Below are 55,132 nucleotides of genomic sequence, written 5' to 3' on the forward strand. Positions count from 1 at the left end.
TCCACCCCTCCAATGAAAAGCAGATCAGGCACAAGCTCGGCAGCGCCGGCGCCGGGCTGACCTTGTGCGGCCATACACATACGCCGCGCGTTGTGCGTTTGTCGGACAACCGGACAATCCTCAATCCGGGCAGCGTCGGCGTCCAGGCATTCCCCGGCCTGACCGTGACCGGCAGTCCGCATGCCCGCTACGCCCTCGCTACGCGCAAGGACGGACAATGGTTTTTCAGCCATCACGTGGTCAATTATGACTGGACCGAGGCGTCCACCCGCGCGACAGCCACCGGCTTCGACAGCTGGGCGCATGGGCTGCTGACGGGCTACGCCGCCAATTCCTTGTAAGAACCGAGCGGGCGCTCAGCCGGCGGCGCCCGGCACGGTGCGGATCACCGTGCCCCACGGATCTTCCCGCGTGGTTTCAGCGGTTGTCCTGTCCGAGCGCATCTCGACCCAGGCCAGCCCTGAGCGGGACGGATCGCGGCGCCCGGCGCCGGCGCTGTGCCACGAATTGCCACCGATATGATGGTGGTAGCCTCCCGACGACAGGAACACCGCCTGCCCTCCATACTTAGCGACCGTGTCGAAGCCAAATTCGTCGTGCCACCAGGCCTCGGCATCTTCCGGCCGGCCGACGCGCAGATGGACATGGCCGACAATGCTGTTTTGCGGCGCGCCCTGCCAGCCGGCGTCACCGGCCGGCACGCTGCCAACCACGGCAGCCAGGTTCAGCCGCTCGGTCGCCATGGCGATCTTGTCGCCGTTCCACTTCCACTCCTGCGGCAGACGGTCCCTATAGATTTCAATGCCGTTGCCTTCGGGGTCGGTCAGGTAGAGAGCCTCGCTGACCAGATGGTCGGAGGCGCCCTCGATGCGGATCTTGTTGGCGGCGGCGTGGTTTATCCAGCGGCCGAGATCGGCGCGGCTGGGCAGCAGGAAAGCGGTGTGGAACAGGCCGGCGCTGCGCGGATCGTCGGGCTTGGCCGCTGCATCAGGCTCGATCACCAGCAGCGGGCGCTCGGCAGCGCCCAGCGTGATGGCGCCATCGGCGCGGCTCAATTCCTGCAGGCCGACAACAGCCCGGTAGTAATCGGCAAGTCCTTCGGCGTCGCGCGCCTTCAGGCCCACGCGTGACACGCTGACGGGGGTCGTCGCGGCAAAAGGCAGTTCGCTCATAAAACTCTCCGTTCAGCGCATTATCCCAGGCCGCGCCACCAGTCTATTCTGTCGTCCATCTCTTCCTGCCTCAAATCGTCGATCCTGATCGTTCACACAAGATGGAAAGAATCGAACAGGTTGTTCACAATTGTGATGCACCGCATGCGTCAGCGCGGGTTGCACGAGACACGGCCGCTCGCTATCTCAGCGCCATGAAAGTCAAAGACGCAGATATTCTGATCGTGCCGGGCTACACCAATTCCGGCCCTGAACACTGGCAGACACGCTGGCAGTCGAAACTGTCGACAGCGCGTCGGGTCGAACAGGCGGAGTGGTCGAAGCCGGTGCGCGAGGACTGGACGGCGAGCGTGGCGAACGCTGTCAACGAGGCCGAGCGGCCGGTGGTGATCGTTGCCCATTCCCTGGGCGTGGCGGCCGCGGTGCAGGCCATTCCGCAGTTCAGGAAGCCGGTCGCCGGCGCGTTTTTTGTCGCGCCGCCCGACGTCGCCAACCCGGAGATAAGGCCGCGTCACCTGATGACCTTTGGTCCCTATGCGCGCGAACCGCTGCCCTTCCCGTCCATCGTCATCGCCAGCCGCAACGATCCGTTCTGCGCCTTCGAGGTTGCCGAGGACATTGCCGGCGCCTGGGGTTCGCTGTTCATCGATGCCGGCGAAACCGGTCACCTCAATGAGGATGCCGGCTTCGGCCCGTGGCCGGAAGGGTCGATGACCTTCGCCAAGTTCCTGACCGACCTCAAGGCCTGACCGGGCAAGGCACCACGCCTCAGCCCTTGATCGAATCGTTCATGCTTTTGATGAGTATCTTTGCGCCGAGCGAAATCAGCGCATGGTCCGAGCCCATCGCCAGCAGCCGGTAGCCCATCGCCACGACGCGGCCGGCAATCGCCGGCTCAACGACGTAGATCGCCGCATGCTTGCCCGCCTTGCGCGTCCGCTCGGCGATGGAGGCGACGGTTTCCATCATGCTTTCCAGCGTCGAATTGACGGTGGCGCCATTCGACCAGGCGATGGAGAAATCCGATGGGCCGAGGAAGATGCCGTCAATGCCCGGCGTGTCGAGGATGCCGTCCAGCGCATCGAGTGCGGCGCGCGTTTCGACCATGGCAAAGGCCATGGTGCGTTGATTGGTGTCGCGCAGCCATTCGGCGTGGTCGCCTTTGCCATGGCGCGGAAAAGCATAGGTCGGGCCCCAGGAGCGCTCGCCCATCGGCGGATATTTCATCGCCGCGGCAAAGAGTTTTGCATCGGCCACCGAATTCACCATCGGTGCAATCACCGCCTCGGCACCGAAATCGAGGGCGCGGCTGGCCATGTCGAAGCGGCCGACCGGAATGCGCACCAGCGCCGGCTTGTTGGCGGCCAGCACCGGCACCAGGCCGCGCAAGACCGAGTCTTCGTGGTGTCCGCCATGCTGCATGTCGAGCGTGACGGCGTCAAAACCCTGCTTGGCGATGATTTCGACCGTCAAAGCGTCCGGAACGCCGGACCAGGCGGTGAACAGCGTTTCATCCGCCGCCAGGCGTGACTTCAGGGACATGGGTGCTTTCCTCGTTGGGTAGAGCCTTGTAACAGGCCTACGCACAGTTTCAGCCGGAAAAGGCTGAAAAGGCAAAGAAAAACCGCCCGGCTGGACCGGGCGGTCGATTGGTCCAGCGCTACTCGCTCTAGGTGTTCTTGATCTGCTCGATCGCCTGCGCCATCAGTTCGTCCATGGTGCGGCGGATCTGGTGATCCGACTGGTCGACGCCGGCGGCGTCGAAATCCTTGCGGATCTTGCGGAATACGTCGTGATCGCCAGCTTCCTCGATGTCGGAAACCACAACTTCCTTGGCATAGGCGTCGGCGTCAGTGCCGGACTTGCCCAGCTTTTCGGCTGCCCACAGGCCAAGCGCCTTGTTGCGGCGTGCCGAAGCCTTGAAGCGAAGTTCTTCGTCGAAGGCGAATTTGCGCTCAAAACCCTCTTCGCGGTCTTTCATGCTGCTCATGGCTTCCCTCCGATGAAATCGATTCGCGTTGGTGATGGATATGTGTGCTGCCGCAGCACAAACCAAAAGGGCGCGGGCCGGTCAATATGCTACATCGCTTGCTGCGCTGCGGCATTTCATTCCTGAAAGCGGTCGATCGAAAGGATTTGCCGATTGAGCAAACGCTGTGATTGGGATAGACCCGGCATTGAACCCCACCCGTCGCCGCACCAATTTAGGCAGACGGACAGGAACTGGTCGCTTGCCGCCTGCCCGCAAATCCAGAGAAAAATCAGATGAAAAATCGCCGCCGCATTTATGAAGGCAAGGCCAAGATCCTCTATGAGGGACCGGAACCGGGCACACTTATCCAGTTCTTCAAGGATGATGCGACCGCATTCAACAAGAAGAAACATGAGGTCATCGACGGCAAGGGTGTGCTCAACAACCGCATTTCCGAGTACATCTTCAACCATCTGAACCGCATGGGCATTCCGACCCACTTCATCCGCCGGCTCAACATGCGCGAGCAGTTGATCAAGGAAGTCGAGATTATTCCGCTCGAAGTGGTGGTGCGCAATGTCGCCGCCGGCTCGCTGTCCAAGCGCCTCGGCATCGAGGAAGGCACCGTTCTGCCGCGCTCGATCATCGAATTCTATTATAAGGCCGATGCGCTCGACGATCCGATGGTGTCGGAAGAGCACATCACCGCTTTCGGCTGGGCAAGCCCGCAGGAGATCGACGACGTCATGGCGCTGGCCATCCGCGTCAACGACTTCCTCTCCGGCCTGTTCATGGGTGTCGGCATCCAACTCGTCGATTTCAAGATCGAATGCGGCCGCCTGTTCGAGGGCGACATGATGCGCATCGTCGTTGCCGACGAGATCTCGCCGGATTCGTGCCGGCTGTGGGACGTGGCAACGCAGGACAAGCTCGACAAGGACCGTTTCCGCCGCGATATGGGCGGCCTCGTCGAAGCCTATCAGGAAGTTGCCCGCCGCCTCGGCATCATGAACGAGAACGAGCCGCCGCGCCCGACCGGCCCGGTGCTCGTCGCCTCGACCGATGGCCTCAAAGGCAAGCCGCACTAAGTCTTCATTTCTTGACGCGATTCCGGACGAAAAACCGCTTCAGACTTTTCCTGGAATTGCTAAGTCTTCGAACAGGAACCTGTCCAGCATGATCAAGGCCCGCATCACCGTCACCCTCAAGAACGGCGTGCTCGACCCGCAGGGAAAAGCCATAGAGCACGCTCTGTCCGGACTGGGGTTCGGCGGCGTCGGCCAGGTGCGGCAGGGCAAGGTCTTCGACCTCGAGCTCTCAGAGACCGACAAGGCCAAGGCTGAAGCCGATCTGAAAGCCATGTGCGACAAGCTGCTGGCGAATACGGTGATCGAGAATTACGCGGTGGAGATCGCTTGATATGAAATCAGCTGTCGTTCTTCTCCCCGGCCTCAACCGCGACCGCGACATGATTGCGGCGCTGACCAAGATTTCCGGGCAGGCGCCGGCGACCGTCTGGCAGACCGACACCGAAATCCCCGATGTCGACCTGATCGCCATTCCCGGCGGCTTCTCCTTCGGCGATTATCTGCGCTGCGGCGCGATTGCCGCGCGGATGCCGGTGATGCGGGCAGTCGCTGAAAAGGCCGCCAAGGGCGTCATGGTCATTGGCGTCTGCAACGGGTTCCAGATTCTGGTCGAGGCCGGCCTGCTGCCCGGCGCGCTGATGCGCAATGCTTCGCTGAAATTCGTTTGCCGTGAGGTGAAGCTGCAGATCGCCAACGCCAACACCATGTTCACCCGCCGCTATCAGCCGGGCCAAATCATCCGCACGCCGGTTGCGCATCATGACGGCAATTATTTCGCCGACACCGACACGCTTGCCCGTCTCGAAGGCGAAGGACAGGTGGTGTTTCGCTATGCCGAGGGCACCAATCCTAATGGCTCGATGAACGACATTGCCGGTATCGTCAGCGAGAAGGGCAATGTGCTCGGCCTGATGCCGCATCCGGAAAACCTGATCGAGGCCGCGCATGGCGGCAGTGACGGCCGGGCGCTGTTCGAAGGCGCACTCGGCATCGCCGCCTGATATCTCTTCGAATTCCTTTAAAAACGCGGGGGCGGTTGACCATGAGACTGACGATTGTTCGCCTAGGTCCCCTGGCTGCTGCCGGCTTGGCGTTGGCGTCCTGCCAGTCCAGCCCGAAGAGCGCGCCGGTCCCCACGGGCAAGAGCGCTTCGCTGCTGGCCATGGAGCAGGTGGCGATATCGGCCCACAAATGCTGGATCGCCAGCAAGGATCCCGCCTTCAAATCCTATCAGATGGCCAATGAGCTGAATTCGTTCAGCGGCACGCCCCGCTTCCTGCTGGTGCCGGCCAAGCATTATGGCGGCAAGCCGCTGCTGGTCGTCCAGGCGCAAGGCAATTCCAGCCGCGTCGACGTGTTCGGTCCGCTGATGGACGATCCGCTCGGCGCGCGCATCGGATCCGACATTGCGCGCTGGCAAACGGGCAACCCCTCCTGCAACGCGGCCGCCTGACGCCATGGGCCGCTTCCTGCAGTTTGCGGGATTGGTCATAGGTCTGGCCGGGCTTGTCCTGCAAGCGTGCATCACCATCCCGGCATCGATGGAGGCCGGCCGCAGTTTTCTCGGCTCCATCGTCTTTCTGTTCAGCTTCTTCACCATCCTGACCAACATCGGTGCGGTGCTGGTCCATGTCTCGCTGCTGTCGCCTTCGGGCTACGCCTGGCTGCCCGCCTTTGCCGGACCGCGGATGCGGGCCGGCGTCGCCGTGTCCATCGCGCTTGTCTTCATCGTCTATGCGACGGTTCTGGCGCAGCTCTGGCAGCCGCAGGGGCTGTTCCTGCTCTGCAACGTGCTGCTGCACTATGTGACGCCGGTTCTGTTCGTGCTGTGGTGGCTGATAGCAGGTGCCGACGGCAGAGCGAGATGGAGCGACATTTCCTGGTGGATGGCCTATCCGATCGCCTATCTCGCCTATGCGCTTGTACGCGCACCAATCGCAGACGAAGTGCCCTACCCGTTCCTCGACGTTGCGAAAAACGGCACGACCAACGTCGCGCTTGCGGCGCTGGCCGTCACCGGGGTTTTCCTGGTGCTGTGCATCCTCGCTGTGCTTGCCGACAAGGGCGTCTCACGCATAAGAACATCCGGCGCGCGCCGCTGACCGGGCTCCGGGTCAGTCCCAGAATCGCCTGATGCCTTCGCGGTGGGCGTCGTCACGCGACACACCGATGTCCCTGAGTTGCTCGTCGGTCATTTCGAGCAAAGCCAGGCGGCCGCGACGGCGCTCGATCAGCACGTCGATCCATCGCGCCAGCGATCTGACCACATTCACGATCCGGCCGACAAAGCCTCGCCGGCTGGACGGGCGCGGCCCGACCAATTCAATGCCCGCGCAGCGGATTGTCTCGATTGTATCCATTGTCTTTCTGCCAACCTTGCAAATTGTACCCATCTTGGTACGGTTCTGATATGCATTGACACACGATCTGGTGCAATATACAGAATTGTCACCATGACAAATTGGCTCCCTGACCTCACCATCGGTTCCGGCCCGCTTTACCAGCGCCTTGCCGACAGCATCGAGTCGGACATCGACAAGGGCGTCATCGATGCCGGGGCAAAATTGCCGCCGCAGCGCGATCTCGCCTATGATATCGGCACGACGGTCGGCACGATCGGCCGAGCCTATCAGCTGCTGCGCGAGCGCGGCCTGGTGAGCGGCGAAGTCGGACGCGGGACCTATGTGCTGGCGCAGCAATCGGAAGCGTCACCCGAATTCGCCGAGCCTGCCGTGCAAGGCACGCGCTATGTCGATGCGCCGCCCGGCAAGCTGCGTTTCGACAGCACTGCCGCGCCCGACATCGGCCAGGGCGCCATTGTCGCCGACATGCTCTCGCGCACGGTGCAGGATCACCCGCACGAAATATCGAGCTACACCAGGGATTTTCCGGAGCGCTGGTTCGAGGCCGGCGCCCGCTGGCTGTCGCGCAATTCGTTCCGTCCGGCTGCTGAAACCATCGTTCCCACGCTTGGCACACATGCCGCGGTGATGGCGGCGATCGCGGCGCTGACCACGCCGGGCGACTATGTCGCCTTCGAGCACCTCACCTATTCGCAGATCGCCCGCAGCGCCGGGCTGATCGGGCGGCGCATTGCACTTGTCGCATCGGACGAGGAAGGTCTCGATCCCGAGGATTTCGAACGCGTCTGCGCGCAAAAGCACCCGAAGATGATTTTCCTGATGCCGACGGTGCAGAACCCGACGCTGGCGATCCTGTCGGTTTCGCGCCGCGAGGCGATCGCTCGCGTCGCGCGCGCGTACAATGTCATCGTCATCGAGGACGATCTCTATGGCGGCCTGACCGAAGATCCGACGCCGCTCATCGCCGAATATGCACCCGAGCGCACCATTGTCGCCGGCGGTCTGTCGAAATCGGTCGCGGCAGGTGTTCGCGGCGGCTGGCTCTCCTGCCCGCCCGCCTATCGCCATCGCATCCGCGTCGCCCACAAGATGATGACCGGCGGGATGCCGTTCCTGCTGGCGGAGGTGAACGCGCGGCTGGTGCTGTCTGGGCAGGCTGGCGATATCCGCAAACGCAGCATTGCCGAAATTGCCGCCCGCATCGCCATCGTGCGCGAGACACTGGCGGGTTTCGCCTTCAAGTCACACGGCAGCGTGCCCTTCGTCTGGCTGACGCTGCCCGATCCCTGGCTGTCCGGCACGTTCAGGAGCGCATGCCTCGAAAATGGCGTGCTCCTCGACGACGAGGACGAGTTCAAGGCGGGGCGTTCCGAGCAGGTTTTTCACGGCGTGCGTTTCGGCGTCTCGCAGCCAAGGCGGCGCGAGGACATCACCGGCGGCGTCGCGGTGATCCGGCGGCTGCTGGAGGAAGGCCGCGCCGGCTACGACAGTTCGTCCTGAATCGTTGGCGCTAAACCGTGCGCCTGTGTACCGATCTCAGGTTCAGCCCTCTGCCTTGAAGTTTTTGGCTTCCTTTGCGCCCTTGTCCTTGCCGTGCTTCTCGGCCAGGTCCTTGGCCTGCTTGGGCGAAACGTCGGTGGTCTCGGCAATATGCATTGCCTCCTTGTCGGAGAGGCGATTGTCTTTCTTGCCTTGCTTGGTGGCCATGTCGAAATCTCCTGATTGGTTTGAGGCCTAACGGCCGGGATGCCATAGCGTTCCCCAACGGCTCCCCGCTACCATCGTCGCCCTGTGGTTTTCCGGCGTTTTTCGTCATCCAATGGGGTGTATCACGCCAAAGCTTGCGATATGAGGGGACTCAAATTCCCCTCTCCCATGGACATCAATCGCCGCCCATGACCATTTCTAATTCCGTGCCGATCACCCCGGAACTCATCGCCGCGCATGGGCTGAAGCCCGACGAATACCAGCGCATCCTCGACCTGGTCGGGCGCGAACCGAGCTTTACCGAACTCGGCATCTTCTCGGCGATGTGGAATGAGCACTGCTCCTACAAATCCTCGAAGAAATGGCTGCGCACGCTACCGACCACCGGGCCTCAGGTCATCCAGGGTCCGGGCGAGAATGCCGGGGTGGTCGATATCGGCGATGGCGACTGCGTCGTCTTCAAGATGGAGAGCCACAACCATCCCTCTTACATCGAGCCCTACCAGGGTGCGGCGACCGGCGTCGGCGGCATATTGCGCGATGTCTTCACCATGGGCGCGCGGCCGATTGCGGCGATGAATGCGCTGCGCTTCGGCGCACCCGACCATCCCAAGACCAGGCACCTGGTCAGCGGTGTGGTTTCCGGCGTTGGCGGCTACGGCAATGCGTTCGGCGTGCCGACGGTCGGTGGCGAGGTCAATTTCGACGCCCGCTACAACGGCAATATCCTGGTCAACGCCTTTGCCGCGGGCCTCGCCAAGACCGATGCGATCTTCCTGTCGGAAGCCAAGGGCGTCGGCCTGCCGGTCGTCTATCTCGGCGCCAAGACCGGGCGCGACGGCGTCGGCGGCGCCACGATGGCCTCGGCCGAGTTCGACGACAAGATCGACGAGAAGCGCCCGACCGTGCAGGTCGGCGATCCCTTCACCGAAAAATGCCTGCTCGAAGCCTGCCTTGAACTGATGGCGTCCGGCGCCGTCATCGCCATCCAGGACATGGGTGCGGCCGGCCTCACCTGTTCGGCGGTCGAGATGGGCGCCAAGGGCGACCTCGGTATCGAGCTTCACCTCGACCAGGTGCCGGTGCGCGAAGAGCGCATGAGCGCCTATGAGATGATGCTGTCGGAGAGCCAGGAGCGCATGCTGATGGTGCTGCGCCCGGAGAAGGAAAAGGAAGCCGAGGCGATCTTCCACAAATGGGGCCTCGACTTCGCCATTGTCGGCAAGACCACCGACGATCTGCGCTTCCGCGTCATTCACCAGGGTGACGAGGTCGCCAACCTGCCGATCAAGGACCTTGGCGACAAGGCGCCGGAATATGACCGCCCCTGGGTCGAGCCGAAGAAGCCTGCGGCGCTTGCCGCCGGCGATGCGCCGAAGGCCGATGTCGCCGATGCGCTGTTGAAACTGCTCGGCGGGCCGGACCTGTCGTCGCGCCGGTGGGTGTGGGAGCAGTACGACACGCTGATCCAGGGCAATTCGCTGCAGCTTCCGGGCGGCGACGCCGGCGTTGTGCGCGTCGAAGGCCATCCGACCAAGGCGCTCGCCTTCTCCTCCGACGTGACGCCGCGCTATTGCGAGGCCGACCCGTATGAAGGCGGCAAGCAGGCTGTGGCCGAATGCTGGCGCAACCTCACCGCCACCGGCGCGCTGCCGCTGGCGGCGACGGACAACCTCAATTTCGGCAATCCGGAACGGGCTGAGATCATGGGCCAGCTGGTCGGCGCGGTGAAAGGCATTGGCGATGCCTGCCGGGCGCTCGGCTTCCCGATCGTGTCGGGCAATGTCTCGCTCTACAACGAAACCAATGGCCAGGGCATCCTGCCGACGCCGACCATCGGCGGCGTCGGGCTGATTGCCGACTGGTCGAAGATGACCCGTATCGGCTTTGCCGCCGAGGGCCAGATGATCCTGCTGGTCGGCGCGCCCGCAAGCTGGGGCAGCCATCTCGGCCAGTCCGCCTATTTCAGGGACATCCATGGCCGCACCGACGGGCCGCCGCCATCCGTCGACCTCGCGCATGAAAAGCGCGTCGGCGACCATGTGCGCGCGCTGATCGCGTCGGGCGTCGTGACCGCGGCGCATGACCTTTCCGATGGCGGCTTGGCGATAGCCTTGGCCGAAATGGCGATGGCGTCCGGCATCGGCGCCACCATTCCGGGGCTCGCCGGCACCGACCCGATCCCGGTCTGGTTCGGCGAAGACCAGGGCCGCTACCTGCTGACGCTGTCCGTCGATCCGCAGAGCAAGGAATGGGACGCCATCCGCGAGGAACAGAGCAAGCTCGGCATCTTTGCGCCATGGATCGGCTCGACCGGTGGAAACGAACTGAAGCTCGGCGATGCCAGGGCGATCCCGGTCAGCGAATTGACCGCCGCCCACGAAGGCTGGTTCCCGAACTTCATGGACAAGTCCAGTTGACCAGCCTGGCAGCCCGGACGCTGATCACAGTCGTCTTCTGGCCGTCGCTGTTCTTCTTCTGGTTCCTCGGGCCGTTCGTCTTTTTCCTGCTGTCGACGACCTCGAGCGAGGTCTGTCCGCTGCTGGAAAGGCGTGACCAGTTCCTTGAGGCGGCCAATGGCACACTGCAGATGCTGGCCTTGCAAAGTCTGATCTATGCGATCCCCATCGTCTGCCTGGTGCTGTGGAGCCGCCTTTTGCCGAACCCGGCGCGCGCAAGGCATGTCGCCACCTGCATCAAGCTCTTTGCCATTGCGGTCATTACCGGCGCGCTGTGGGAATACGGGTCATCGCTGATCTGCGACGGCTATGGCCAACCATTCTTTTCGCCCTTGTGGCAGATGACCAGCTATCTCCCGATTATCACCCTGGCGCTCAACATCCCGCTCTATGTCCTGGTGTTCAGCCTTGGCCGGGGGTTCTCGACCCGCGACGACATTACAGAAGATGGTGTGGTTCACCCGCGGCAGGATGGCCCTTAGACACTGCGTCCCGACAGAACGGCTTCAACCCGGACCAGAAAGGCTTTAGGCTGCCGTCCGAGTCACTCGTGCCTAGCCGCCCAGAACAGGATTTTGCCATGGCAATGGATGCCCACGACATCGAAAAACTGATCAAGGACGGCATTCCGGACGCCAAGGTGACGATCCGCGACCTCGCCGGTGACGGCGATCACTATGCAGCCGAAGTGGTGGCCGAAAGCTTCCGCGGAAAGAGCCGCGTCCAGCAGCACCAGATGGTCTATGATGCGCTGAAGGGCAATATGGGCGGCGTGCTGCACGCGCTGGCGTTGCAGACCAGTGTGCCGGACTGACGCCAGGCTGGCCTAGCGCGTCGGCGGCTGGCTTGCCAACACGGCAATGATCGGCCCTGCCGGATATCTTCCGCCGACAATCATCCTGTCGCCATCCGACAGCGCGGAGACCGCGCCGTCGAGGAACAGCGCGTTGCGGCATTGTAGCGCGTCGCGAAACAGCCGCGCAAAGCTGCCGAAACTTACCTCAGACCGCGAGATCGCCAGCAAAACGGTGTTTTCATCGCGCACGCCGACGCCGTTGCGGACGTAGCGCGAGGTTCCGTTCGGCTCGAAGCGTGGATGAATCTGGCCATCGATCACCAGCATCGGGCCCGACTGCGTGGCGAAGGCGACATCGGGTTTGGCGGCGGCATAGGCGTTGCTTTCCATGACAGCCGCCTTGCCGTCCTTGCCGACCAGAAAGACGCCGTTCGGCTTCAGGAAGAAATTACCTTCGCTATCGGCAAGGTTGAGCGGCGACTTTTCGCTGCCGTTCTCGACCAGCAGGCCGACCGGCGACAAATCCTCGTGATACATGCCGCCATTCATGGCGAGCAGCACCGGCCTCCCCTCGCCCGCAACCGCCTTGTCGAAGGCTTCGAGCGAACCAAAAGGCTTGCCATCGGCGCCGGCGTGGAAAACACCGATGCTGTCGGCGCGAAGATCGATCTCGCAGACGACATAGGTCACCGCCTCGAAGGCGACATTCCGGCAAGGCGCGGGCAGGTCACCGCCAATGACCAGCGGCGGCGGCTCCGGGCGTCTCGGCCACCACACAACGGCAATCGCCGCCAGCAGGATGGCGATCGGAAGGGCGGCGCCATATCGTCTTCTCATCATGTTCCGAAGGCTGCAATCGGGTCGGATGCTTGGCCCAAGACAGGCGATCCTTTGCGCCATTTCCGCGACGGCGGCGCAAACATCTTGTTTCGGCCCATCTATGGGTTTATTTGATGGCTATGCTTCGAGCCTGACTCCCACAGGCGTGAAAGGATATCTCATGAGCGGCATCAACGACTACATCGACAGCGAAGTGAAGGGCAACGACGTCGTCCTTTTCATGAAGGGCACGCCCGGTTTTCCGCAGTGCGGCTTTTCCGGCCAGGTCGTCCAGATCCTCGATTACATCGGAGCCGACTATAAGGGCGTCGACGTGCTGACCTCGGCCGAACTGCGCCAAGGCATCAAGGAATATTCGAACTGGCCGACGATCCCGCAGCTTTACGTCAAGGGCGAATTCGTCGGCGGCTGCGACATCATCCGCGAAATGTTCCAGGCGGGCGAGCTGCAGACGTTGCTCGTCGACAAGGGCGTCAGCGTCAAAGCGACAGCCTGATTCTGAGTTGAGACGGGGCAGCCCCGCCCCGGCAAAATGTTACCTCCCCCTATCGGAGTGAGGACGAAGTTATGCGCCGGCATGCCGGCGCATATTCGTTTTGAAGATCGGACCCGCCGTGGACCAGCCAGCAAAAGCGCCGCAACAGGCACGCAAATTGCCTATTCCGCGCTGGGAATTCATCGCGCTGTGCGCGGCACTGATGGCGTTGAACTCGCTGGCCATCGACATCATGCTGCCGGCACTGCAGCAAATCGGCGCCACGCTTGGCGTTGAGAATGAAAACCACCGCCAGTATGTGATCACCGCCTATATATTGGGCTTCGGTGGCGGACAGCTTTTCTTCGGACCGATCTCGGACCGGTTCGGGCGCCGCGCGCCGCTCGTTGCCGGGCTGGCGATTTATGTCGTGGCGGCGGCAGCTGCCGCCATCGCCCCGTCATTCGCCGTCCTACTGCTGTGCCGGCTGGTGCAAGGCATCGGTGCGGCGGCGACCCGCGTCATCGCCGTCTCGATCGTGCGCGACACGTTCGACGGTCGGCGCATGGCCGAGGTGATGTCTCTGATCTTCATGGTGTTCATGGCCATCCCGGTGATCGCGCCTGGGATCGGCCAGTTCATCATGCTGTTCGCAACATGGCACTGGATCTTCGTCACCATGGCCGTCGGAGCGCTGATCGTGTCGGCGTGGTCGCTGCTGCGGCTGCCGGAGACGCTGCATCCGGAGTACCGCCGGCCGCTGACAGTCTCATCCGTCGTCGGTGGTTTCCGCATCGTGCTCACCAACCGCATGGCGCTTTGCTACGCCTTTGCCAGCACCTTCATTTTCGCCGCCATGTTCGGCTTCATCGCCTCCGCACAGCAGATCTATGTCGACATTTTTCATGTCGGCGAATTGTTTCCTGTCATCTTCGCGGGTGTCGCCGGCGTTCTCGCTTTTTCGAACTACCTCAACTCGCGCCTGGTCGGCCGCATCGGCATGCGCCGCCTGTCGCAGAGCGCACTGCTGTTGTTCCTGGTGATCAGCCTTGCCTGGCTCACCGTTTCGCTTCAAATGAAGATGCCACTCTGGCTGTTCATCACCTTCTTCGCCAGCGCGATGCTCCCGTTCGGCGCGCTCGGCGCCAATTTCAACGCGCTCGCGATGGAGCCGCTCGGCCAACTGGCGGGCACCGCGTCGTCCATCCTGGGCTTCATGCAGACTTTTCTCGGCGGCATCCTCGGCACGCTGATCGGCCAGGCCTTCAACGGCACGGTGACGCCGCTTGCCGCCGGCTTCTGCAGCGTCTCGGTCGCGGCCCTGCTGATGATCCTGATCGCCGAGCGCGGCAAGATGTTCCAGCCGCACAACCCACCCATTTCAGGGCACGTCACCGACCTGCATTGAGCAACTGTTCTGCGCTACGAGTTTTATTTGTCTCAGACCGCAGCCACCTTCAAGCGACGCGTTTCAGGATGCGCCGCCAATCACTGCCGTGAAACGAGGGAACAGCGGGCGCCCTGCGATGGCGCCACCCATGCTGTCCGAAAGAGGCATCGGCAGAGCCTTGTCGAGAGCTTCGAGCACGGATGACACAAAGACCCGGTTGAGCGAGGCATCATCTCCCATATGGGAGAAAGTGGCGCGCGGTTTGCCCATCAGCGTGCCGTTTTTGCGAATTGAGAAACTCAGCGTCAGGGTCATGCCAGCACTTCCAGGCGGCGGCTGCCAACAGGCAAAGATCGCGGAAAACATCTCGTCTATGGTATCGACGGGATCGCGACTGCCGCACGCGCGTTCCTGCGATCTTGCCTCAGTGGCGCCAGCGGCGGCCAAGGCAAGTGCAAGCGCCGTTGCAACAATTGCGGACCGATGTTTCATTTCGCAGCTTCCGACTTCGCGAGAGATTGGACACTATAACAGAGCCAATATACTTGACGAAAGCCTCTACCAGCAGTTGGACCGATTATTGCGCCCAGAGTTCCCTGCGCAACTCCTGCCAGCTTTCCTTGTCCGGGGCGACAAGAATGCCGCCGTCGATATGCGAGGGCAGATAGGCGCTGCCGTCGATCCGCGCGGTGTAGCCGCCGGCCTCGGCGTGGATCAGCACACCGACCAGATGGTCCCACGGCATCAGTTTGTTGTAGACGACGAAATGGGCATGGCCGCTGGCCAGAAGACGGTATTCATGTGCCGCGCAGCGATAGCCGAACTGCGATAGGGTCTTGGTCTGGTTGCGCGCCAAGAGCGAGCGTTGCGGTTCCGCCAGATATTGCCAGGAGACGGAGCCGGTCATCTGCGAGATCGGCACGGCATCGGCGACATGCACCGTCTCCAGCGCGCCATGCGCATGGCGGATATGGCTGCCGGCGCCCTTGGCGCCGATCAGCCAGTCCCGGCCTACGGGGTCATGGATGATACCGGCGACGGTTTCGCCCTTGACGACGACGCTCAGCATGACGCCGAACAGCGGCACGCCGGAGGCGAAGTTGAAGGTGCCGTCGACCGGGTCGACGACGAAGGCGAGGTCGGCATCACCGAGCCCCTGAAGCAGCGCCGGATTGTCGGAACAGGCTTCCTCGCCGACGATCATCGCCGTGGGATAGCGCTCGCGCAGCCTGGCCGTGATCAGCCGCTCGGCGTTGATGTCGGCCTCGGTCACCAGGTCGGCAGCCGAGGTCTTCTGTCTGATGTCGCCCTCGCCCAGCCGGCGAAAGCGTGGCATGATTTCGGCCTTGGCTGCATCGGCGAGAAGCTCCGCCAGCCAGTCGATCGCTTGGTCGTCAAATATCATCGGAAATGTCTTGTCCTGTGCTGAGGCTGCCATTGAGGGCGGCAAAATCGAACAGCTTTCTGTCGAGCAGATGCGACGGCCTGGTGTTGGACAGCGCGCGCAGCATCGTATCCTTGCGGCCCGGCATGCGCTTTTCCATATCGTCCAGCATCGCCTTCATGGCGTTGCGCTGCAGGCCTTCCTGGCTGCCGCAGAGATCGCAGGGAATGATCGGGAATTTCATCGCGGCGGCGAATTTCTCCAGATCGACCTCGGCGCAGTAGCTCAGCGGCCGCAGCACCATGACGTCGCCGTCGTCATTGAGCAGCTTTGGCGGCATGGCGGCAAGGCGGCCGCCATGAAATAGATTCATGAAGAAGGTTTCGAGAATGTCCTCGCAGTGGTGGCCGAGGACCAGCGCCGAACAGCCCTCCTCGCGCGCGATGCGATAGAGATGGCCGCGCCGCAGCCGCGAGCAAAGCGAACAATAGGTGCTGCCCTGAGGCAGCTTGTCGGTGACCACCGAATAGGTGTCCTGATACTCGATGCGATGGGCAATGCCATGCGCATCGAGGTAGTCGGGCAAAATGTGCTTCGGAAAATTCGGCTGGCCCTGGTCGAGATTGCAGGCCAGCAGCTCGACCGGCAGCAGCCCGCGCCATTTGAGATCGAGCAGCACGGCCAGCAGCCCGTAGGAATCCTTGCCGCCGGACAAGGCCACCAGCCAGCGGTCGCCGGGCCTCGCCATGGCGAAATCATCGACCGCCTGACGGGTCAACCGCAACAGCCGCTTGCGCAGTTTGTTGAACTCGACGGAAGACGGCACGTCGGCAAACAGCGGATGGAAGCCGCCTTCAGCAATCGGTTCAACTGTTTCGATGTCTGCCAGCATGTTCATGGCTTGTCGCTTTCCATAGCCGAGAGTGCCGGATTAGCGGACATGGCCGACAAAGAAAAGGCCGCCTCGACGGGCGGCCCTTTCCGGTATCGCAGAAAGCGATCGCTTAGCGCGAATAGAATTCGACGACCAGGTTCGGCTCCATCTGCACGGCGAACGGAACGTCGGCCAGGCCGGGGATGCGCGAGAAGGTCGCGACCATCTTGTTGTGATCGACTTCGATATAGTCCGGCACGTCGCGCTCGGCGAGGCCGACCGCTTCCAGCACGATGACCAGCTGCTTCGACTTTTCGCGCACTTCGACGACGTCGCCCGGCTTGCAACGGTACGAGCCGATGTTGACGCGCTTGCCGTTGACGTTGACGTGGCCGTGGTTGACGAACTGGCGAGCCGCGAAAATGGTCGGCACGAACTTGGAGCGGTAGACGACCGCGTCGAGACGCGACTCGAGCAGGCCGATCAGGTTCTCGGAGGTGTCGCCCTTGCGGCGATCAGCCTCTTCATAGACCTTGCGGAACTGCTTTTCGGAGACATCACCATAGTGACCCTTCAGCTTCTGCTTGGCGCGCAGCTGCAGGCCGAAATCGGAAAGCTTGCCCTTGCGGCGCTGGCCGTGCTGGCCGGGGCCGTATTCACGCTTGTTGACCGGGGACTTCGGGCGGCCCCAGATGTTTTCGCCGAGACGGCGGTCGATCTTGTACTTCGCGGATTCGCGCTTGCTCATCGCATTCCCTTTCAAAACAAACCACCCGGAGCCTCATGGTCCGGGTGAAGGAAACGCGCCCTCCTCTGGCCTCCGTTTTCGAGGCCTGACAGGGTTTTCCCACGCAACGCGGCGGAAAACCCACGGGACACGTCAGTCTAGACAAAACCCAGGAAACGATAAACCTGCTTTCCCGGGCTTGCCATGCAAAAGAAACAACCGGGCATTGCGGCCCGGTGTTGGTGCGCTCGATAAACGGAGATTTGAGCAGAGTCAAGCGCGTCGCTGGCGCTGGGCCCGGCAACCATATCACGTCTTTGGCGTTGAGTGCCGTGCCGGATGCGGCGGGAGGTTGTTGCGCCGACGGCATTTAGGAAGGGACTGAGCCAAAGGAGCCCGAAGTCGCATGAAGAAGTTTTTCCTCTCGTTGGTCGGTGCAGCCGTCATGGCCGGGACGATGTCGATCGCCGTGCCCGAGCCAGCGATGGCCAAGCACTGGCAGGGCCACAAGCATCGTCAGACCTGCCATGTCGTGGTGAAGAAGAAGGTCATCTGGCGGCATGGCCACAAGAAGGTCATCCGCTACAAGGTGAAGCGCTGCTGGTGACGTCAGGAGTTTCGGGCTTGGCCTGAATCGAAGAAGCCCGTGGTTTCGGCCACGGGCTTTGTTTATCGACTCGGTTCAAGGTTTCAGTCTGCCGATTTCTTCTCCGGCAGGCCTTTGCGCTTGGTCTCTGCGAATTCCTCGAGCTGCTTTTCGCTCATCGAATTGTACATCGACTTCGACGCGCCTTGAAGTTCGCTCTTCCTGGTCTCGCCGCGCTTGGCCGACAGGGCTGCGCCAGCGGCCTTTTGCTGTGCTTTTGAGGTTGCAGGCATATCGGCACCTCCTTTGCTGACAGAGGAAGAAACGTTGCGCTCCGGCGACGGTTCCAGCGCTGGCGGTCAACTTCCGTTCCGCGCTCATGCCTGCCCATGGTCGGCCAACTGCCGGCAAAACCACCTTCCCGTGCCCGCAACGCCGGTGTAGGACGGCGCCATGAAATCGTTGAACGATCCCTCGCAGGCACTCGCCACCGGCCTCGCGAAAATCCGCACCGAGTTCCATGTGCCGGAGGGATTTCCCCCTGATGTAATGGCCATGGCACAGACGGCGGCCAGGCGCGTGCCCGACCAGCATGCCGACCGCACGGCGATGCCCTTCGTGACGCTCGATCCCGCGACTTCCACCGATCTTGACCAAGCGTTTTCGATCGAAGCGAGCGGTAGCGACCTTCTGTTGCACTATGCCATTGCCGACGTAGCCTGGTTCGTCGCGGACGGCGACGCGGTGGATCGCGAAGCCTGGGCGCGGGGCGAAACCCTGTATTTGCCGGACGGCAAGGCCGGGCTCTATCCCCGGGTCATTGCCGAGGGCGCCGCGAGCTTGCTGCCCGGCGGTCCGCGTCCGGCTGTCATCTTCACGGTCCGGATCGCCGACGACGGAGCGGTAAGGCTGGATGGCGCGGAGCGGGCAATCATTCAAAGCCGCGCCAAGCTCGCCTATGACAGCGTGCAGGCCGCCGACGTCCCAGTCGGCTTCGCCGAAATCGCGCGACGCATGGCGGCGGCCGAAGACCGTCGCGGCGCTTCGCGCGTCGACCCGCCCGAGCAGGAGGTGGAACAGCTTGCCGATGGCACATTCCAGCTTGCGTTCAGACCGCTGCTGCAATCGGAGCAAGACAACGCAGCACTTTCGCTGGCCGCCAACATGGCGATTGCCGACGCCATGCTGGCACACCGGACCGGCTTGTTCCGGGTGATGGCGCCGCCCGATGCTTCCAAAGTACAAAGACTGCGCAGCGCGGCACGGGCCTTAGGCCTGTCCTGGCCTCCTTCGACCAGCCTGTCCGACTATCAGCGAACCCTCGATCCGACCAACATGCAACAGGCAGCGCTGATGCTGGAAATCCGCCGCGCCGGCTCCGGTGCGTCCTACCAACCCTATGAAGAAGGCGTTGTCCCCTGGCACGAGGCGATGGCCGCGACCTATGCCCACGCCACCGCGCCCCTGAGGCGGCTGGCCGATCGCTATGTCGTGCGCTGCGTGCTGGCCATCGTCAACGGCCAGCCGGTGCCGCAAGCCGTTACCGAGGCGTTTTCCAGACTGCCGAAGGTGATGGGCCGCGCAGGCGCCCGCGCCTCGCAGATCAACCACGCGGCCATCGACCTTGCCGAGGCGGTGATGCTGAGGGGGCGCGTGGGTGAAACATTCAAGGCCGTCGTCACCGACGTCGGTGATCAGCGTGCGCGCGTTCAGCTCTCGGACATGCCTGTCGTTGCGAATGTGAAGGCCTCAGGGTTCAGGCAGGGCGATGGCCTGACGCTAAGGCTTGTTTCGGCCGATCCGGATCGGCGCGTCATTGTCTTCGAACCTGTCTAAAGCGCGTCGGCGACGCGCTTTAGTTTTTTTGTTTTTATGCATGTCGTTGTCCCAAAACCGCTGCGCACTTTTGGGCGACATGCATTAGCGTGCGCTCAATCCAAAACCCTGCATCAGCCGGCTGATTGCGAAGTCCGCCTTTCCCGAGGTAAAGACGGCGATGTCGGGCTCGCTTTGCGGCAATGGCCCGTCGACAGCCGGAAGCAGAGACAGAGCACGCCGCGCAATCGCTTCGGCCGGGTCGATCCAGTCGACCGGCCAGGGCGCGGTCTTGCGCATGCGATTGGCCAGGAACGGATAGTGCGTGCAGGCGAGCACGACGATGTCCGTGCGCAAATCGTCATGCTGGACGAAACACGGTGCGATCTCGGCACGCACGGCCTCCTCGTCGACAAAGCCCTCGCGCATGTAGGCCTCGGCCAGTCCGGCCAGATTGTTGCTGCCGACCAGCCGGACATGGCATTTCTGCGCCCATTTGCCGATCAGGTCGCGCGTGTACTGGCGCTTCACCGTGCCCGGCGTCGCCAGCACCGAGACCAGCCCGGACCGGGTGCGCTCGGCAGCCGGCTTGATTGCCGGCACCGTGCCGACAAAGGGATGGCCAGGGAATTTTTCCCGCAACGCATCGATCACCAGCGTCGAAGCGGTATTGCAGGCGACGACCGAAATTTCCGGATCAAAACGGTCGAGCAGCTTGGCGAAGAGCTCGACTATATGGGCCTGCAGCGCCGGCTCTTCCCAGGCGCCGTAGGGAAAGGCCTTGTCATCGGCGACGTAGACGAAGCGCCGGTCGGGCATCAGCACGCGCGCTTCGCGCAGCACGGTCAAACCGCCAACGCCGGAATCGAACATCAGTATCGGACGGTGGCTCATTGATATCGGACCATGAAAGAGGCTGGATCAGAAGGCTTGGCGGTCATTGGCCAATGCCGTTCTATCTGCAACCATCATGGCCTTGAAGTGGCGAATGTTAGCAACTTCCACGCAAAGCCGGCGAAGACGACCTTGCCTCGGTTGCTCTAGAGCCCGCGCTTGCCGAAGCCGGCGGGCCGCGGACGGCCCAGAGGCTGGGCGGACGGCACCGAGCGCGTGGCCGGTGTGGCGTTGCGCATAGAAGACTGTGTCGTGCTGCTGGCCGTCCGGCCGGATGCCGCAGGCATGGGCGTATCGCCATCGAAATCGAAAACCGATGTCAGTTCGTCGATATTGATGCCCGCCACCGGCTTAGCCACCAGAATCGTGCACCAAAGGCCAAAGATCGACAGCGCAAGCAGGTTCAAACCGCTGGACGTGCTTTCCGGATTGTTGAAATCGATGACCAGCAGCGTGCCTGCCTGCAGAAAGGCGTAGATGGCGCAGAACACGATGTAGGACCACAGGATCCAGGCTTTGCCGTTGGCGTCGCGGCTGCGTCGCCAGGCGATGTTGGCACGCATGACCACAGCCAGGAGGGAAACGACCAGAACCGCGCCTGCCATGCCTTGCCGCGATGGACCGGGCGCCGAGTTGACCAGCCCCTCAAAGCCGATCGTGCCAACGATGCACAGCACGGCAAGAACGGCCTCGAGCAGGGCTACGCCGAGCGAATAGAAGAAGAAGCGCATACGGCCGATTTTGGACGTGAACATTTGCCACCCCACCGTTTTGACAACAATGGACGAGAGGCAAATAAAATTCGGTTACTTCAGCCGTTCGAAGCTTAGCGATTTCTAATCTTCTTTGTCTGCCTGGGGTTTTCGCGCAGCGGCCGGCAAACGCCTTGGATCGTCTCCCGGCGAGCCGTCACCGCGCGGCATGGCCGGCGAAAACCGGTCGAGCGACGAGATGATGCCACGCAGCACTTTCAGTTCCGGCTCGGCGAAACCGGCGCGCGTCAAGACGGCGCGCAGATTGTCGACCATCTTGGGTTTCTTGGGCGCCGGGCGGAAATAACCGCGCGCTTCGAGCGCGCCTTCGAGATAGGCAAACAGCCCGTGCAACTCTTCCTTGCTTGCCGGCTTCATTTCAGGGCTGGAGAAATTGGTCGCCGTCTCGTCCTTCAGGCCGGATTTCATCCATTCATAGGACATCAACAGCACGGCCTGGGCGATGTTGAGCGACGAAAAGCCGGGATCGACCGGGAAGGTGACGATCTCGTCGGCCAGCCCGACCTCGTCATTGTAGAGCCCAAAACGCTCGCGGCCGAACAAGATGCCGGTGCGCAGGCCGGCTATCTGACGCGCCCTGAGCGCCCTGCCCGCCTCGACCGGACCACGCACGGGTTTGAAGCCGTCGCGCTCGCGCGCGGTGGTGGCGAAGACGAAGTTGAGGTCGGCGACGGCGGACGCCAGGTCGCCGAACACTGTTACGGCATCGATGACATGGTCGGCGCGGCTGGCGGCGGCGCGCGCCTTCTCGCTCGGCCAGCCGTCACGCGGGTTGACCAGTCTCAGTTCGGCAAGGCCGAAATTGGCCATGGCGCGCGCGACCATGCCGATATTCTCGCCGAGCTGCGGCTCGACCAGGATGATCGCCGGCCCGGATGCGTTTTCAGGATGATCGACGGCGGACATGATCTCAATGAACTGCTGTTTGCGGCATTTCAGCGTTCCCTGCCACATCCGCTCGGCAAAATGAAGCTTTTGCAAACACCGGTCGCGGCACAGACGACCCATTCTGCACGGATGGTCGTTTGCGCGGCCAAATAGGCTTTGATATACGCTCCGCATACCCGGCCGAAGCCATGCGGGCGAGGCCGTTTTGTTCCCCAAAAGCGAGGCATTTTTTTCATGGCGAAGATCAAGGTGGCGAACCCGGTCGTCGAGCTCGACGGCGACGAGATGACCCGCATCATCTGGCAGTTCATCAAGGACAAGCTGATCCACCCTTATCTCGACCTGAAGCTCGAATATTACGACCTCGGCGTCGAGCACCGCGACGCCACCAACGACCAGGTGACCATCGATTCGGCCAATGCCATCAAGAAATGGGGCGTCGGCGTGAAATGCGCGACGATCACGCCCGACGAGCAGCGCGTCGAGGAATTCAAGCTGAAGAAGATGTGGAAGTCGCCGAACGGCACCATCCGTAACATTCTCGGCGGCACCATTTTCCGCGAACCGATCATCATGAAGAACGTGCCGCGTCTGGTGCCGGGATGGACCAAGCCGATCATCGTCGGCCGTCATGCTTTCGGCGACCAGTATCGCGCCACCGACTTCCGCTTCCCCGGCAAGGGCAAGCTGACCATCAAGTTCGTCGGCGAGGACGGCAAGGTGATCGAGCACGACGTATACGACGCACCCGGCGCCGGTGTTGCCATGGCGATGTACAATCTCGACGACTCCATCCGCGAATTCGCCCGCGCCTCGCTGAATTACGGCCTGCTGCGCAATTATCCGGTTTATCTCTCGACCAAGAACACCATCCTCAAAGCCTATGACGGCCGCTTCAAGGACATTTTCCAGGAGGTCTACGAGGCTGAATTCGAGGCCGAGTTCAAGGCGAAGAAGCTGTGGTACGAGCACCGGCTGATCGACGACATGGTGGCCTCCGCCCTGAAATGGTCTGGCGGCTATGTCTGGGCCTGCAAGAATTATGACGGCGACGTCCAGTCCGACACGGTGGCGCAAGGTTTTGGCTCGCTCGGCCTGATGACCTCCGTGCTGATGACGCCGGACGGCAAGACGGTGGAAGCGGAGGCCGCGCACGGCACCGTGACGCGCCACTATCGCCAGCACCAGAAGGGCGAGGAAACCTCGACCAATTCGATCGCCTCGATCTTCGCCTGGACGCGCGGCCTCGCCCACCGCGCCAAGCTCGACGATAATGCCGAGTTGAAGCGATTTGCCGACACGCTGGAGAAGGTCTGCATCCAGACGGTTGAGAGCGGCTTCATGACCAAGGACCTGTCGCTCTTGATCGGTCCCGACCAACCATGGCTGTCGACCACCGGCTTCCTCGACAAGATCGACGAGAATTTGCAGAAGGCGATGGCGTAAGCCGGCAGCCATGGCCAAGCCGGTCGTCTACGGGGCGGACTACAGCGTCTATGTGCGCATCGTCCGCCTCGTGCTGGCGGAAAAAGGCATCGACTACGACCTTGTGCCGGTCGATGTCTTTGCCGCCGAGGGCACTCCCGCCTGGTACTTCGAGCATCACCCTTTCGGCCGCATTCCGGCCTTCGAGCACGGCGGGTTTCGCCTGTTCGAAACCAGCGCAATCGCCCGCTATGTCGACGAGGCGTTCGACGGCCCGGCACTGCAGCCAAAAGACGCCCGCACCCGCGCAACGATGAACCAGATCATCGGCATGCTCGACGCCTATGCCTACAGATCGATGGTCTGGGACGTCGCCGTCGAGCGGCTTGAGAAGGAAGCGCCAGACGAGGCACTGGTCGCCAACGGGCTGCGCCAGGCGGAAACGGTGCTGCGGGTGCTCACCGCACTCAAGCCTCCCGGGCCGTGGCTGCTCGGCGACCAGCTGACGCTGGTCGACCTGCATGCGGCATCCATCATCGCCTATTTCGTCAAGGTCGCCGACGGGCAAAAGCTGCTTGCGGCGTTCGCCGACATCCAGGCCTGGTGGGACGGCATCGCAAAACGTCCGAGCCTGGCGGCGGGCTGATATGGGTTCGGGCCATGGCTGACCCATCTCGCCAGGACGCGCTCACCATCGCCAGAATTGTCAGGGTCAACCACGCCGGTGAGTTCGGTGCGATCAGGATCTATTCGGCGCAGATTCTTGTCGCCAGGCGCTTCTGGCCGGATTGCGTGCCATCCTTGTCGGAGATGCTCGGGCACGAGCGCACGCATTGCGCCGCCTTCCGTGCCGCCATGCCGGCGCGGAAGGCGCGACCGTGCCGGGTGATGCAATTCTGGAGCTGGGGTGGCTGGCTGCTGGGTTTTGTGACCGCCCTGATTGGTCCGCAAGGCATCTGGGCCTGCACGGCGGCTGTTGAAGCGGCGGTGCACCGCCATCTGGATGATCAGCTGTTTTTTCTCGCCAACCGCGACCACGACTTGCACGGCATCATCCTGGCGATCCGCGAGGAAGAGCTCGCCCATCTTCATCACGCCGAAGAGCAGCTGAAATCGCCCGGCCCGGCGCTGAACTTTTTACGGTCGCTGATTTCGATGGCCGCGGACGTGCTGATCTGGCTGTCCACCTGGGGCGATTCCAGCAGAATGACGCGCGCCCTGAAGGCGGCGAAAAGAACTAGCTAGACGGACCGTCTAAGAGCTGATTGCCGGCTTGCCACTATCAGCCACAGAATGGCAAGCACGGCGGCGAAGGCCGGAAAGCCGCACACAAAACCAGATCAGGCATAGGGTGGCTTTCAGGCCGCCTCCAGCGCCGCCCTCACCGCGGCGATCGCATCATTGGCCTTGGAGGCGTCCGGGCCGCCGGCTTGCGCCATGTCGGGCCGTCCGCCACCGCCCTGCCCGCCCAATGCGGCCGAGGCAACGCGCACAAGATCGACAGCGCTGAAGCGGCCGACGAGATCGTCCGTCACTGCGACCACGACGCTTGCCTTGTTGTCTTCGCCCGCACCGACGAAGACGACGACGCCTGAGCCGAGCGAAGTCTTGCCGGCATCGGCCAGCGGCTTCAAATCCTTCGGCGACACGCCGGAAACCGCTTTGCCGAGGAAGCCGATACCGGCGACGGTTTCGGCGGTGGCCGGAGCATCGGCCGCGGCCCCACCGCCCAGCNCTTTGCCGAGGAAGCCGATACCGGCGACGGTTTCGGCGGTGGCCGGAGCATCGGCCGCGGCCCCACCGCCCAGCGCGAGTTTCTTGCGCGCTTCGCTCAGCTCCTTCTCAAGCTTCTTGCGCTCCTCGAGCAGCGTCTCGACACGCGCCGGCACGTCGGCCGGCGAGATCTTCAGCACGGCCGCAGTTGCCTTCAGGCGTCTGTCCTGCTCATCGAGATGTTTGCGCGCGGCTTCGCCGGTCAGCGCCTCGATGCGGCGCACGCCGGCGGCGACCGCGCTGTCGGAGACGACACGGACCAGGCCGATATCGCCGGTCGCCCGGACATGGGTGCCGCCACAAAGTTCGACGGAATAGGGTCTATTGGCCTTGGCGCCATGCACGCCGGTGCCCATCGAGACGACACGCACCTCGTCACCATATTTCTCGCCGAACAGCGCCATGGCGCCCTCGGCAATGGCGTCATCGACCGACATCAGGCGCGTCGTCACCGGGCTGTTCTGGACGACGATTTCGTTGGCCATGCGCTCGACCTCTTCGAGATCTTCGGCCGAGATCGGCTTGTTGTGCGAGATGTCGAAGCGCAGGCGCTCGGGCGCGACCAGCGAACCTTTCTGCGCGACATGGGTGCCCAGCACCTCGCGCAGCGCCTCATGGATCAGATGCGTTGCCGAATGGTTGGCACGCAGCCGGGTGCGGCGCGCATGGTCAACCTTCAGCTCGACGGCTGCACCTGGCTTGACCGTGCCGTTCGTCACCTTGCCCAGATGCACGAACAGGCCGTCGGCCTTTTTCTGCGTGTCGGAAACCTCGATCGAGAAACCTTCGCCGGAGATGATGCCGGTGTCGCCCATCTGGCCGCCCGACTCGCCATAGAACGGCGTCTGGTTGACGACCACCGCCACCGCGTCGCCCTTGCCGGCGCTATCGACTGTCTTGCCGTCCTTGACCAGGGCCTGGATGAGGCCTTCCGCCTGTTCGGTCTCGTAGCCGAGGAATTCGGTGGCGCNGTGGCGCCGGCCTTCTCGCGTACAGAAAACCAGATGGTCTCGGTGGCCGCGTCGCCGGAGCCAGCCCAATGCTTGCGCGCTTCGGCCTTCTGCTGCTCCATCGCATGGGTGAAGCCGGCAAGGTCGACCGAGATGTTGCGCTGGCGCAGTGCGTCCTGCGTCAGATCGAGCGGGAAGCCGTACGTGTCATAGAGCTTGAACGCCGTCTCGCCATCCAGCATATCGCCGGCGTGCAGCGTATCCGTCGCCTCCGAGAGCAGGCCGAGGCCGCGCACCAGCGTCTTGCGGAAGCGTGTCTCCTCGAGCTTCAGCGTCTCGGTAATCAGCTGTTCGCCGCGCAGCAGTTCGGGATAGGCCTGGCCCATCTCACGCACTAGCGCCGGCACCAGCTTCCACATCAACGGCTCCTTGGCGCCGAGCAACTGCGCATGGCGCATGGCGCGGCGCATGATGCGGCGCAGCACATAGCCGCGGCCTTCGTTCGACGGCAGCACGCCGTCGGCAACCAGGAAGGAGGACGAGCGCAGATGATCGGCAATGACGCGGAAGGAGGCGACCGTCTCCTTGTCCGGGCCCTGCCCGAGCGCTGATGAGGCCGCATCGATCAGATGACGGAACAGGTCGGTCTCGAAGACGCTCTCCACCCCTTGCAGGATGGAGGCCATGCGCTCCAGGCCCATGCCGGTGTCGATCGACGGCCGCGGCAGGTCGATGCGCTCATCCTTGGTGACCTGCTCATATTGCATGAACACCAGGTTCCAGAATTCAAGGAAGCGGTCGCCGTCCTCCTCCGGGCTGCCGGGAGGGCCGCCCCAGATGTGCTCGCCACGGTCGATGAAGATTTCCGAGCACGGCCCGCACGGTCCGGTGTCGCCCATAGCCCAGAAATTGTCGGAGGTCGGGATGCGGATGATGCGGTCATCGGAGAAACCGGCGATCTTCTTCCAGAAGCCGGCCGCCTCGTCATCGGTGTGATAGACGGTGACCAGCAGCTTGTCCTTGTTCAGCCCGAACTCCTTGGTGATCAGGTTCCAGGCCAGTTCGATGGCGCGCTCCTTGAAATAGTCGCCGAAGGAGAAATTGCCGAGCATTTCGAAGAAGGTCAGATGGCGCGCGGTGTAGCCGACATTGTCGAGGTCGTTGTGCTTGCCGCCGGCGCGCACGCTTTTCTGCGCGGTGGTGGCGCGCGAATAGGACCGCTTCTCCAGGCCGGTGAAGACGTTCTTGAACTGCACCATGCCGGCATTGGTGAACATCAGCGTCGGGTCGTTGCGCGGCACCAGCGGGCTCGAGGCCACGACCTCGTGGCCCTCCTTGCGGAAATAGTCGAGGAATGTCGACCGGATCTCGTTCACGCCACTCATGACTGCTGCCTTTTCGCGAAAACCGCCGGCACGGCCGGCGGACACTGGTCTCTGCTTTTTAGAAGATTGACTTGGCCTTTTAGCGGGCACGCCCCACCCTGTCCAGAAACACGGAATTGGGCCATCCCGGCAACTGCCAAGCCGGCTTCACGCTGCCCAAAAACGAAAACCGCCGGCGCGAAGGCCGGCGGTTTGAAACGCAATACTAAAGAACTCGGTTACTTAAGCATCGGATAATAGACTCGATTTTTATGGCCGAACTCTGGCCGTGCCCTACATGGCGCCGGATTCTTCCTCGAAGCCGTCGTCGCTTTCGCCGCGCTCGGGGCCGCCATTTTCAAGAAATTTCTCGGCGATCAGCCCGGCATTCTGCCGCAGCGCAAGTTCGATCTCACGCGCCGTGTCGGGATTGTCGCGCAGGAACAGTTTGGCGTTTTCGCGACCTTGGCCGAGACGCTGCGAATTGTAGGAGAACCAGGCGCCGGACTTCTCGACCACGCCGGCCTTGACGCCGAGATCGACCAGTTCGCCGGTCTTGGAGACGCCCTCGCCATACATGATGTCGAACTCGACCACCTTGAAGGGCGGCGCCAGCTTGTTCTTGACCACCTTGACGCGGGTCTGGTTGCCGACGACCTCGTCGCGGTCCTTGACCGAGCCGATGCGGCGGATGTCGAGGCGCACCGAAGCGTAGAATTTCAGCGCGTTGCCGCCGGTCGTGGTTTCCGGCGAACCGAACATGACGCCGATCTTCATGCGGATCTGGTTGATGAAGATGACCATGGTGTTGGAGCGCGAGATCGAGGCGGTCAGCTTGCGCAGCGCCTGGCTCATCAGACGAGCCTGGAGACCGGGCAGCGAATCGCCCATCTCGCCCTCGATTTCAGCGCGCGGCGTCAGTGCCGCCACCGAATCGACGACCAGCACATCGATGGCGCCGGAACGCACCAGCGTGTCGCAGATTTCAAGTGCCTGCTCGCCGGTGTCGGGCTGCGAGATCAGCAGGTTTTCGAGGTCGACGCCGAGCTTGCGGGCATAGACCGGGTCGAGCGCATGCTCGGCATCGACAAAGGCGCAGATGCCGCCTTTCTTCTGGGCTTCCGCCACCGTATGCAGCGCCAGCGTCGTCTTGCCCGAGCTTTCCGGCCCGTAGATCTCGACAATGCGGCCGCGCGGCAGGCCGCCGACGCCAAGCGCGATGTCGAGGCCCAGCGATCCGGTCGGCACGGTTTCGATCTCGACGACCTGCTCATTGGCGCCAAGCCGCATGATCGAGCCCTTGCCGAAGGCGCGCTCGATTTGCGACAGCGCCGCGTCCAGAGCCTTTGATTTGTCCACCGCTTTGTCCTCTACAAGCCGCAAAGAATTCTGAGCCATGATACATCACCCCTTGGTCGTCAATGAAGGCCGGACAATCCGTAATCCCTGCCCATTTTGTACTACTTTTGTTCTCGTTTGGCAAGAGGGATCAAATAACTGAAAAACAATCATTATCCGGATTTGTTCTTTTTTTGTCTCGTGGTTTGGTTTTCGGACGCGTTCCGCATTGGGCCAGATGCTCCGGCTGTTTCGATCGGCCGAATCGCCGGCTCGCCTGCGAAGCTCGGTCGCACAGCCTAGCGCTTGTGCGGCTCGAATAACAAAGGTCATATCGCCGGCATGGTGAAATCAGCAAAGATACTGGCGGTGGGCGGCGCCCATATCGATCGCCGCGGCCAGGTGTCGGGTACGTACGTGCCCGCGGCGTCCAACCCCGGCACGATGCGCGAGGATGTCGGCGGCGGCGTATTCAACGCGCTGCGCAGCCTGGTGCGGCGCGGCGTCTCGGCCTCGCTTTTGTCGGTGCGCGGCGGCGATGCCTCGGCCGAGACGGTTGCGCGCGCCATCGCCGACTCCGGCATTGCCGACCTGTCGGCGGTTTTCCTCGACCGCACGACGCCGAGCTACACGGCGCTGATCGATCGCGACGGCGAGCTGATCACCGGCTTTGCCGATATGGCGCTCTACGATTTGGCGTTCCCCAAGCAGATCCGCCGCTCCAAGGTGCGCGAGGTGGTCGCCGAGGCCGATGCGGTGCTCTGCGACGCCAATCTGCCATCAACGGCGCTGGAGCGGCTGGTGGGGCTCGCCGCCGGCAAGCCGGTGTTCGCCATCGCCATTTCGCCGGCCAAGGTGGTGCGGCTGATACCGGTGCTGAAGGAACTCGCGCAGGTCTTCATGAACCGGCGCGAGGCCATGGTGCTGGCCGGCGTCGATGCCAATGCCACCGAGCGCGAGACCGTCGACGGACTGCGCTGCAGCGGCCTCACCAGTGGCGTGGTGACGGCGGGCGACGGCCCGGTGCTGGGATTCGACGAAGCCGGCGCCTTCTCTATCCTGCCGCCGGCGCCGAGAAAAGTCGCCGACGTCACCGGCGCCGGCGACGCGCTGGCCGGCGCCACCATCGCTGCCCTGCTGCGCGGCCTGCCCCTGCGCCAGGCATTGCGCGAGGGCGTTGCCGCCGCCACGCTGGCCATTGAAAGCGCCGACGCGGTTCCGGCCTTCACGATTGCGACCTTCACTGAGGCACTGGCTCTTGTGCCCGACGCGCAGGAAATGGCATGAGGGCGGCCAATTGCCATTGCCGGAGCGCGACGTCCAAGCGGACGCGCGGATCTCCGGATCGGAGACCATCATGACACCGCAAAGCGCCCGCCCCTTCATCGACCTCCACGCGCCCGTGGCCGAGGCGCTCGCCGCTGGCCGCCCCGTCGTGGCGCTGGAAAGCACCATCATCACCCATGGCATGCCTTACCCCGACAATGGCGCCATGGCCGCCAATGTCGAAAAGATCATCCTGGACAATGGCGCGGTGCCGGCGACGATCGCCGTGGTCGCCGGCCGCATCAAGATCGGACTGTCCGACGGCGAGCGCGAGTCGCTGGCCATGACCGGCGATGCCATGAAGCTGTCGCGCGCCGACCTCGGCTTTGCGGTGGCGCAAGGCCGCACCGGCGGCACCACGGTCGCCGCCACCATGATCGCCGCTGACATGGTCGGGATAAAGGTGTTCGCCACCGGCGGCATTGGCGGCGTCCACAAGGGCGCGGAAAAGAGCTTCGACATCTCGGCCGATCTCGACGAGTTGGCGCGCACGCCGGTCATCGTCGTCTCGGCCGGCGCCAAGGCGATCCTCGACATCGAAAAGACGCTGGAAGTGCTGGAGACGCGCGGCGTGCCGGTGATTGGCCATGGCTGCGAGACGATGCCGGCCTTCTGGTCGCGGCATTCGCCGTTCCGCGCGCCGCTGACCCTGCACAGACCGGAAGAGATCGCGCATTTCTACAAGACCAGGGCGGCACTTGGCCTGGTCGGCGGCATGCTGATCGCCAACCCGGTGCCGCAGGACGATGAAATTCCGGCCGACGAGATGGCCGGCTATATCGAGGCCGCGCAGAAGGCGGCGGAAGTGCAGAATGTGACCGGAAAGGCGGTGACGCCGTTCCTGTTGGGCAAAATCCTCGAACTGACCGGCGGCCGGAGCTTGAAGACCAACATCGCGCTGGTCGAGAACAATGCGCGGTTGGCGGCGAGGATTGCGAAGGCGCTGTAGGATCGCCTACGTCGGCGGGACAGCACCCCCCTGGCCTGCCGGCCATCTCCCCCGCAAGGAGGGAGATTAACAGCTTAGCCGCAGGCTCCCATTTTCAACGTTGGTGATTGGCGAAGGCCAATGTGACAACTGATCTCCCCCCTTGCGGGGGAGATGTCCGGCAGGACAGAGGGGGTGGGAAGAAACGCGGCGGTCCCGGTTCACTTCCCCGCCCGGCGTCCCGCCTCATACGCCCGGCGCGCCCACACCCTCATCTCGTCAGGGTCATCAAACGCGTCGTCGGGAATGCTCCAGTACGGCATCGCGACCAGCTTGCCGTGGCGGGTGCCGGTATAGGTCCATTGCTTGCAGCCGGCGGCTTCGAAGTCGGGCGCGCTTTGCTCGTCAGCCTTGAGCAGCAATTCGCCGCGCAGCACGATGGCGACGATGACGCCGTCGAAATAGATACCCTTGCCGCCGAACAGTTTTCGGATACTGACCGGGCCGAGGCCTTCGAACAGCTCTTCGATGCGTTCATTGTCCATGCCGCAATCATGTCACCGGGCTTGCCACGGCTGCAATCAAAAACCATGCTGGCAAGTTGAGAGTCATCCGTCGGAGTTTTGTCCTGCCGCTGCTGCTCAAGGGATCCTGCCGCTGCGATGCCGTCCATTTCGAGGTGGAGAGCAACACGCCGGTGCCGTTCATGCTGTGCTACTGCTCGATCTGCCGCAAGCAGCAGGGCGGCGGCGGCTTCGCCATCAATCTCGGCGCCGATTACAAGACGCTGAAAATCAAGGGCAAGCGCAATCTCGGCGTCTACCAGGCCGAGATCGCGGACGACGAGCATCCAAAGTGTGAGATTTCGACGGGCGAGCGCAATTTCTGCAAGAAGTGCGGTTCGGCGCTCTGGCTCTACGATCCGACATGGCCGGACCTGGTCCACCCGTTCGCCTCGGCAATCGACAGCGAGTTGCCGAAGCCGCCGGAGAAGGTGCATCTGATGTTGAAATACAAGGCGAGTTGGGTCGAGCCGGTGATCGGCAAGAAGGACAATGCGTTCGACGTCTATCCCGAGGAATCCATCGCCGACTGGCATAAACGGACGAAGATGTGGGTGAAGTGAGGCTCGGAGCGCGACTTCCGATAGTCAGCGCTGCCCCTCATCCGTCACTTCGTGACACCTTCTTCCCGTTCATGGGGAGAAGGAAGATCAGGCCGAAGCGCGCGCTTCAGCCAGCGCCTTCAGATCGGCGGGCTTCAGTTCGACGGATTCGCCGCAGCCGCAGGCCGAACTCTGGTTCGGGTTGTGGAAGGTGAAGCCGGTGCGCAGCGTGGTCTGCTCGAAATCCATCTCGGTGCCGAACAGGAAAAGGGCAGCCTCGGGCGCGACATAGACATGCGCGCCGTCGCGTTCGATATGGTCGTCCTTGGTATTGGGCTCGGTCACCAGGTCGACCGTGTATTCCATGCCGGCGCAGCCGCCCTTCTTGATGCCGAGGCGAATGCCATGCGCATTGTCGCGCGTGGCGACGATCTCGCGCACCCGGTCGGCGGCCTTTTCGGTCATCGTGATGACGGCGAAGCGTCCCATTCTTTTTCCTCTTCCATTCCATGCAGGTTCAAGGCCTGCCGAATGATTCCTCACCTAAAATGGTGAAGTTTTACCACTGGTGCAAGTGCACCAACCTCAGTCAACCTAGTACCAGCCCACCGCCACCTGCGCCTCTTCCGACATGCGGTCGGGCGACCAGGGCGGGTCGAAGGTCATGTTGACCTCGACGCCGGAAACGCCTTCGACGGCGCCGACGGCGTTTTCCACCCAGCCTGGCATTTCGCCGGCCACCGGACAGCCGGGCGCGGTCAGCGTCATGTCGATCTTGACCGCGCGGTTGTCCTCGATGTCGATCTTGTAGATGAGGCCGAGCTCATAGATGTCGGCCGGTATTTCCGGGTCATAGACCGTCTTCAGCGCCGAGACGATGTCGTCGGTCAGCCGCGCCNTCATAGATGTCGGCCGGTATTTCCGGGTCATAGACCGTCTTCAGCGCCGAGACGATGTCGTCGGTCAGCCGCGCCAGCTCGTCGGCGGGAATTGCCGAGGCGGAAACCACCGGATTGACGGCCGCTTCCGGCGCGGTGGTGTGGCTCGCATCATCCATGGTCGTCATCCAAAGAACCTGTCACCCGAAGAACTTGCGCGCTTTTTCCAGCGCATCGGCCAAAGCGTCGACTTCGGCCCTGGTATTATACATGCCGAACGATGCCCTGCATGTGGAGGTTACGCCAAAGCGTTTCAACAGCGGCTGGGCGCAATGGGTGCCCGCGCGGACGGCAACACCTTGCCTGTCTATCACCATCGACACGTCATGGGCATGAATGCCCTGCAATTCGAAGGAAATGATGGCGCCCTTGTCCGGCGCGTCGCCGAAGATGCGCAGCGAGTTGATGGCGCGCAGCCGTTCATGCGCATAGGTCTTGAGATCGGCCTCATGGGCGGCAATGCGCTCGCGGCCAACCTTTTCCATGTATTCCAATGCTGCACCCAGGCCAATCGCCTGCACGATCGGCGGCGTGCCGGCCTCGAAGCGGTGCGGCGGCTCGTTGTAGGTGACGATGTCTTCAGTCACCTCCTCGATCATTTCGCCGCCGCCCATGAAGGGGCGCATGCCCTGCAGAATGTCCTTCTTGCCGTAAAGCACGCCGATGCCGGACGGCCCGTAAACCTTGTGGCCGGTGAAGACGAAGAAGTCGCAATCCAGATCCTGCACGTCGATCGGCATGTGCACGGCGCTCTGGCTGCCGTCGACAAGTACGGGAATTCCACGCGAATGCGCGATGCGCACGATCTCCTTGATCGGGGTTACCGTGCCCAGCGCGTTCGACATATGCGTGATGGCGACGAGCTTGGTCTTGTCGGTCAGCCGCTTTTCGAATTCCTCGATGTGGAAGATGCCGAGATCGTCGACCGGCACCCAGACCAGCTTGGCGCCCTGCCGCTCCCGGATGAAATGCCACGGCACGATGTTGGAGTGGTGCTCCATGATCGACAGCACGATCTCGTCGCCCGCGCCGATATTGGGCATGCCATAGCCGTAAGCCACGGTGTTGATCGCCGCGGTCGTGTTCGAGGTGAAGACGATGTTGTCGGTGCTTGGCGCATTGAGGAAACGGCGCACCGTCTCGCGTGCCTTCTCATAAGCGTCGGTTGCGGCATTCGACAGGAAATGCAGGCCGCGATGCACGTTGGCGTATTCCTGGGAATAGGCGTGCTGGATCGTATCCAGCACCACCTGCGGCTTCTGCGCCGAGGCGCCATTGTCGAGATAGACCAGCGGTTTGCCGTAGACTTCGCGCGACAGGATCGGGAAGTCGCGGCGGATCGCCTCGACGTCGTATGGGGTTGTTTCGATCTTCTGGTCCATTACAAGCTCTCTTGAGGCACCGCCTCACTTCGTCACGCACCCCTCACCCGACCGAGCTTCGCTCGGCCACCGCCCGGGGCGTGTCACTTGCCTCGCCCGTCCTTCGGACCCACAAGGGGAGAAGGGGAGGCGCTACCCATGCGCCACGAACCAGTCGTCCAGCCTTGTTTCCAGGGCCTCGACGATGGTTTCGTCGTCCAGTTCCTCGATCACTTCGGCGACGAACGCCTTGACCAGCAGGCCACGGGCGCTCTTCTCGTCGATGCCGCGAGCCATCAGGTAGAACAGATGGTTGTGGTCGATCTCGGTAACGGTCGCGCCGTGGCCGCAGATGACGTCGTCGGCGAAGATTTCCAGCTCCGGCTTGGTCGAGAACTCGCCATCATCCGACAAAAGCAGCGTGTTGCAGGCCATCTTGGCGTTGGTCTTCTGCGCGTATTGGTGGACGTTGATGCGGCCCTGGAAGACGCCGCGCGCCTTGCCGGTCACGACATTGCGGATCACTTCCGTCGATGTCGTATGCGGCACGGCATGGTCGAGCACCATGGTCACGTCGGTGTGGGTGTCGCCGGCCAGAAGGTTGATGCCGCGCAATTTGAAATCGGCGCCTTCGCCCGTGGTCTTCACCACGATCTCCTGGCGCACAAGCTTGCCGCCGGCATTCATGAAAAACAGCGTCAGCTTCGAATTCTTGCCGAGATGCGCCTTGAACTGCGCCAGATGGGTGGCCGTCTCCGGCTGTTCCTGGATGATCAGCCAGGTCACCTCGGCGCCCTCGCCCAACACCAGCTGGCTGACGGAGCTGGCCAGAGCCGCGCCCTCGCCCGCCTGACGCTCGACAATCGCAGCCTTGGCGCCGGCGCCGACACGCACGGGAAAGCGCACATGGGTCTGTCCGCCGGCTTGCAGGTTCTGCAATTCGATCGGCTTTTCCAGTGCTGCGCCATCGGCGATGTCGACGAAATAGCCGTCGGCGACGAAAGCAGTGTTCAGCGCGCCGATGGCGTCATCGCTGCCATAGGGGTCGAGGCCGGGTGCAATCGAGCCGTCGGTCAGCTTTTCCGACAGGCGCTGGACGGTCACGCCCTCGATCGCGGGGAATTTCGCACTCGAGACACCGTTCCGAACCGCCAGCACGGCGGAACCTTCGACGATGGGCGTTAGCGTTTTGGCGGCGGCCGTCGGATCGAATGCCGGCACCGCAGTCAACAGCCGGCGCAGGTCAGTGTAATGCCAGGATTCGATGCGCCGCGTCGGCAGCCCGTGCTTGATTGCCTCAATGGCGTCGTCGCGCTTCAGCATCACCGCGCCGTCACCCGGCAGCAACGACAGACGCTCGCCAAAGGCGTCGATCAGCGCCGTTTCGGCCTGCGTGCGCTGGGGTTGTGTATGCATATTCATCAGTTTTGCCCCGCCTTTCAGCATAAAATGGCCTTCTGGCGTCTCACGCGGCTTCGCCGATCACGCCGGCATAGCCATTGGCTTCGAGATCGAGCGCCAGCGACTTGTCGCCGGACTTGATCACCTGGCCCTTGTATAGGACGTGCACGCTATCGGGCACGATGTGCTCGAGCAGGCGCTGGTAGTGGGTGATGACGATGATGGCACGGTCGGCCGAACGCAGCGCGTTGACGCCGTCCGAGACGATCTTCAGCGCATCGATGTCGAGGCCGGAATCGGTCTCGTCGAGCACGCAGAGCTTTGGCTCCAGCAGCTTCATCTGCAGGATCTCGGCCCGCTTCTTCTCGCCGCCGGAAAAGCCGACATTGAGCGGCCGCTTGAGCATCGCCATCTCCATCGAGAGCGAGGCTGCCGCCTCTTTCACCCGCTTCAAAAATTCCGGGATCTTCAGCGGCTCCTCGCCGCGCGCCTTGCGCTGCTCGTTCATCGCCACTTTCAGGAATTCCATGGTCGCGACGCCAGGTATCTCCATCGGATACTGGAAGGCGAGGAAGATGCCCGCGGTGGCGCGCTCGGCCGGATCCATTTCGAGGATCGACTGGCCGTTATAGAGGATGTCGCCTTCGGTGACCTCATAGTCCTCACGGCCGGCGAGGATGTAGGACAGCGTCGATTTGCCCGAGCCGTTCGGACCCATGATGGCAGCGACCTCGCCGTTTTTCACCGTCAGGTTCAGGCCGCGGATGATCTCGGTGCCGTCATCGACGATGCGGGCATGCAGGTTCTTGATCTCAAGCATTTTTTCTTTCCTGGATATATTGTCCGGTCAGCCGACCGAGCCCTCAAGGCTGATGCCGATAAGCTTCTGCGCTTCGACCGCGAACTCCATCGGCAGCTGCTGGATGACATCCTTGACGAAGCCGTTGACGATCAGCGCGATCGCCTCCTCTTCCGGGATGCCGCGCTGCATGACGTAGAATTTCTGGTCCTCGGAAATCTTCGACGTCGTCGCCTCATGCTCGAACTGCGCCGTCGAGTTCTTGGCTTCCATGTAGGGCACGGTGTGGGCGCCGCACTGGTCGCCGATCAGGAGACTATCGCAATTGGTGAAGTTGCGGGCGTTGGTCGCCTTGCGATGCGCCGAAACCTGGCCGCGATAGGTGTTCTGCGAGAAGCCGGCGGCGATGCCCTTGGAAATGATGCGGCTCGACGTGTTCTTGCCGAGATGGATCATTTTGGTGCCGCTATCGACCTGCTGGTAGCCGTTCGACACGGCGATCGAATAGAACTCGCCGGAGGAATCGTCGCCGCGCAGGATGCAGCTGGGATATTTCCAGGTGATCGCCGAACCGGTCTCGACCTGCGTCCACGAGATCTTCGAACGGTCGCCGCGGCAGTCGCCGCGCTTGGTGACGAAATTGTAGATGCCGCCCTTGCCCTCGGCATCGCCGGGGTACCAGTTCTGCACCGTCGAATATTTGATCTCGGCATCGTCGAGCGCCACCAGTTCGACGACGGCGGCATGCAGCTGGTTCTCGTCGCGCTGCGGCGCCGTGCAGCCTTCGAGATAGGAGACGTAAGCCCCCTCCTCGGCGATGATCAGCGTACGCTCGAACTGGCCGGTGTTCTTCTCGTTCATGCGGAAATAGGTCGACAGCTCCATCGGGCAGCGCACGCCCTTGGGCACGAAGACGAACGAGCCGTCGGTGAAGACAGCCGAATTCAGCGTGGCGTAGAAATTGTCGGAGGTCGGCACGACCGAGCCGAGATATTTCTGGACCAGCTCCGGATGCTCGCGGATGGCCTCCGAGATCGAGCAGAAGATGACGCCGGCCTGCGCCAGCTCCTTCTTGAAGGTGGTGACGACGGAAACGGAATCGAACACCGCGTCGACCGCGACACGGCCCGATTTGTAGACATTGTCGCTGGGCTCCTCGAGATCGGAGACGTCGGTCTTCTGCACGCCAGCGAGGATTTCTTGTTCCCGCAGCGGAATGCCGAGCTTCTCGTAGACCTTCAACAGCTCGGGATCGACGTCGCTCAGCGAGGTCGGGCCGGGCGTGCTCTTGGGCGCCGCGTAGTAATAGAGGTCCTGAAAGTCGATCTTCGGATAATGGACGCGCGCCCAGGTCGGCTCTTCCAGCGTCAGCCAGCGCCGATAGGCTTCCAGACGCCATTCCAGCATCCAGGACGGTTCATCCTTCTTGGCCGAGATAAAGCGAATAATGTCTTCGCTCAGGCCCTTGGGGGCCTTGTCCATCGCGATCTCTGTCTGGAATCCGTATTTGTACTGGTCGACGTCGATCTTTCGGACCCGATCGATCGTGTCCTGCACAGCAGGCATAAGCGTTCTCCATCCACGCCGGGGTCAAGGCCCGACAGTTTTCAAACTATGGCATCGCCGAGGGCTGCCCATGAGGCGCCGAAGGCGGCGTAAGTTTCATATAGTGCGTCTCGGCCGGGAATTCACCCGGCCACTTGCAAACGCACGGCTCCACCAGGCCGCGAGGCCTGAATTCTTTGTCGCCTTCAGGCGGCTTGTTCCCTGCCCGCCCGGCGCTGGGCGATTTCGGCCAGCGCCGTACGAAACAGTTCGATGTCCCCGGCGCTCGTTGCGCGACCGATGGACACGCGCAAAGCGCCCAGGCTGTCGCCATAACCCATGGCTTTCAGCACATGGCTCGGCCCGACCTTGCCCGACGAACAGGCCGATCCCGCCGACAGCGCAACGCCAGCCAGATCGAAAGCGATCTGCGCCGTCTCGGCCTTGATGCCGGGAATAGCGAAGAATGTCGTATTGGCAAGCCTTGGCGCGCCGGTTCCGAAGATTTCTGCGTCCGGCACCAGCGTTTTGATGATGGTTTCGACCTCGCCGCGGCGGTGCGCAATCGTATCGACATGGTTCAGTCCAGCCAAAGCCTGCCGCGCCGCGGCGCCAAAGCCGGCGATAGCCGCCAGGTTTTCGGTCCCGCCGCGATGGCCCTTTTCCTGGCCGCCGCCATTGATCAGCGGCTTCGGCATCATCAGATCGGCTGCCGCAACGATGGCGCCGACGCCCTTGGGGCCGCCGATCTTGTGCGAAGACAGAATCAGATAGTCGGCATAACCCTCTGGCATATCGATGGAGACGCGGCCCGCAGCCTGCACGGCATCGACCACCAGAATGCCGCCCGCCGCCTTGACGATTGCAGCGATTGCCTCGATCGGCTGGATGACGCCGGTCTCGTTGTTGGCGGCATGGATGGCGACCAATGGCAGGCCTTCGGCCTTCTCATGCGTGGCCAGAGCGGCTGTCAGCTGAGCGAGGTCGGCAATGCCATCGGCGTCGACGCCGATCCGCGAAACCTGTGTTGCCAGGAAGCGACCGCCGTTCAACAGGCAAGGGTGGTCGGCCTCGCAGACATAGAGCCGGCTCATGCGCACCGTGCCACGGCCCATCCGCCAATCCGGCGTCAGCAGCGTCGATGCGGCTTCCGTCGCGCCGGAGGTGAAGACGACATGCCCGGCCTTGGCGCCGACAAGCGCCGCCACATCGCGCCGGGCAGTGTCGACCAGGCGCCGCGCCGCGCGCCCCTCGGCATGCACCGACGACGGATTGGCGACGAGATCGAGCGCGGCAATCGTCGCCTCGCGCGCCTCGGCAATGAGCGGCGCGCTGGCATTGTAGTCGAGATAGGCGCGTGCAGCGGCCATTTTCACCCAATCGATCCCGTCAAGACCCTTTCCGCAAGGATAGCGCGTTATTTCCTTGAAATTGCAAGGCAAGACGTCCTATTTACGCGGCTTGCGGCGAGGATGGCCGGGCCGTCACGGCTGGCTATCCAGTTTTGAACAATTCTAAACTAGCTTCTAAGAAGACGCTTGCCCTGCGTCAAGGCCCGGAAGGGCTGGGGCTAGAGTAAAGAGTTGTTCCGGGCGCCGCGCATTCGTATGCCATTTGGAGTAGTTCATGCCTGAGGTCATTTTCACCGGTCCGGCCGGCCGCCTGGAGGGCCGCTACCAGCCTTCCAAGGAAAAGAGCGCGCCGATTGCCATCGTGTTGCATCCGCACCCGCAATTCGGCGGCACGATGAACAACAAGATCGTCTATGATCTCTTCTACATGTTCCAGAAGCGCGATTTCACCACGCTTCGCTTCAACTTCCGCGGCATCGGCCGCAGCCAGGGCGAATTCGACCACGGCACCGGCGAATTGTCGGATGCCGCCGCAGCGCTCGACTGGGTGCAGTCGCTGCATCCGGATTCCAAGAGCTGCTGGGTGGCCGGTTATTCCTTCGGCTCCTGGATCGGCATGCAGCTTCTGATGCGCCGGCCCGAGATCGAGGGCTTCATCTCGATCGCGCCGCAGCCCAACACCTATGATTTCTCGTTCCTGGCGCCCTGCCCGTCATCGGGTCTGATCATCCATGGCGATGCCGACAAGGTGGCGCCGCCCAAGGATGTGCAGGGCCTGGTCGACAAGCTGCACACGCAAAAGGGCATCACCATCACGCAGAAGACCTTGCCCGGGGCCAACCACTTCTTCGCCAACGACGCCGATCTGCTGCTCGAGGAATGCGCCGACTATCTCGACCGGCGGCTGGCCGGCGAATTGTCCGATCCGCGGCCGAAGCGGCTGCGCTAAGAGCAACTCCAGGAAAAGTGTAAACCGGTTTTCCGTCCGGAATTGCGTCAAAACAAAAACTCCCGGTCCGATGCCGTGCACAGTCGTGCCCATGACGGGCGCGACAATGCCATTTTCGGCTGATCCAAACGGTGAAGCCCGCCTGACATGTGGCGCGGCTCGGCTGAACGGTGCACAATGCCGGTTCAGCCAGCGCAAGAAGGCATGAACGATCATGTACCAGCCTCCCCATTTCCAGGAAACGCGGCCGGACGTCCTGCACGGGCTGATCCGGACGCATCCGCTGGGGTTGCTGATCTCCAACGGCACCGATGGCCCGGTCGCCAATGCCATTCCTTTCCTGCTTGATGCAGAGGTTGGGCCGAATGGCCGGCTGCGCGCCCATCTGGCCAGGGCCAACCCGCAATGGCGTCAGCTGGCCGACAATCCGACATCGCCGGTGCTGGTCGTCTTCCAGGGCGCCGACGCCTATGTGACGCCGTCCTGGTACGAGACCAAGCGCGAGACCGGCAAGGTCGTGCCGACCTGGAACTACGCCATTGTCCAGGTGCGAGGAACCGTCAGAGTGATCGAGGATTCCGCCTGGATCGCGCAGCAGATCACCGAGCTGACGCTGTCGCAGGAAGGCGCCCGCGAGGCACCCTGGGCGGTGACCGATGCGCCGCCGACCTTCATCCAGTCGCAAATCAAGGGCATTGTCGGGCTTGAGATCGAGATCGCCGAAATCAGCGGCAAGTGGAAAGTCAGCCAGAACCGGCCTGTCGCCGACCGCGTCGGTGTCGCCGAAGGGCTGGAGAAGGACGCCGCCGGCGCGCCCGACATGGCTCGGCTGGTGCGGAGCTGGGGTGGCATCGACAGCTAGCTGGGGTGGTCTTAGATGGTTCCAAAGGCGTCAGCAATTCAGTTGCCTGCCGGCGCTGCTCCAATGCGGAAATTCGTCTGTCTCGGCGCATCGTTTTGGTTTGGTTTGCGAGCCCGACGGAATAGGCGGAACGTAGTTTTTGCCACCGGCAACCCCGACGCCGTGTAGCGGAAGATACATCCCAGCCGGCCAAGCACCATCGCGCAGACGATGGCAACAGCACAGCCAAGGCCGAATCCGGCGACAGTGTCGCTCGGATAGTGCGCGCCGATAAAGATTCGGGTCGATGCGACCGACAAGGTTGCAGCCAGCAGCACCCATCTGCGCTGGGGCAACAACAGCAGCGCAATGCCGAAAATGACACCCATGGTCGTGGCATGGCCGGATGGGAAGCTGGCAAAGCGCGCCTCCATGGAAAAAGGATGCAGCGACAGATCGCCGAGCTTGTCGAAATTCATTGGCCTGGCTCTGCCCACGCCATATTTCAGCACGTTGACGACCATGGCCGAGAGTGCGATCGAACCCAGCACCATGAAAGCAAAGCAGGTCCAGTTGTAGAAGGTCATCCGCGCGCGCCGGGAAAGGCTGCGCCAATCCGTCAGATTCGCGGCAATCAGCACCAGTACCGACGGGACAAGATACCAGCCGCCGAGGCCGAAGAAGGTAAAAAACTCGGCGATGCGAAAGACATTGGTCGAGCCTGAAGCCCACTGCCTCGCCATGGTGCCCGCAAGATGGTCGAAACGGAGCGACACCGCGACCGTCAGCAAAAGCCAGGCCACCACCCAGACCGACCACAGGATTTTCGGGTAGCGCGCCGGGCGCGTCGCCAGGCGATGCCGTACAATCCCGAAAGTATCGCGGAAATTATCGACAGACTGCCGGAGCATGGCAGGCATAGCGGCACGCGCCGGTGATGGCGACTTCATCAACATGCGGAGCTCGGCGCGATCATCGAAGAGCTATTAGTTCGCCACACGGTACAGGCCGAGCGACAATTTATCACCTGACGAATAGTTGATGCCGTCGATCTCGGCGACGCGGCTGGCCTTCTTGCCTTGCCCTGCCAGAAGGTCATCCAGCCGTTTTTGATCGCCGACCGGCGCCAGGCCCAGCGCGCAGGCCGGATCGCCAAGCAGATGTTGCGCAACCCCGTCGACATCGGTCAGTACCGTCTTTGTGCCCACCAGAAATACCAGGCTCGGTTCGTGATATTGCGCGGAGGCGAGCACGCTCATCTCACAGGGACGATCGGCGCGAACCGCAGCCTCGATTTCCCGGCTCATCCAAATCGGTTTCAGTGACGGCACGATGACACCGAACAGCAGGGCGTAGGTTATACCGGCGCAAACCGCAGCCCCGCCGATGCGGACCAGCGGCACCAGCGTCTGGCGCGAAACAGCGAGGTAGCCGGCGCCCAATGCTGCCGCGGCGGCCGGAACGCTCCACCATGAAAATGTCTTCATGAGATAGATCGGCGCACCGACGCAAAGCACGGCGAGACCGACTGTCACCAGAACGGTGCCGAATGCGGTCGCCCACCACAGCCATGTCTGCCAGCGCCTGAGCGGCGCATTTGCCTCTTGCGGTGTCAGCGTCAAAAGCCAGCCGATGAGCAGGGCCATGCCGGGATAGGCCGGCAGCACATAATGCGGCAGTTTCGTCGGGATCAATTCGAAGACGAGCCAGAACGGAATGTACCAGGCGAGGCAGAAACGCAGGCGCGGATCGTCGCGCAATCGGTTGAGCGCCTGCAGTCCGGCGCCGAGCGCCACAAGGCCGAACGGCCACATGAACAGGCAATAGGTCAGCACGTAGAAGCCCGGCGGAACGCCGTGCGACTCCTCGCCTTGCGCGACCTTGCCGAGCATATCCTTGCCGACGGCCTGCTGCAGGAAGGCGCCGTTGCTCTTCCAGGTGATGAGGGCGAGCCAGGGCAGCACGATGAGCAGAACCAGAGCCAGCCCTCGCGCCGCTTTCAGCTTTGCCAGCCAGCACCAATCGCGCTCGAAGGCAACCAGCGTGAGCACCGTCAGCGCCGACAGCAGCGGTGTAATCGGCCCCTTGATGAGGATCGCAGCGCCCTGCGCAGCCCAGAAAATCCACGGCAGATGGCCGGCGACAGGCTCGTTGCGGCGCGATGCCAGATAAATCTGCGCCAGCGCGCCTTGCGCCAGAACGCAGCAGGCAAGCAGCATCGCGTCGGTCTTGGCGTCGCGGCCTTCGAAGGCGGTAGCGAAAATCGCCGCCATGACCAGGCCGGCGGCAAGACCGGCATTGGCGCCGAACAGATTGGCCCCGGTCCAGGCGATTGTGACGACGGCGATGGCGATGCCCAGCGCCGAGATCAGCCGGAAAATCCAGATCGGCGCCTGTGCCCCCTCGCCGCTCAGCGTCACCGCCGCCGATTGCAGCCAGTAGATGCCGATCGGCTTTTGGTAGCGCGACGCGTCCTGGAAGCGGATGTCGACATAGTCGCCGGTCTCCGTCATCTGCTTGGTCGCCTGGACGAAGCGCGGCTCGTCGCGGTCGAGCGGCGGCAAAGAGGCCAGTCCCGACGCCGTCATCACCAGGCTGAACAGGAAGAGAAAGATGTAGTTCCTGCTCATTTCGACACCGGACAGACTGGTCAACACCGGACAGACTGGATTTGGCGGGACTGGTGGCTCAGTCGACCTTGGTCATCGCCGCCTTGCGCTCATTGGCGATGAGCCATAAATTTCTGACATAGATCACCATGCCCATGGCCTGGCCGGCGATGAACACCGGATCCTCACGCTGGATGGCGTAGACCAGCAGCAGCCCGCCGCCGAACAGCGAGAAGAACCAGAAAGCGATCGGCACGACGCTGCGCTTGGCCTTTTCCGAAGCGATCCACTGCACCAGGAAGCGCATGGTGAAGAAGAACTGGGCAACGAAGCCGAGCAGAACCCAGGCGTCGAACTGCTTGACGAAAACCTGGTGCAGCCAGGTCGCCAATTCCTGAAACACGTTAGCCATGCGTGATTTCCTCTACCTTTGGCATTCTGCGGCGCCGGCGCCGAAGCCACCAGACGCCGGCGAGATCGAGCGCGCCCTGCAGGCCGCGATCGAAGATGCCGTAATTCGACTTGCCGTGGCGGCGGGAGCGGTCGACGACGTCGCAATGGACGACGCGGTAGCCTTCCTGGATGACAAGCGCCGGAACGAAACGATGCGTACCGTCGAAAAACGGCAGTTTGCGCAAGATATCGGTGTGGATCGCCTTCAGGCCGCAACCGGTGTCGCGGGTGTCGTCATGCAGGATCGCGCCGCGCAGCCAGTTGGCGAAACGCGATGCCAATTGCTTGATCTTGCTATCGCGGCGCTTCAAGCGCTGCCCCTGCGCGGCTCCGAAACCAGGCCCAGCCTGGCGCAGCGCATCGACCAGCACGGGGATATATTGCGGGTCGTTCTGGCCGTCGCCGTCGATGGTGGCGATTATCGAGCCGCGCGCCGCCCAGGCGCCCGAGCGCACCGAAAGCGACTGGCCGGCGGATTTTTCGTGCCGAAGCTGCCGAAGCGGAAACGGACGTTTGGCGGCTTCAGCGGCAAGCACCGAAGCGGTGTCGTCAGTCGAACCGTCATTGACGACGATGATTTCGAAGTCGCGCCCGGTCATCGCCGCCTCGATCTCGTCGATCAGCAGCGGCAGGTTCGCCGCCTCGTTGCGGCAGGGAATGACGATGGATATCAATGCGTCCGGCATATCGCGTCGGGCTCTGTCACAAGATATGGCATTCGGTGGATGCCGTGCGGTGCCGTTCCAGCGGATCGAACCCGTTGGCGCGGCGCCTCATTACGCCAGCCGACAGGATGAAGCAAGCATGCGCGGCAGTGCAGAATAGGCTGTCCATGCCGGCGCAAAATCGGAAACCACTTTTGCTTGACGCGCTTGGATGCTAAACGCCCGCGTTCAGGCCATGCCGGGCCGTTCGGACCCGGCGCTTTCAGGAAGAAACAATGCCCGCCTTCAAGTCCGAATTCCTGCGCGTCATGAGCGAGCGCGGCTTCATCCACCAGATTTCGGATGAGACCGGGCTGGATCAACTTTTCGCGAAGGAAACCGTGACCGCCTATGTCGGCTACGACGCCACGGCGACCAGCCTGCACATCGGCAATCTGATATCGGCGACCATGCTCTACTGGATGCAGGAGACCGGCCACCGGCCGATCGCACTGATGGGCGGCGGCACCTCGATGATCGGCGACCCGTCCTTCCGTGACGACCAGCGCAGCCTTTTGACGCCCGAGGCGATCGCCACCAACATCGAGGGCATCAAGCGAATTTTTGGCCGCATCCTGCGCTTCGGCGACACTGGCAACGACGCCATCATGGTCAACAATGCCGACTGGCTGATGAAGCTCAACTATGTCGAGTTCCTGCGCGATGTCGGCCGCCACTTTTCGGTCAACCGGATGCTGACCTTCGACAGCGTCAGGCTGCGGCTCGAGCGCGAACAGTCGCTGTCCTTCCTCGAATTCAACTACATGATCCTGCAAGGCTATGATTTCGTCGAGCTCAGCCGCCGCCACGACTGCCGGCTGCAGATGGGCGGTTCGGACCAGTGGGGCAACATCATCAACGGCGTCGATCTCGGCCACCGCATGGGCACGCCGCAGCTTTATGCGCTGACCACGCCGCTGCTGACGACATCGTCGGGCGCCAAGATGGGCAAATCGGCCAAGGGCGCGGTGTGGCTGAACGGCGACCTCTTCTCGCCCTATGATTTCTGGCAATACTGGCGCAACACCGAGGATGCCGACGTCGAGCGCTTCCTGAAGATCTTCACCCGGCTGCCGCTTTCGGAGATCGCGCGGTTGGCCGCCCTTGGCGGCTCGGAGATCAACGAGGCCAAGAAGGTGCTGGCCACAGAAACCACGGCCATCGTGCACGGCCGCGAGGCGGCGCTCGCGGCCGAGGAAACCGCGCGCAAGACGTTCGAGGAAGGCGTGACGGCCGAAACCCTGCCGAGCGTCGAGGTGGATGGCGCAGCGCTGGAAGCTGGCATCGGCATCCTGTCGCTGCTGGTCACCGCGGGCCTTGCCGGGTCGAACGGCGAGGCGCGCCGGCATATCCAGGGCGGCGCCGTGCGCCTCAACGACCAGCCGGTGGCGGACGACCGGCGGATGGTGACGCCTCAGGATTTGAGTCCGGAAAACGTCGCAAAGCTTTCAGTGGGCAAGAAAAAGCACGTGCTTGTGCGGCCTGCCTGAGCCGTCTTCTGGGATCCTCAGCGATACTCGAAGATCGACCGGAAAATGCCCGGCGCGATTACCGATAGCGGGTTGATGTCCAGCACCGGCTTGTTGGCGTTGCCCTTAAGCCGGTAGGTGACGCCGATCAGGCCTCGGTCGCGGCCGTTGCCGAGCAGAACGCCGACCAACGGCAACTCGCCGAAGATGCGGTTGAGGCCATAGGCCGGCATGAAGGTTCCGGTCATGTCCATATTGTTGTTCTGGTCGTAGAGCGTGCCTTGGAAGGTGGTGCCGATGCGCGGGCCGCGCAGCACGCCATTCGCCAATTTCAAATAGCCCGACCCCTTGTCGATCTCGGTAAAGCCGCGCTCGAACTTTACCCGCGAAGTGTCGATCTTGCCCTTGACCGCTTCGTTCAGGCTGCGGCTGTCGCCGGCTGGCGTAGTCGATACGATGGACGCAAGCTTCGGTTCATTGACGATGAAGAAGTTGCTCGAATCGACCTGTCCCCGCATCGGGCCGTCGGCTGCGCCGCTGAGCGCCAGCGTGATCGATCCGCCTTCCATATGCTCGTAGATGTTGAGGAAGCGCAATATGGCGCCTGCGTCGGCCGACTTCATGGTGAGCGCGCGAGCACCATTGCCTGCCGTATTGCTGATGGTGATGGCGGCGCCGGAACTTGCCGCGGCGCTGACCTTGAGCCTGTTCACCCTGGAGCCGGCGGCACTGTAGTCGAGCTTCAAATTGGACAGGACCTCGTCATGGAACCCGCTTAGCGAATTGACGTCGGCGCTAACCGAAACCGCGTCCGTGCCGGTGGTTTTGGTGGCGGTATCGACATCGGAGGTGAACTGCTTGATCAGCGAGCGGGCATCGAGCGCGTTGCCGCTGACATCGACTGCGAAGCCCTTGCCCGACCGCTTCACCGTCACGGCGACATCGTCGCCCCGGTTCAAGGCGACTTTGCTGAAGCGGGCCGAAGACAGCGCGCCCTTGACCAGGACGACATCGCCTTCGACCGAAAAGCTCTTTCCGTCGAGGTCGAAGTCAGACAGCGTCGTGGTATCGCCGGACTTGCTCATGGTAAAAGTGGCATTGGCGGCAATGCCCGGCCCCTTGCTCCAGCCTGCCCAGGGAATGTCCAGCCTGGCGCTCGTCAGGTCAACGTCGACGTTCTGGCTGCCGCCTTCGCCGCTCTTGTCGATTGCCACCTTGATGGTGCCGGAAATCAGCGGCGACAGGCCAGGCATGGCGATGGCGCGCGTCTTGTCGTCGAGCACAAGCGCCACCTTGCGGCTGCGCGGCGGCCCGCCATCCCTGAGCGGCTCAACCAGATCGAGCTCGGCTGGAATGCCGTTCAGCCGCGCCTTGGCAGAGATCACCGCCTTGCCGGGCCCGACTTCGATCGAGCCGTCGGCATCGGTCACCATCTGGCCTTCGAACGGCTTGGCGAGCGACAGGTCCTTGTAGTCGAGCGATACCAGCCAATCGAGCTTCGACGTGTCGACGCCGGATTGCAACGGAATGTCGGCCTTGACGTGGCCGGTCACCGTGCCCGACAGGTCGTCCGGCAAGATGCCGACATGGCGCATGGCGTTGATCGGTTCGTAGGAGGCAAGTTCGGCGATGGCCGGCGCCTCGCCGGCGACGTCGATGTCGAGCGCGCCAATCACCGGCGGGTGGTTTGCCGCCTTTACCGACAGTGTGCCATTGCTTGCCGCCACGGTGCGGCCGCTCGGCATATAGACGCTGCCGGAGGACAGCGCGACGTCGACATCGTTGCCGTGGAAGGAAACGACGCCGACGGCATCGCGTATCGGCGGGATGCGGCCGGCGGTGTCGAAGCGCGAGCCCTCGACCTGGAAGCGGCCGAACACCTCGTCGGCCGAAAGCGGCACGCCGTTGCCGAGACGCCCCGGCACGACCTGGAACTGCAGGCTGGCATCGACGACGCGACCGCCAAACAGGTTCTGCAGCACCCACAGCCGCGCATTCTTGGCGGAGAACCAGGGCCACAATTGCTTGACGTGCGAGACCGCCATGTCGTGGACGTTGAGCGACACCGAGATACCCGGCGGTCCGTTGTCGATGAAGGAAACCGCAGCGGTTCCCAGCACTTCGCTCCCCGACCCCGACCTGATGCCGATCTGGTCGGCGACAAGCTTGCGGCTCTTGACCTGATAGACGCCGGCGATGCGGGCGAAGAAATTCAGCGCCGGCTCGGGCGATTCCGAAGGCGCCAGCGTCGAGCCGTCGCTGGTCAGGTCGTAACGATAGGAAGGCTCCTCGCCGGCCGCGCCGGTCGACGGCTTTGGCCCGATCGAGCCGGCGAAATTGAACGCCGAGCGCCCGGTCTTTAGAACCAGCCTGCCGACATCGATCTTGTTGGAGCCGGAGACGAGGGCGGCGTCGACATCGACATCGGCCGGCAACAGCCCGCGTGTGCCGAGGTCGAGCACCGAGCCGGTTAGCGACAGCGAGCCCGTCAGCCGCGAATCGGTCTCGCCCGAGCCTTCGGATCCGGTGAGCTTCAAAGCAATCGCGCCGGTTCGCCCGCCGGCCGCCGGCGTTGTCTCCGCGACATCCGCCATGTCGATGGCGGCGTTCAAGGCGGTGACGCGCATCGAGCTCGTATCGCGGGTGGCGGTGGCCGTGACGGTGAGCGCGCGGCCATCGACATCCGCCTCGGACGAGAACTCCACGCTGCCGGGGCCCGACTGCAGCACCGTCGCGTTGGCGATCATGACCAGCTTGACCGATCCGGCCTCGGGCAGCTCGAATGCGACATTTCTGAGATCGATGCGGCGCATCGAATCCTCGCGCACGGCATCGAGTGCACGATTGACGTCACTGAAGACGGCGGCGGCCAGTTTTTCCGGATCGATGAGACCTTCTTGATTGCGCAGGCGCGCTGTCCAGTCACCACCCGACGGCATTGCCGCGGTGACGATATGGGCGTCGGAAATCTTGGCGCTGGTCAGCCGAACCTCGCCCGAAAGCAGCGGGATAAACCGGATGCCGAAGCGGACGCGCCCGGCATCGGCCATCGGCTTGCCGTCGGCGGTCTCGACGCTGACATCCTTGACCTGCAGCGCAATGAAGCTCGATCCGTCAAGTGTCAGGCTGGCAGGACCGACGGCGACTTTGACGTCGAAACCGGCCAGTTTCTCGATCGCCGTTTCGGCTTCCAACCGCAGCCGTTCGCTGCCGATGCCGGTGGCGCCGATGACGTAGACAGCCGCCGCTGCCAGCAGCACAAGGGCTCCAATGCCGGCAAATGCGCGAACAAGAATACGAAAGCCGCGGCCGATCCGCGCCTTGCCGAGTGGCGGCACGCGGCAAGCGGACGGGAAAGCCCCCAGGTCGGTGATCTCGTCACGCCTGAACCGGATTTTCTCGTGTTGCGGTTCTTCCTGATCCACGCAATTTTCCGTTGTGCGAATTCGATCGTGGACGGATCCCCGCCCGACACTATAACGATGCAGGCTAGAGCATGATGCCGAAAAGTGTGAGGCGGTTTTCTCGGACAAACGGTTTCCGTTTGTCCAGGCATCATGCTCTATCTCTTTGATTCAGGGCCGCGTAACCTCAAACAAGGGCATCGATATGGCTGATCTCGACGTTGGCGACGTTGCGCCGCAATTCGATCTTCCGCGCGACGGCGGCGGCTCACTCAGCCTTGCCTCGATGCGAGGGAAGCCTGTTGTACTTTATTTCTATCCGCGGGACGACACCACAAGTTGTACCAATGAGGCGATCAGCTTTTCGCAGCTGAAGCCGGAGTTCGAAAAGGCCGGCGCCGTGGTGATCGGCCTGTCGCCGGACAGCGTGAAGAAGCACGACAAGTTCAAAACCAAATACGATCTCACCGTCGACTTGGTTGCCGACGAGGAGCGCAAGGTGATCGAGGCCTACAATCTGTGGGTCGAGAAGACGATGTATGGCCGCAACTATATGGGCGTCGAGCGGGCGACGTTCCTGATCGGCAAGGACGGGCGGATCGCCGGGATCTGGCGCAAGGTCCGGGTGAAAGGCCATGCCGAAGCAGTGCTGGAGGCGGTCCGCGCGCTCTGAGGCGCCACCGATCTGGCCAACGCCGCGCAGTGCATTAGGGGCATAAGACATATATGCGGTTGGCTGACACCGTTGGTCACTAGCGCGCCCGCGACGGCAAAACTTTGTTAACCCTAATAATGTGTAATCGGGCTTCGTTGGTGTCGTAACGAAAGCTTGGTCCCGTGAACCTAACCGGTCAGTCAGCGGTCTTCGGCAGGCGCAAGGAGCCGCATACGGTCATCATTGCGCGGGGCAATGAAATACGGCATTTCACCATCCGGCCGTGGCTCGTCGCCTTTCTCGGCTCGGCACTGGCGGCGATCGCCATCGGCTATCTCTTGGCGACCTCCTATCTCGTACTGCGCGACGATCTGATCGGCGCCACCACGGCCCGGCAGGCGCGCATGCAGCAGGCCTATGAAGATCGCATTTCCGCATTGCGCGCGCAGGTCGACCGCATCACCAGCCGCCAGCTTCTCGACCAAAAACTGATGGAAACCAAGGTCAGCGAATTGATCGAGCGGCAGAGCCAGCTCAGCCAGCGCCATGGCCGCCTCGGCCCGATTCTCGAGCGGGCCGGAAACGAAGTCGGCACGCCGGCCGCCGCGGATGTGGCGGCAAAACCCGACGAGCATGCCGAACTGACTGGCGGCGAGCCACTCGCCTATTCGGTCGCCAGTCTTGGTTCGGGCGACACCAGGCCATTCTCGCTGTGGTCGACACGTTCCGATCCGCTGCCCAGCGAAACGGCTGCGGACCGCGCCGACAAATTGTTCGTCTCGATCAATGATTCACTGAAGGCTATCGAGAGCCAGCAACTCACCCGCATCGAAACCCTGGCCGACAACGCCTACAAGAACGCCGATGCCATCACCCAGGCGCTGGAAGCGGCCGGTCTGCCGGTCGACAGCGATTTCGGCAAAAACGAAAGCGATGTCGGCGGACCGCTGATCCCGCTTGACAGCTCGATGATGTTCGACAGCAAGGTCAAGGAACTCGACGAGGCGCTGGATACGCTCGACCAGTTGAAGAAAGAGGCGCGGCGGCTGCCGCTTGCCAACCCGGCGCCGGGCCACTCCGTCACCAGCCCGTTCGGCGTGCGCACCGACCCCATCCTCGGCACCGCTGCCCTGCATTCAGGCATGGATTTCCGCGCGCCGGTCGGCATGGCAGCCAAGGTCACCGCGGCCGGAATCGTCACCAAGGCCGGCTGGAACGGCGGCTATGGCCGCATGGTCGAGGTCGATCACGGCAACGGCTTTGCCACGCGCTACGGCCATCTGAGCGAGATCGACGTTGCCGTCGGCCAAAAACTCGCGGCCGGCGACATCATCGGCAAGACTGGCAGCAGCGGCCGCTCGACCGGCCCGCACCTGCACTACGAGGTCCGCCACAATGGCGAAGCCATCGACCCGCTGCTCTTCCTGACCGTCGGCAAGAAGGTCGAACAGTATTTGTAAGGTCAAGCCAGGCTGGTTGCTGCCCAACTTCGCCGCGCCCTGCCCGCTGGTTCCGCGATCCAGGGTCGCATCAAGCGCGGACCCGTGCCGACAAAACTGTCCCTGGGCTGAGGCAGATGCACGGCCACTGCGAAGCCCATCGAGCCATGGGCGTCATGGCCGCAGGCATGCATCACCTTATCGCCACATTGCGATTGACGGCCTCCCGGAGCCGACAATATCGACGGCCAGGCCGTAGCGGGCGACGTCGCGGATGTCTGATATCCCCTGCCCGGCCAGCATCGGCCTGAGATAAGCTCCCGTCCCAATCTTGCGGTTCGATAATTCGGGATGGCGGTGCAGATGACGGCGGATCTCGACCATCCGATCGAGAATTCCGGCATCGATGCGGGGGCGCGGCACCGCCCGGTGCTGCCGACCGGTCAGGATTTGACACGGATGTCTCGCGGGAATTTGGTCAGCGTCTCATGGCCGGTCTCGGTCACCAGAATGGTCTCGCTGATCTCGATGCCCCAGCCATCCATCCACATGCCAAGAATGGAGTGCAGGACGTTGCCGGGTTGCAGCGCGGTCTTGTCGCCGGGCCGCAGGCTGATCGTGTGCTCGCCCCAATCCGGGGGATAAGCGACGCCGATGGAGTAGCCGATGCGCGATTCCTTCTTCAGCCCGTAGCGCTGGATAACCTTGCGCCATGCGGCCTCGACCGCTTCGGCTGTGGTCCCCGGCCTGACCGCGTCGAGCACCGCATCCATGCCTTCGATCACCGCCTTTGCGGTGTCGGAGACACGGGCCGGCGTCTTGCCGAGCTGCATCGTTCGGGCGAGGCCTGCGGCATATCGGCGGCAAACGCCGGCGAGTTCGAGCGCGATCGTCTCGTCCTTGCCGAACCTCCGGTCGCTCCACATTATGTGCGGAGCCGATGCATTCTCGCCGCCGAGGATCGTCGGCGGGAGTGCCGTGATGTCGCCGGCGAAGTCTGGACTGCCGGCAATCTGCGCCGCCTGGATCGCGGCAATCGCATCGCATTCGCGCACGCCTGGCGCGATGACTTCGAAGGCCCGCGCGACAGCTGCTTCAGCCAAGGTCGACGCCTTGCGCAGGTAGGCGATTTCCGGCGCGGATTTCACGGCGCGGATCCAGTTCACCAGGAGATCGGCGTCGTGCCATTTCGCATTGGGCAGGCCAGCGACCAGCCGGGCATGCGCCTTCGGCGAGAAATAATAAGCTTCGAGCTCGATGCCGATATGTCTCGCGCCCCACCCCTTGGCGACGATGCAGGCCGCTATCCAGTCCATCGGATGGCGATCAGCGCGCTGCACGTGGTCCTCGGGGAAGCCGACCACATTCTCCGGCTTCATCCAGGCCGTCAGCAAGCCGCCTGCCGCATCCATGGCGCGGCCGATCCAGACCGGCTCGGCCTCGTTTTCGATCGGGACAAGCACGACCTGCGGCGTGTAGAACGACCAGCCGTCATAGCCGGTGATGTAATGCTGGTTGGCGACATCGTTGACGACCAGCAGTTCCAGCCGACGCGCCGCCATCTCGGCGCGGATCTTCTTGAGCCGCCGCTGGTACTCATCGCGCGCAAAAGGAAATTCGATCATCGGTTTTCCTGCTGGATCACTGGTCGGGCGAGCCCCGCGCCCGCCTGACGTCATTCACCATTGCGGTGGTTTCAGCCCGGCTGCAATCGGCCAGCGCGGCGCATGGGACAGGTCCTGCACCGCGTCTGGGAACCATTCCGAATTATTTTTGAATTCCATTTGACTGAATAAATTGCCTGTGCAAGTCTTAGCCTTCCTAAAGGGCGCGGGACATGGCACTGCGGGGAACCAATCAGGAGTTCGGGCGGCCTTACAACCGGCGCATCGTGCTGGAGTCCATCCGCCTTCACGGTCCCATAGCTCGCGGCGACATTGCCGGCCGCGTTGGCCTCACCGTCCAGACCGTATCGACCATCGTTCGCGAACTCGAAGAGCATGGCTATGTGCTGTCGCTGCGCGAAGAGCCGCGCGGACGCGGGTTGCCGCCGGCGACGCTCAGGATCAACCCCGAGGGCGGCTATGCCGTCGGCGTCCACCTCACCCCGCTGGGGATCGACGCGGCGCTCATCAATCTCAGCGGCGATGTCATCGAGAGCATGCATCGCGAGGCGCCGCATGCGACGCCCGACCATGCCTTCGAGCTGATCGGCGCGATGGTGCCCGAGCTGACCGCGCTGCGGCCCGGCGGACGCGTGCTCGGCATCGGCATGGCGCTGCCTGGACCGTTCGGCGTGGAGTCGATGAGCTTCGTCGGCCCGACGACCATGGCCGGCTGGAAGGATGTCGCGCTGCCGGAACGGCTGGCGGCGTCGACCGGGCTGCCGGCCTTCTTCGAAACCGACATGGCGGCGGCGGCCATGGGCGAACGGCTTTATGGTCTCGGCTCCGGTTATTCCGAATACTACTACCTCTATTTCGGCGTCGGCCTCGGCGGCGTCATCGTGCATGACGGCGCGGTGATGCGCGGCGCCTGGGGCAATGCCGGCGAAATCGGACACATCCCTGCCGTTCCCGGTGGCGAGCCTTGCCCATGCGGTAACAGCGGCTGCCTCGAACGGTATCTCTCGCTCGAAGCACGTCGCCGCCGCAACATCAGCGACGCCGCCTGGGTGGCCGAAGTCGCGCCGATCTTCCGCAACGCCATCGTCACCATCGAGAATATATTCGACCCTGAAACCGTCATCCTCGGCGGGCTTGCGCCCACGGACCTGCTGGAAAGACTGGTCAGCGCGGCGG

The 55,132-nt window shown here is 62.9% G+C and carries 56 protein-coding genes and 2 pseudogenes (2 of these 58 only partly in view); 27 read left to right on the forward strand and 31 right to left on the reverse strand.

What is annotated here, in order from left to right; all coding sequences use genetic code 11:
• A protein-coding gene (locus tag X757_RS144900) for a metallophosphoesterase (RefSeq protein ID WP_023726919.1) crosses the window boundary here: on the forward strand, positions 1–341 show its 3' end. It extends 388 nt beyond the left edge of the window; 341 of the gene's 729 nt are visible here — the last part of the coding sequence; its start codon lies off the left edge, out of view; the stop codon is at positions 339–341.
• 15 nt (positions 342–356) lie between these two features.
• Here X757_RS144900 and X757_RS144895 read toward each other — a convergent pair whose 3' ends face one another.
• Positions 357–1,172, reverse strand: a complete 816-nt coding sequence (locus X757_RS144895) for a VOC family protein (protein WP_023726920.1) — start codon at positions 1,170–1,172, stop codon at positions 357–359.
• 194 nt (positions 1,173–1,366) lie between these two features.
• Between X757_RS144895 and X757_RS144890 the strand changes: the two genes are divergently transcribed.
• Positions 1,367–1,921, forward strand: coding sequence for an alpha/beta hydrolase (locus X757_RS144890; RefSeq protein WP_023669089.1), 555 nt, complete (start codon positions 1,367–1,369; stop codon positions 1,919–1,921).
• Between the two features lie 19 nt (positions 1,922–1,940).
• Here X757_RS144890 and X757_RS144885 read toward each other — a convergent pair whose 3' ends face one another.
• A complete protein-coding gene (locus X757_RS144885; RefSeq protein WP_023669090.1) occupies positions 1,941–2,714 on the reverse strand; it encodes an HpcH/HpaI aldolase/citrate lyase family protein in 774 nt (257 codons plus the stop codon).
• A 127-nt stretch (positions 2,715–2,841) separates the two neighbouring features.
• Positions 2,842–3,162, reverse strand: a complete 321-nt coding sequence (locus X757_RS144880; RefSeq protein WP_023669091.1) for a DUF1476 domain-containing protein — start codon at positions 3,160–3,162, stop codon at positions 2,842–2,844.
• A gap of 275 nt (positions 3,163–3,437) precedes the next feature.
• Here X757_RS144880 and purC point away from each other — a divergent pair, with 275 nt between their 5' ends.
• The 5 genes from purC (at position 3,438) to X757_RS144855 (ending at position 6,334) form a co-directional block, all read left to right on the forward strand.
• Positions 3,438–4,232 carry a phosphoribosylaminoimidazolesuccinocarboxamide synthase gene (purC, locus tag X757_RS144875; protein ID WP_013532127.1) on the forward strand — a complete coding sequence of 265 codons (795 nt, stop codon included), beginning with the start codon at positions 3,438–3,440 and terminating at the stop codon, positions 4,230–4,232.
• Positions 4,233–4,320: 88 nt separating this feature from the next.
• Entirely contained in the window at positions 4,321–4,563 is a 243-nt protein-coding gene (gene purS / locus X757_RS144870) for a phosphoribosylformylglycinamidine synthase subunit PurS (RefSeq protein WP_023669092.1), read from the forward strand.
• A gap of 1 nt (position 4,564) precedes the next feature.
• Positions 4,565–5,233 carry a phosphoribosylformylglycinamidine synthase subunit PurQ gene (purQ, locus tag X757_RS144865; RefSeq protein WP_023690190.1) on the forward strand — a complete coding sequence of 223 codons (669 nt, stop codon included), beginning with the start codon at positions 4,565–4,567 and terminating at the stop codon, positions 5,231–5,233.
• A gap of 41 nt (positions 5,234–5,274) precedes the next feature.
• On the forward strand, positions 5,275–5,685 hold the full coding sequence (locus tag X757_RS144860; RefSeq protein WP_023669094.1) for a hypothetical protein: 411 nt from the start codon (positions 5,275–5,277) through the stop codon (positions 5,683–5,685).
• Between the two features lie 4 nt (positions 5,686–5,689).
• Positions 5,690–6,334, forward strand: a complete 645-nt coding sequence (locus tag X757_RS144855; protein ID WP_023690192.1) for a Pr6Pr family membrane protein — start codon at positions 5,690–5,692, stop codon at positions 6,332–6,334.
• 12 nt (positions 6,335–6,346) lie between these two features.
• Here X757_RS144855 and X757_RS144850 read toward each other — a convergent pair whose 3' ends face one another.
• Entirely contained in the window at positions 6,347–6,592 is a 246-nt protein-coding gene (locus X757_RS144850; RefSeq protein WP_023690193.1) for a DUF1127 domain-containing protein, read from the reverse strand.
• 93 nt (positions 6,593–6,685) lie between these two features.
• Between X757_RS144850 and X757_RS144845 the strand changes: the two genes are divergently transcribed.
• Positions 6,686–8,095: a PLP-dependent aminotransferase family protein gene (locus X757_RS144845; protein ID WP_023690194.1), complete on the forward strand. Its 1,410-nt coding sequence runs from the start codon at positions 6,686–6,688 to the stop codon at positions 8,093–8,095.
• 42 nt (positions 8,096–8,137) lie between these two features.
• Here the strand turns inward: X757_RS144845 and X757_RS1000000168585 are convergent, their stop codons facing one another.
• The gene (locus X757_RS1000000168585; protein WP_023669098.1) at positions 8,138–8,302 is read right to left on the reverse strand and encodes a hypothetical protein; all 165 of its coding nucleotides are present in this window, start codon (positions 8,300–8,302) and stop codon (positions 8,138–8,140) included.
• 188 nt (positions 8,303–8,490) lie between these two features.
• On the opposite strand from X757_RS1000000168585, the gene purL reads away from it, so the two are divergent.
• From purL to X757_RS144830, 3 genes are all read left to right on the forward strand, one after another.
• A complete protein-coding gene (gene purL, locus X757_RS144840; protein ID WP_023726921.1) occupies positions 8,491–10,722 on the forward strand; it encodes a phosphoribosylformylglycinamidine synthase subunit PurL in 2,232 nt (743 codons plus the stop codon).
• Entirely contained in the window at positions 10,719–11,243 is a 525-nt protein-coding gene (locus X757_RS144835; protein WP_023726922.1) for a hypothetical protein, read from the forward strand. Before purL ends, X757_RS144835 begins: the two co-directional genes overlap by 4 nt.
• Before the next feature lie 98 nt (positions 11,244–11,341).
• Entirely contained in the window at positions 11,342–11,575 is a 234-nt protein-coding gene (locus X757_RS144830) for a BolA/IbaG family iron-sulfur metabolism protein (protein WP_010909092.1), read from the forward strand.
• A gap of 12 nt (positions 11,576–11,587) precedes the next feature.
• Here X757_RS144830 and X757_RS144825 read toward each other — a convergent pair whose 3' ends face one another.
• On the reverse strand, positions 11,588–12,397 hold the full coding sequence (locus tag X757_RS144825; RefSeq protein WP_023739391.1) for a phosphodiester glycosidase family protein: 810 nt from the start codon (positions 12,395–12,397) through the stop codon (positions 11,588–11,590).
• A 160-nt stretch (positions 12,398–12,557) separates the two neighbouring features.
• Here X757_RS144825 and grxD point away from each other — a divergent pair, with 160 nt between their 5' ends.
• Entirely contained in the window at positions 12,558–12,893 is a 336-nt protein-coding gene (gene grxD / locus X757_RS144820; protein ID WP_023669102.1) for a Grx4 family monothiol glutaredoxin, read from the forward strand.
• A 118-nt stretch (positions 12,894–13,011) separates the two neighbouring features.
• Positions 13,012–14,280 (forward strand): multidrug effflux MFS transporter, encoded by a 1,269-nt coding sequence (locus tag X757_RS144815; protein WP_023684881.1) that lies wholly within the window; start codon positions 13,012–13,014, stop codon positions 14,278–14,280.
• A 63-nt stretch (positions 14,281–14,343) separates the two neighbouring features.
• On the opposite strand, the gene X757_RS1000000169045 is transcribed toward X757_RS144815, so the two are convergent.
• The 4 genes from X757_RS1000000169045 to rpsD form a co-directional block, all read right to left on the reverse strand.
• Positions 14,344–14,577, reverse strand: a complete 234-nt coding sequence (locus tag X757_RS1000000169045; protein ID WP_245259853.1) for a hypothetical protein — start codon at positions 14,575–14,577, stop codon at positions 14,344–14,346.
• 262 nt (positions 14,578–14,839) lie between these two features.
• Positions 14,840–15,667 carry an inositol monophosphatase family protein gene (locus X757_RS144805; protein ID WP_023726924.1) on the reverse strand — a complete coding sequence of 276 codons (828 nt, stop codon included), beginning with the start codon at positions 15,665–15,667 and terminating at the stop codon, positions 14,840–14,842.
• Positions 15,657–16,544 (reverse strand): tRNA 2-thiocytidine(32) synthetase TtcA, encoded by an 888-nt coding sequence (gene ttcA, locus X757_RS144800; protein WP_023726925.1) that lies wholly within the window; start codon positions 16,542–16,544, stop codon positions 15,657–15,659. Before ttcA ends, X757_RS144805 begins: the two co-directional genes overlap by 11 nt.
• A 106-nt stretch (positions 16,545–16,650) precedes the next feature.
• A complete protein-coding gene (gene rpsD, locus X757_RS144795; RefSeq protein ID WP_023669107.1) occupies positions 16,651–17,268 on the reverse strand; it encodes a 30S ribosomal protein S4 in 618 nt (205 codons plus the stop codon).
• 385 nt (positions 17,269–17,653) lie between these two features.
• Between rpsD and X757_RS144790 the strand changes: the two genes are divergently transcribed.
• Positions 17,654–17,854: a hypothetical protein gene (locus X757_RS144790; protein ID WP_023684877.1), complete on the forward strand. Its 201-nt coding sequence runs from the start codon at positions 17,654–17,656 to the stop codon at positions 17,852–17,854.
• Positions 17,855–17,937: 83 nt separating this feature from the next.
• Here the strand turns inward: X757_RS144790 and X757_RS144785 are convergent, their stop codons facing one another.
• Complete coding sequence (locus tag X757_RS144785) at positions 17,938–18,126, reverse strand: DUF3008 family protein (RefSeq protein WP_023684876.1); 189 nt, start codon at positions 18,124–18,126, stop codon at positions 17,938–17,940.
• A gap of 160 nt (positions 18,127–18,286) precedes the next feature.
• Between X757_RS144785 and X757_RS144780 the strand changes: the two genes are divergently transcribed.
• Positions 18,287–19,669, forward strand: coding sequence for an RNB domain-containing ribonuclease (locus X757_RS144780; RefSeq protein ID WP_023726926.1), 1,383 nt, complete (start codon positions 18,287–18,289; stop codon positions 19,667–19,669).
• An 84-nt stretch (positions 19,670–19,753) separates the two neighbouring features.
• On the opposite strand, the gene murI is transcribed toward X757_RS144780, so the two are convergent.
• The 3 genes from murI to X757_RS144765 form a co-directional block, all read right to left on the reverse strand.
• A complete protein-coding gene (gene murI, locus X757_RS144775) occupies positions 19,754–20,542 on the reverse strand; it encodes a glutamate racemase (RefSeq protein WP_023684874.1) in 789 nt (262 codons plus the stop codon).
• 146 nt (positions 20,543–20,688) lie between these two features.
• Entirely contained in the window at positions 20,689–21,297 is a 609-nt protein-coding gene (locus X757_RS144770; protein ID WP_023726927.1) for a DUF805 domain-containing protein, read from the reverse strand.
• Positions 21,298–21,378: 81 nt separating this feature from the next.
• Positions 21,379–22,221, reverse strand: a complete 843-nt coding sequence (locus tag X757_RS144765) for an RNA methyltransferase (RefSeq protein WP_023726928.1) — start codon at positions 22,219–22,221, stop codon at positions 21,379–21,381.
• A gap of 216 nt (positions 22,222–22,437) precedes the next feature.
• Between X757_RS144765 and X757_RS144760 the strand changes: the two genes are divergently transcribed.
• The 3 genes from X757_RS144760 to X757_RS144750 are packed head-to-tail and all read left to right on the forward strand — an operon-like array spanning position 22,438 to position 24,873.
• On the forward strand, positions 22,438–23,649 hold the full coding sequence (locus X757_RS144760; protein ID WP_023669114.1) for an NADP-dependent isocitrate dehydrogenase: 1,212 nt from the start codon (positions 22,438–22,440) through the stop codon (positions 23,647–23,649).
• 10 nt (positions 23,650–23,659) lie between these two features.
• Entirely contained in the window at positions 23,660–24,274 is a 615-nt protein-coding gene (locus X757_RS144755; protein ID WP_023726929.1) for a glutathione S-transferase family protein, read from the forward strand.
• Positions 24,275–24,288: 14 nt separating this feature from the next.
• On the forward strand, positions 24,289–24,873 hold the full coding sequence (locus X757_RS144750; RefSeq protein ID WP_023726930.1) for a demethoxyubiquinone hydroxylase family protein: 585 nt from the start codon (positions 24,289–24,291) through the stop codon (positions 24,871–24,873).
• Between the two features lie 113 nt (positions 24,874–24,986).
• Here the strand turns inward: X757_RS144750 and alaS are convergent.
• Positions 24,987–27,736, reverse strand: a pseudogene (gene alaS, locus X757_RS01000000165040) (alanine--tRNA ligase).
• A 273-nt stretch (positions 27,737–28,009) separates the two neighbouring features.
• Positions 28,010–29,113, reverse strand: coding sequence for a recombinase RecA (recA, locus tag X757_RS144745; protein ID WP_023669117.1), 1,104 nt, complete (start codon positions 29,111–29,113; stop codon positions 28,010–28,012).
• A 282-nt stretch (positions 29,114–29,395) separates the two neighbouring features.
• On the opposite strand from recA, the gene X757_RS144740 reads away from it, so the two are divergent.
• Both X757_RS144740 and X757_RS144735 read left to right on the forward strand, forming a co-directional pair.
• A complete protein-coding gene (locus X757_RS144740) occupies positions 29,396–30,340 on the forward strand; it encodes a carbohydrate kinase family protein (protein ID WP_023709317.1) in 945 nt (314 codons plus the stop codon).
• Between the two features lie 70 nt (positions 30,341–30,410).
• Positions 30,411–31,328 carry a pseudouridine-5'-phosphate glycosidase gene (locus tag X757_RS144735; RefSeq protein ID WP_023726931.1) on the forward strand — a complete coding sequence of 306 codons (918 nt, stop codon included), beginning with the start codon at positions 30,411–30,413 and terminating at the stop codon, positions 31,326–31,328.
• Positions 31,329–31,528: 200 nt separating this feature from the next.
• Here X757_RS144735 and X757_RS144730 read toward each other — a convergent pair whose 3' ends face one another.
• Positions 31,529–31,852 carry a TfoX/Sxy family protein gene (locus tag X757_RS144730; protein WP_023669120.1) on the reverse strand — a complete coding sequence of 108 codons (324 nt, stop codon included), beginning with the start codon at positions 31,850–31,852 and terminating at the stop codon, positions 31,529–31,531.
• 83 nt (positions 31,853–31,935) lie between these two features.
• Between X757_RS144730 and X757_RS144725 the strand changes: the two genes are divergently transcribed.
• Positions 31,936–32,433: a GFA family protein gene (locus X757_RS144725; RefSeq protein ID WP_023669121.1), complete on the forward strand. Its 498-nt coding sequence runs from the start codon at positions 31,936–31,938 to the stop codon at positions 32,431–32,433.
• Positions 32,434–32,520: 87 nt separating this feature from the next.
• Here the strand turns inward: X757_RS144725 and sufA are convergent, their stop codons facing one another.
• From sufA to X757_RS144695, 7 genes and pseudogenes are all read right to left on the reverse strand, one after another.
• Positions 32,521–32,901 (reverse strand): Fe-S cluster assembly scaffold SufA, encoded by a 381-nt coding sequence (sufA, locus tag X757_RS144720; protein WP_013532156.1) that lies wholly within the window; start codon positions 32,899–32,901, stop codon positions 32,521–32,523.
• Between the two features lie 105 nt (positions 32,902–33,006).
• Positions 33,007–33,469: pseudogene (locus X757_RS01000000165045) on the reverse strand (SUF system Fe-S cluster assembly protein).
• Between the two features lie 21 nt (positions 33,470–33,490).
• Positions 33,491–34,732, reverse strand: coding sequence for a cysteine desulfurase (locus X757_RS144715; protein ID WP_023684864.1), 1,242 nt, complete (start codon positions 34,730–34,732; stop codon positions 33,491–33,493).
• A gap of 132 nt (positions 34,733–34,864) precedes the next feature.
• Positions 34,865–36,133, reverse strand: a complete 1,269-nt coding sequence (sufD, locus tag X757_RS144710; protein ID WP_023726932.1) for a Fe-S cluster assembly protein SufD — start codon at positions 36,131–36,133, stop codon at positions 34,865–34,867.
• A 43-nt stretch (positions 36,134–36,176) separates the two neighbouring features.
• Positions 36,177–36,932, reverse strand: coding sequence for a Fe-S cluster assembly ATPase SufC (sufC, locus tag X757_RS144705; RefSeq protein ID WP_023711504.1), 756 nt, complete (start codon positions 36,930–36,932; stop codon positions 36,177–36,179).
• A 27-nt stretch (positions 36,933–36,959) separates the two neighbouring features.
• The gene (sufB, locus tag X757_RS144700; RefSeq protein WP_023684859.1) at positions 36,960–38,477 is read right to left on the reverse strand and encodes a Fe-S cluster assembly protein SufB; all 1,518 of its coding nucleotides are present in this window, start codon (positions 38,475–38,477) and stop codon (positions 36,960–36,962) included.
• Positions 38,478–38,662: 185 nt separating this feature from the next.
• Complete coding sequence (locus X757_RS144695) at positions 38,663–39,826, reverse strand: cysteine desulfurase family protein (RefSeq protein WP_023726933.1); 1,164 nt, start codon at positions 39,824–39,826, stop codon at positions 38,663–38,665.
• 256 nt (positions 39,827–40,082) lie between these two features.
• Here X757_RS144695 and X757_RS144690 point away from each other — a divergent pair, with 256 nt between their 5' ends.
• Positions 40,083–40,757, forward strand: coding sequence for an alpha/beta hydrolase (locus X757_RS144690; protein ID WP_023669128.1), 675 nt, complete (start codon positions 40,083–40,085; stop codon positions 40,755–40,757).
• A 214-nt stretch (positions 40,758–40,971) separates the two neighbouring features.
• Positions 40,972–41,619, forward strand: coding sequence for an FMN-binding negative transcriptional regulator (locus X757_RS144685; protein WP_023700865.1), 648 nt, complete (start codon positions 40,972–40,974; stop codon positions 41,617–41,619).
• Between the two features lie 38 nt (positions 41,620–41,657).
• On the opposite strand, the gene X757_RS144680 is transcribed toward X757_RS144685, so the two are convergent.
• From X757_RS144680 to X757_RS144665, 4 genes are read right to left on the reverse strand one after another with little or no spacing between them, the layout of a single operon-like run.
• A complete protein-coding gene (locus tag X757_RS144680) occupies positions 41,658–42,554 on the reverse strand; it encodes a phosphatase PAP2 family protein (protein WP_023726934.1) in 897 nt (298 codons plus the stop codon).
• Positions 42,555–42,584: 30 nt separating this feature from the next.
• Complete coding sequence (locus X757_RS144675; protein WP_023726935.1) at positions 42,585–44,228, reverse strand: glycosyltransferase family 39 protein; 1,644 nt, start codon at positions 44,226–44,228, stop codon at positions 42,585–42,587.
• Positions 44,229–44,286: 58 nt separating this feature from the next.
• Entirely contained in the window at positions 44,287–44,619 is a 333-nt protein-coding gene (locus tag X757_RS144670) for a lipid-A-disaccharide synthase N-terminal domain-containing protein (protein WP_023669132.1), read from the reverse strand.
• The gene (locus X757_RS144665) at positions 44,612–45,346 is read right to left on the reverse strand and encodes a glycosyltransferase family 2 protein (RefSeq protein WP_023726936.1); all 735 of its coding nucleotides are present in this window, start codon (positions 45,344–45,346) and stop codon (positions 44,612–44,614) included. The genes X757_RS144670 and X757_RS144665 overlap by 8 nt, the downstream gene beginning before the upstream one ends.
• 254 nt (positions 45,347–45,600) lie before the next feature.
• Here X757_RS144665 and tyrS point away from each other — a divergent pair, with 254 nt between their 5' ends.
• Positions 45,601–46,854, forward strand: coding sequence for a tyrosine--tRNA ligase (gene tyrS / locus X757_RS144660; protein ID WP_023690219.1), 1,254 nt, complete (start codon positions 45,601–45,603; stop codon positions 46,852–46,854).
• Positions 46,855–46,871: 17 nt separating this feature from the next.
• On the opposite strand, the gene X757_RS144655 is transcribed toward tyrS, so the two are convergent.
• Positions 46,872–50,258: a DUF3971 domain-containing protein gene (locus X757_RS144655; RefSeq protein ID WP_023726937.1), complete on the reverse strand. Its 3,387-nt coding sequence runs from the start codon at positions 50,256–50,258 to the stop codon at positions 46,872–46,874.
• Between the two features lie 184 nt (positions 50,259–50,442).
• On the opposite strand from X757_RS144655, the gene X757_RS144650 reads away from it, so the two are divergent.
• Together X757_RS144650 and X757_RS144645 are read left to right on the forward strand one after the other, a co-directional pair.
• Positions 50,443–50,910 carry a peroxiredoxin gene (locus tag X757_RS144650; protein WP_023726938.1) on the forward strand — a complete coding sequence of 156 codons (468 nt, stop codon included), beginning with the start codon at positions 50,443–50,445 and terminating at the stop codon, positions 50,908–50,910.
• Positions 50,911–51,074: 164 nt separating this feature from the next.
• Positions 51,075–52,352, forward strand: coding sequence for a M23 family metallopeptidase (locus tag X757_RS144645; RefSeq protein ID WP_023726939.1), 1,278 nt, complete (start codon positions 51,075–51,077; stop codon positions 52,350–52,352).
• Between the two features lie 177 nt (positions 52,353–52,529).
• Here the strand turns inward: X757_RS144645 and X757_RS1000000169050 are convergent, their stop codons facing one another.
• Together X757_RS1000000169050 and X757_RS144635 are read right to left on the reverse strand one after the other, a co-directional pair.
• Positions 52,530–52,715 (reverse strand): hypothetical protein, encoded by a 186-nt coding sequence (locus X757_RS1000000169050; protein ID WP_031251405.1) that lies wholly within the window; start codon positions 52,713–52,715, stop codon positions 52,530–52,532.
• Positions 52,716–52,774: 59 nt separating this feature from the next.
• Positions 52,775–53,956 (reverse strand): M24 family metallopeptidase, encoded by a 1,182-nt coding sequence (locus X757_RS144635; protein ID WP_023726940.1) that lies wholly within the window; start codon positions 53,954–53,956, stop codon positions 52,775–52,777.
• Between the two features lie 212 nt (positions 53,957–54,168).
• Between X757_RS144635 and X757_RS144630 the strand changes: the two genes are divergently transcribed.
• A protein-coding gene (locus tag X757_RS144630) for an ROK family transcriptional regulator (protein ID WP_023726941.1) crosses the window boundary here: on the forward strand, positions 54,169–55,132 show its 5' portion. It continues 203 nt past the right edge of the window; 964 of the gene's 1,167 nt are visible here — the first part of the coding sequence; it begins with the start codon at positions 54,169–54,171; the stop codon falls past the right edge of the window.

Source organism: Mesorhizobium sp. LSHC412B00 (genome assembly GCF_000503035.1).
Classification (GTDB): Bacteria; Pseudomonadota; Alphaproteobacteria; order Rhizobiales; family Rhizobiaceae; genus Mesorhizobium.

What these genes read in the sequence shown, in the direction of transcription:
- ttcA (WP_023726925.1), bottom strand. Translation starts at nt 16,544, where the DNA reads ATGAACATGCTGGCAGACATCGAAACAGTTGAACCGATTGCTGAAGGC.
- X757_RS144650 (WP_023726938.1), top strand. Translation starts at nt 50,443, where the DNA reads ATGGCTGATCTCGACGTTGGCGACGTTGCGCCGCAATTCGATCTTCCG.
- X757_RS144750 (WP_023726930.1), top strand. Translation starts at nt 24,289, where the DNA reads ATGGCTGACCCATCTCGCCAGGACGCGCTCACCATCGCCAGAATTGTC.
- X757_RS144805 (WP_023726924.1), bottom strand. Translation starts at nt 15,667, where the DNA reads ATGATATTTGACGACCAAGCGATCGACTGGCTGGCGGAGCTTCTCGCC.
- X757_RS144680 (WP_023726934.1), bottom strand. Translation starts at nt 42,554, where the DNA reads ATGTTGATGAAGTCGCCATCACCGGCGCGTGCCGCTATGCCTGCCATG.
- X757_RS144635 (WP_023726940.1), bottom strand. Translation starts at nt 53,956, where the DNA reads ATGATCGAATTTCCTTTTGCGCGCGATGAGTACCAGCGGCGGCTCAAG.
- X757_RS144890 (WP_023669089.1), top strand. Translation starts at nt 1,367, where the DNA reads ATGAAAGTCAAAGACGCAGATATTCTGATCGTGCCGGGCTACACCAAT.
- X757_RS144785 (WP_023684876.1), bottom strand. Translation starts at nt 18,126, where the DNA reads ATGCCTGCAACCTCAAAAGCACAGCAAAAGGCCGCTGGCGCAGCCCTG.
- X757_RS144895 (WP_023726920.1), bottom strand. Translation starts at nt 1,172, where the DNA reads ATGAGCGAACTGCCTTTTGCCGCGACGACCCCCGTCAGCGTGTCACGC.
- X757_RS144730 (WP_023669120.1), bottom strand. Translation starts at nt 31,852, where the DNA reads ATGGACAATGAACGCATCGAAGAGCTGTTCGAAGGCCTCGGCCCGGTC.
- X757_RS144850 (WP_023690193.1), bottom strand. Translation starts at nt 6,592, where the DNA reads ATGGATACAATCGAGACAATCCGCTGCGCGGGCATTGAATTGGTCGGG.
- X757_RS144675 (WP_023726935.1), bottom strand. Translation starts at nt 44,228, where the DNA reads ATGAGCAGGAACTACATCTTTCTCTTCCTGTTCAGCCTGGTGATGACG.
- rpsD (WP_023669107.1), bottom strand. Translation starts at nt 17,268, where the DNA reads ATGAGCAAGCGCGAATCCGCGAAGTACAAGATCGACCGCCGTCTCGGC.
- murI (WP_023684874.1), bottom strand. Translation starts at nt 20,542, where the DNA reads ATGAGCCACCGTCCGATACTGATGTTCGATTCCGGCGTTGGCGGTTTG.
- X757_RS1000000168585 (WP_023669098.1), bottom strand. Translation starts at nt 8,302, where the DNA reads ATGGCCACCAAGCAAGGCAAGAAAGACAATCGCCTCTCCGACAAGGAG.
- X757_RS144740 (WP_023709317.1), top strand. Translation starts at nt 29,396, where the DNA reads ATGGTGAAATCAGCAAAGATACTGGCGGTGGGCGGCGCCCATATCGAT.
- X757_RS144885 (WP_023669090.1), bottom strand. Translation starts at nt 2,714, where the DNA reads ATGTCCCTGAAGTCACGCCTGGCGGCGGATGAAACGCTGTTCACCGCC.
- X757_RS144860 (WP_023669094.1), top strand. Translation starts at nt 5,275, where the DNA reads ATGAGACTGACGATTGTTCGCCTAGGTCCCCTGGCTGCTGCCGGCTTG.
- X757_RS144825 (WP_023739391.1), bottom strand. Translation starts at nt 12,397, where the DNA reads ATGATGAGAAGACGATATGGCGCCGCCCTTCCGATCGCCATCCTGCTG.
- X757_RS144790 (WP_023684877.1), top strand. Translation starts at nt 17,654, where the DNA reads ATGAAGAAGTTTTTCCTCTCGTTGGTCGGTGCAGCCGTCATGGCCGGG.
- X757_RS1000000169050 (WP_031251405.1), bottom strand. Translation starts at nt 52,715, where the DNA reads ATGGTCGAGATCCGCCGTCATCTGCACCGCCATCCCGAATTATCGAAC.
- X757_RS144845 (WP_023690194.1), top strand. Translation starts at nt 6,686, where the DNA reads ATGACAAATTGGCTCCCTGACCTCACCATCGGTTCCGGCCCGCTTTAC.
- X757_RS144685 (WP_023700865.1), top strand. Translation starts at nt 40,972, where the DNA reads ATGTACCAGCCTCCCCATTTCCAGGAAACGCGGCCGGACGTCCTGCAC.
- X757_RS144670 (WP_023669132.1), bottom strand. Translation starts at nt 44,619, where the DNA reads ATGGCTAACGTGTTTCAGGAATTGGCGACCTGGCTGCACCAGGTTTTC.
- sufC (WP_023711504.1), bottom strand. Translation starts at nt 36,932, where the DNA reads ATGCTTGAGATCAAGAACCTGCATGCCCGCATCGTCGATGACGGCACC.
- X757_RS144880 (WP_023669091.1), bottom strand. Translation starts at nt 3,162, where the DNA reads ATGAGCAGCATGAAAGACCGCGAAGAGGGTTTTGAGCGCAAATTCGCC.
- purC (WP_013532127.1), top strand. Translation starts at nt 3,438, where the DNA reads ATGAAAAATCGCCGCCGCATTTATGAAGGCAAGGCCAAGATCCTCTAT.
- X757_RS144690 (WP_023669128.1), top strand. Translation starts at nt 40,083, where the DNA reads ATGCCTGAGGTCATTTTCACCGGTCCGGCCGGCCGCCTGGAGGGCCGC.
- sufD (WP_023726932.1), bottom strand. Translation starts at nt 36,133, where the DNA reads ATGAATATGCATACACAACCCCAGCGCACGCAGGCCGAAACGGCGCTG.
- X757_RS144830 (WP_010909092.1), top strand. Translation starts at nt 11,342, where the DNA reads ATGGCAATGGATGCCCACGACATCGAAAAACTGATCAAGGACGGCATT.
- sufB (WP_023684859.1), bottom strand. Translation starts at nt 38,477, where the DNA reads ATGCCTGCTGTGCAGGACACGATCGATCGGGTCCGAAAGATCGACGTC.
- X757_RS144695 (WP_023726933.1), bottom strand. Translation starts at nt 39,826, where the DNA reads ATGGCCGCTGCACGCGCCTATCTCGACTACAATGCCAGCGCGCCGCTC.
- X757_RS144715 (WP_023684864.1), bottom strand. Translation starts at nt 34,732, where the DNA reads ATGGACCAGAAGATCGAAACAACCCCATACGACGTCGAGGCGATCCGC.
- X757_RS144770 (WP_023726927.1), bottom strand. Translation starts at nt 21,297, where the DNA reads ATGTTCACGTCCAAAATCGGCCGTATGCGCTTCTTCTTCTATTCGCTC.
- X757_RS144735 (WP_023726931.1), top strand. Translation starts at nt 30,411, where the DNA reads ATGACACCGCAAAGCGCCCGCCCCTTCATCGACCTCCACGCGCCCGTG.
- X757_RS144755 (WP_023726929.1), top strand. Translation starts at nt 23,660, where the DNA reads ATGGCCAAGCCGGTCGTCTACGGGGCGGACTACAGCGTCTATGTGCGC.
- grxD (WP_023669102.1), top strand. Translation starts at nt 12,558, where the DNA reads ATGAGCGGCATCAACGACTACATCGACAGCGAAGTGAAGGGCAACGAC.
- X757_RS1000000169045 (WP_245259853.1), bottom strand. Translation starts at nt 14,577, where the DNA reads ATGACCCTGACGCTGAGTTTCTCAATTCGCAAAAACGGCACGCTGATG.
- recA (WP_023669117.1), bottom strand. Translation starts at nt 29,113, where the DNA reads ATGGCTCAGAATTCTTTGCGGCTTGTAGAGGACAAAGCGGTGGACAAA.
- sufA (WP_013532156.1), bottom strand. Translation starts at nt 32,901, where the DNA reads ATGGGACGCTTCGCCGTCATCACGATGACCGAAAAGGCCGCCGACCGG.
- purQ (WP_023690190.1), top strand. Translation starts at nt 4,565, where the DNA reads ATGAAATCAGCTGTCGTTCTTCTCCCCGGCCTCAACCGCGACCGCGAC.
- tyrS (WP_023690219.1), top strand. Translation starts at nt 45,601, where the DNA reads ATGCCCGCCTTCAAGTCCGAATTCCTGCGCGTCATGAGCGAGCGCGGC.
- X757_RS144855 (WP_023690192.1), top strand. Translation starts at nt 5,690, where the DNA reads ATGGGCCGCTTCCTGCAGTTTGCGGGATTGGTCATAGGTCTGGCCGGG.
- X757_RS144780 (WP_023726926.1), top strand. Translation starts at nt 18,287, where the DNA reads ATGAAATCGTTGAACGATCCCTCGCAGGCACTCGCCACCGGCCTCGCG.
- X757_RS144760 (WP_023669114.1), top strand. Translation starts at nt 22,438, where the DNA reads ATGGCGAAGATCAAGGTGGCGAACCCGGTCGTCGAGCTCGACGGCGAC.
- purL (WP_023726921.1), top strand. Translation starts at nt 8,491, where the DNA reads ATGACCATTTCTAATTCCGTGCCGATCACCCCGGAACTCATCGCCGCG.
- purS (WP_023669092.1), top strand. Translation starts at nt 4,321, where the DNA reads ATGATCAAGGCCCGCATCACCGTCACCCTCAAGAACGGCGTGCTCGAC.
- X757_RS144765 (WP_023726928.1), bottom strand. Translation starts at nt 22,221, where the DNA reads ATGTCCGCCGTCGATCATCCTGAAAACGCATCCGGGCCGGCGATCATC.
- X757_RS144665 (WP_023726936.1), bottom strand. Translation starts at nt 45,346, where the DNA reads ATGCCGGACGCATTGATATCCATCGTCATTCCCTGCCGCAACGAGGCG.